The sequence below is a fragment of the Brevibacterium salitolerans genome (genome assembly GCF_039531405.1).
Taxonomy (GTDB): Bacteria; Actinomycetota; Actinomycetes; order Actinomycetales; family Brevibacteriaceae; genus Brevibacterium; species Brevibacterium salitolerans.
Genome location: NZ_BAAAPZ010000002.1, coordinates 480,632 through 536,217 on the forward strand (window position 1 = coordinate 480,632; position 55,586 = coordinate 536,217).

51 protein-coding genes, 1 tRNA gene and 2 pseudogenes (1 of these 54 cut by a window edge) are annotated in these 55,586 nt (G+C 71.8%); 26 read left to right on the top strand and 28 right to left on the bottom strand.

The genetic code is table 11. From position 1 onward, the window contains the following. Positions 1-199 (bottom strand): annotated as a pseudogene (locus ABD240_RS03235) (SLC13 family permease); the annotation flags it as partial. Positions 200-327: 128 nt separating this feature from the next. Between ABD240_RS03235 and ABD240_RS03240 the strand changes: the two are divergent. Further along, positions 328-579, top strand: a complete 252-nt coding sequence (locus ABD240_RS03240; protein ID WP_344335095.1) for a PspC domain-containing protein — start codon at positions 328-330, stop codon at positions 577-579. On the opposite strand, the gene ABD240_RS03245 is transcribed toward ABD240_RS03240, so the two are convergent. Both ABD240_RS03245 and ABD240_RS03250 read right to left on the bottom strand, forming a co-directional pair. After that, positions 564-3,092, bottom strand: coding sequence for an excinuclease ABC subunit UvrA (locus ABD240_RS03245; RefSeq protein WP_291795392.1), 2,529 nt, complete (start codon positions 3,090-3,092; stop codon positions 564-566). The genes ABD240_RS03240 and ABD240_RS03245 overlap by 16 nt on opposite strands. A gap of 94 nt (positions 3,093-3,186) precedes the next feature. Next, positions 3,187-3,259: transfer RNA gene (locus ABD240_RS03250), tRNA-Ala, on the bottom strand. Between the two features lie 188 nt (positions 3,260-3,447). Here ABD240_RS03250 and ABD240_RS03255 point away from each other — a divergent pair. Both ABD240_RS03255 and ABD240_RS03260 read left to right on the top strand, forming a co-directional pair. Next, the gene (locus tag ABD240_RS03255) at positions 3,448-4,578 is read left to right on the top strand and encodes an aminotransferase class V-fold PLP-dependent enzyme (protein ID WP_344335100.1); all 1,131 of its coding nucleotides are present in this window, start codon (positions 3,448-3,450) and stop codon (positions 4,576-4,578) included. 90 nt (positions 4,579-4,668) lie between these two features. Next, positions 4,669-5,457: a ribonuclease H family protein gene (locus ABD240_RS03260; protein WP_291795396.1), complete on the top strand. Its 789-nt coding sequence runs from the start codon at positions 4,669-4,671 to the stop codon at positions 5,455-5,457. Between the two features lie 7 nt (positions 5,458-5,464). Here the strand turns inward: ABD240_RS03260 and ABD240_RS03265 are convergent, their stop codons facing one another. Then, the gene (locus tag ABD240_RS03265) at positions 5,465-6,028 is read right to left on the bottom strand and encodes a TetR/AcrR family transcriptional regulator (protein ID WP_291795398.1); all 564 of its coding nucleotides are present in this window, start codon (positions 6,026-6,028) and stop codon (positions 5,465-5,467) included. A gap of 52 nt (positions 6,029-6,080) precedes the next feature. Between ABD240_RS03265 and ABD240_RS03270 the strand changes: the two genes are divergently transcribed. Together ABD240_RS03270 and ABD240_RS03275 are read left to right on the top strand one after the other, a co-directional pair. Then, a complete protein-coding gene (locus ABD240_RS03270) occupies positions 6,081-7,094 on the top strand; it encodes an alpha/beta fold hydrolase (protein ID WP_291795400.1) in 1,014 nt (337 codons plus the stop codon). An 85-nt stretch (positions 7,095-7,179) separates the two neighbouring features. Continuing rightward, positions 7,180-8,910 carry a glycerol-3-phosphate dehydrogenase/oxidase gene (locus ABD240_RS03275; RefSeq protein ID WP_425546981.1) on the top strand — a complete coding sequence of 577 codons (1,731 nt, stop codon included), beginning with the start codon at positions 7,180-7,182 and terminating at the stop codon, positions 8,908-8,910. Positions 8,911-8,925: 15 nt separating this feature from the next. On the opposite strand, the gene ABD240_RS03280 is transcribed toward ABD240_RS03275, so the two are convergent. The 6 genes from ABD240_RS03280 to ABD240_RS03305 form a co-directional block, all read right to left on the bottom strand. Then, complete coding sequence (locus ABD240_RS03280; protein WP_291795402.1) at positions 8,926-9,249, bottom strand: DMT family transporter; 324 nt, start codon at positions 9,247-9,249, stop codon at positions 8,926-8,928. Continuing rightward, positions 9,246-9,650: a DMT family transporter gene (locus tag ABD240_RS03285; protein WP_291795404.1), complete on the bottom strand. Its 405-nt coding sequence runs from the start codon at positions 9,648-9,650 to the stop codon at positions 9,246-9,248. The genes ABD240_RS03280 and ABD240_RS03285 overlap by 4 nt, the downstream gene beginning before the upstream one ends. A gap of 138 nt (positions 9,651-9,788) precedes the next feature. Continuing rightward, the gene (gene phnE / locus ABD240_RS03290; protein WP_291795406.1) at positions 9,789-10,619 is read right to left on the bottom strand and encodes a phosphonate ABC transporter, permease protein PhnE; all 831 of its coding nucleotides are present in this window, start codon (positions 10,617-10,619) and stop codon (positions 9,789-9,791) included. After that, positions 10,616-11,431: a phosphonate ABC transporter ATP-binding protein gene (locus tag ABD240_RS03295; protein ID WP_344335110.1), complete on the bottom strand. Its 816-nt coding sequence runs from the start codon at positions 11,429-11,431 to the stop codon at positions 10,616-10,618. The genes phnE and ABD240_RS03295 overlap by 4 nt, the downstream gene beginning before the upstream one ends. Continuing rightward, the gene (locus ABD240_RS03300) at positions 11,431-12,345 is read right to left on the bottom strand and encodes a phosphate/phosphite/phosphonate ABC transporter substrate-binding protein (RefSeq protein ID WP_344335112.1); all 915 of its coding nucleotides are present in this window, start codon (positions 12,343-12,345) and stop codon (positions 11,431-11,433) included. Before ABD240_RS03300 ends, ABD240_RS03295 begins: the two co-directional genes overlap by 1 nt. An 86-nt stretch (positions 12,346-12,431) precedes the next feature. Next, complete coding sequence (locus ABD240_RS03305; RefSeq protein WP_344335115.1) at positions 12,432-13,601, bottom strand: TIGR03364 family FAD-dependent oxidoreductase; 1,170 nt, start codon at positions 13,599-13,601, stop codon at positions 12,432-12,434. A gap of 226 nt (positions 13,602-13,827) precedes the next feature. Here ABD240_RS03305 and ABD240_RS03310 point away from each other — a divergent pair, with 226 nt between their 5' ends. Both ABD240_RS03310 and ABD240_RS03315 read left to right on the top strand, forming a co-directional pair. Next, positions 13,828-14,652, top strand: coding sequence for a GntR family transcriptional regulator (locus ABD240_RS03310; RefSeq protein ID WP_291795115.1), 825 nt, complete (start codon positions 13,828-13,830; stop codon positions 14,650-14,652). Then, entirely contained in the window at positions 14,649-15,335 is a 687-nt protein-coding gene (locus ABD240_RS03315) for a phosphonatase-like hydrolase (protein ID WP_344335119.1), read from the top strand. The genes ABD240_RS03310 and ABD240_RS03315 overlap by 4 nt, the downstream gene beginning before the upstream one ends. Before the next feature lie 191 nt (positions 15,336-15,526). Here the strand turns inward: ABD240_RS03315 and ABD240_RS17090 are convergent. From ABD240_RS17090 to ABD240_RS03325, 3 genes and pseudogenes are all read right to left on the bottom strand, one after another. After that, positions 15,527-15,727, bottom strand: a pseudogene (locus ABD240_RS17090) (DUF418 domain-containing protein); the annotation flags it as partial. Positions 15,728-16,228: 501 nt separating this feature from the next. Continuing rightward, the gene (locus tag ABD240_RS03320) at positions 16,229-16,810 is read right to left on the bottom strand and encodes an MFS transporter (RefSeq protein ID WP_344335122.1); all 582 of its coding nucleotides are present in this window, start codon (positions 16,808-16,810) and stop codon (positions 16,229-16,231) included. A 70-nt stretch (positions 16,811-16,880) separates the two neighbouring features. Further along, complete coding sequence (locus ABD240_RS03325; RefSeq protein ID WP_344335125.1) at positions 16,881-17,477, bottom strand: MFS transporter; 597 nt, start codon at positions 17,475-17,477, stop codon at positions 16,881-16,883. A gap of 52 nt (positions 17,478-17,529) precedes the next feature. Between ABD240_RS03325 and ABD240_RS03330 the strand changes: the two genes are divergently transcribed. Beyond that, a complete protein-coding gene (locus ABD240_RS03330; RefSeq protein ID WP_291796993.1) occupies positions 17,530-18,120 on the top strand; it encodes a TetR/AcrR family transcriptional regulator in 591 nt (196 codons plus the stop codon). An 18-nt stretch (positions 18,121-18,138) separates the two neighbouring features. Here the strand turns inward: ABD240_RS03330 and ABD240_RS03335 are convergent, their stop codons facing one another. The 5 genes from ABD240_RS03335 to ABD240_RS03355 form a co-directional block, all read right to left on the bottom strand. After that, positions 18,139-18,891: a class I SAM-dependent methyltransferase gene (locus ABD240_RS03335; RefSeq protein WP_344335128.1), complete on the bottom strand. Its 753-nt coding sequence runs from the start codon at positions 18,889-18,891 to the stop codon at positions 18,139-18,141. Between the two features lie 5 nt (positions 18,892-18,896). Continuing rightward, positions 18,897-20,285 carry an MFS transporter gene (locus ABD240_RS03340; protein WP_344335131.1) on the bottom strand — a complete coding sequence of 463 codons (1,389 nt, stop codon included), beginning with the start codon at positions 20,283-20,285 and terminating at the stop codon, positions 18,897-18,899. After that, positions 20,282-20,905: an ArsR/SmtB family transcription factor gene (locus tag ABD240_RS03345; RefSeq protein ID WP_344335134.1), complete on the bottom strand. Its 624-nt coding sequence runs from the start codon at positions 20,903-20,905 to the stop codon at positions 20,282-20,284. Before ABD240_RS03345 ends, ABD240_RS03340 begins: the two co-directional genes overlap by 4 nt. 87 nt (positions 20,906-20,992) lie before the next feature. Beyond that, positions 20,993-21,703: a GAP family protein gene (locus ABD240_RS03350; RefSeq protein ID WP_344335137.1), complete on the bottom strand. Its 711-nt coding sequence runs from the start codon at positions 21,701-21,703 to the stop codon at positions 20,993-20,995. A gap of 6 nt (positions 21,704-21,709) precedes the next feature. Further along, positions 21,710-25,354 (bottom strand): efflux RND transporter permease subunit, encoded by a 3,645-nt coding sequence (locus ABD240_RS03355; protein ID WP_344335140.1) that lies wholly within the window; start codon positions 25,352-25,354, stop codon positions 21,710-21,712. Positions 25,355-25,694: 340 nt separating this feature from the next. Here ABD240_RS03355 and ABD240_RS03360 point away from each other — a divergent pair, with 340 nt between their 5' ends. The 6 genes from ABD240_RS03360 to ABD240_RS03385 all read left to right on the top strand — a co-directional run bounded on the left by ABD240_RS03360 (position 25,695) and on the right by ABD240_RS03385 (position 32,073). Then, entirely contained in the window at positions 25,695-26,981 is a 1,287-nt protein-coding gene (locus tag ABD240_RS03360; RefSeq protein ID WP_291793706.1) for an inorganic phosphate transporter, read from the top strand. Then, positions 26,978-27,307: a peptidase gene (locus ABD240_RS03365; protein ID WP_291793709.1), complete on the top strand. Its 330-nt coding sequence runs from the start codon at positions 26,978-26,980 to the stop codon at positions 27,305-27,307. The genes ABD240_RS03360 and ABD240_RS03365 overlap by 4 nt, the downstream gene beginning before the upstream one ends. 82 nt (positions 27,308-27,389) lie before the next feature. Further along, the gene (locus ABD240_RS03370) at positions 27,390-29,108 is read left to right on the top strand and encodes an AMP-binding protein (RefSeq protein ID WP_344335144.1); all 1,719 of its coding nucleotides are present in this window, start codon (positions 27,390-27,392) and stop codon (positions 29,106-29,108) included. Positions 29,109-29,157: 49 nt separating this feature from the next. After that, complete coding sequence (locus tag ABD240_RS03375) at positions 29,158-31,335, top strand: S9 family peptidase (protein ID WP_344335147.1); 2,178 nt, start codon at positions 29,158-29,160, stop codon at positions 31,333-31,335. Positions 31,336-31,338: 3 nt separating this feature from the next. After that, positions 31,339-31,803: a hypothetical protein gene (locus tag ABD240_RS03380; RefSeq protein ID WP_344335150.1), complete on the top strand. Its 465-nt coding sequence runs from the start codon at positions 31,339-31,341 to the stop codon at positions 31,801-31,803. A gap of 9 nt (positions 31,804-31,812) precedes the next feature. After that, on the top strand, positions 31,813-32,073 hold the full coding sequence (locus tag ABD240_RS03385; protein ID WP_344335153.1) for a hypothetical protein: 261 nt from the start codon (positions 31,813-31,815) through the stop codon (positions 32,071-32,073). 20 nt (positions 32,074-32,093) lie between these two features. Here ABD240_RS03385 and ABD240_RS03390 read toward each other — a convergent pair whose 3' ends face one another. Together ABD240_RS03390 and ABD240_RS03395 are read right to left on the bottom strand one after the other, a co-directional pair. Continuing rightward, on the bottom strand, positions 32,094-33,710 hold the full coding sequence (locus ABD240_RS03390) for a deoxyguanosinetriphosphate triphosphohydrolase family protein (RefSeq protein WP_344335156.1): 1,617 nt from the start codon (positions 33,708-33,710) through the stop codon (positions 32,094-32,096). A gap of 9 nt (positions 33,711-33,719) precedes the next feature. Next, on the bottom strand, positions 33,720-34,133 hold the full coding sequence (locus ABD240_RS03395) for a phage holin family protein (protein WP_291795307.1): 414 nt from the start codon (positions 34,131-34,133) through the stop codon (positions 33,720-33,722). Between the two features lie 147 nt (positions 34,134-34,280). Here ABD240_RS03395 and ABD240_RS03400 point away from each other — a divergent pair, with 147 nt between their 5' ends. The 3 genes from ABD240_RS03400 to ABD240_RS03410 are packed head-to-tail and all read left to right on the top strand — an operon-like array spanning position 34,281 to position 37,051. Beyond that, complete coding sequence (locus ABD240_RS03400; RefSeq protein ID WP_291795305.1) at positions 34,281-35,282, top strand: ABC transporter substrate-binding protein; 1,002 nt, start codon at positions 34,281-34,283, stop codon at positions 35,280-35,282. A 4-nt stretch (positions 35,283-35,286) separates the two neighbouring features. Further along, positions 35,287-36,258, top strand: a complete 972-nt coding sequence (locus ABD240_RS03405; RefSeq protein WP_344335161.1) for an ABC transporter permease — start codon at positions 35,287-35,289, stop codon at positions 36,256-36,258. A 1-nt stretch (position 36,259) separates the two neighbouring features. Beyond that, positions 36,260-37,051 carry an ABC transporter ATP-binding protein gene (locus ABD240_RS03410; protein ID WP_291795302.1) on the top strand — a complete coding sequence of 264 codons (792 nt, stop codon included), beginning with the start codon at positions 36,260-36,262 and terminating at the stop codon, positions 37,049-37,051. A gap of 19 nt (positions 37,052-37,070) precedes the next feature. Here the strand turns inward: ABD240_RS03410 and ABD240_RS03415 are convergent, their stop codons facing one another. From ABD240_RS03415 to ABD240_RS03425, 3 genes are all read right to left on the bottom strand, one after another. After that, the gene (locus ABD240_RS03415) at positions 37,071-37,385 is read right to left on the bottom strand and encodes an SRPBCC family protein (protein WP_291795300.1); all 315 of its coding nucleotides are present in this window, start codon (positions 37,383-37,385) and stop codon (positions 37,071-37,073) included. Positions 37,386-37,575: 190 nt separating this feature from the next. Beyond that, the gene (locus ABD240_RS03420; protein ID WP_291795298.1) at positions 37,576-37,998 is read right to left on the bottom strand and encodes an acyl-CoA thioesterase; all 423 of its coding nucleotides are present in this window, start codon (positions 37,996-37,998) and stop codon (positions 37,576-37,578) included. Continuing rightward, on the bottom strand, positions 37,998-39,650 hold the full coding sequence (locus ABD240_RS03425; protein ID WP_344335166.1) for a thiamine pyrophosphate-dependent enzyme: 1,653 nt from the start codon (positions 39,648-39,650) through the stop codon (positions 37,998-38,000). The genes ABD240_RS03420 and ABD240_RS03425 overlap by 1 nt, the downstream gene beginning before the upstream one ends. 296 nt (positions 39,651-39,946) lie before the next feature. On the opposite strand from ABD240_RS03425, the gene ABD240_RS03430 reads away from it, so the two are divergent. From ABD240_RS03430 to ABD240_RS03450, 5 genes are all read left to right on the top strand, one after another. Beyond that, the gene (locus ABD240_RS03430) at positions 39,947-40,711 is read left to right on the top strand and encodes an amino acid ABC transporter ATP-binding protein (RefSeq protein WP_344335169.1); all 765 of its coding nucleotides are present in this window, start codon (positions 39,947-39,949) and stop codon (positions 40,709-40,711) included. Between the two features lie 53 nt (positions 40,712-40,764). Further along, the gene (locus ABD240_RS03435) at positions 40,765-41,673 is read left to right on the top strand and encodes a glutamate ABC transporter substrate-binding protein (protein WP_291795293.1); all 909 of its coding nucleotides are present in this window, start codon (positions 40,765-40,767) and stop codon (positions 41,671-41,673) included. A gap of 88 nt (positions 41,674-41,761) precedes the next feature. After that, entirely contained in the window at positions 41,762-42,424 is a 663-nt protein-coding gene (locus ABD240_RS03440) for an amino acid ABC transporter permease (protein ID WP_291795291.1), read from the top strand. Further along, on the top strand, positions 42,421-43,251 hold the full coding sequence (locus tag ABD240_RS03445) for an amino acid ABC transporter permease (protein ID WP_291795289.1): 831 nt from the start codon (positions 42,421-42,423) through the stop codon (positions 43,249-43,251). Before ABD240_RS03440 ends, ABD240_RS03445 begins: the two co-directional genes overlap by 4 nt. Positions 43,252-43,295: 44 nt before the next feature. Next, the gene (locus ABD240_RS03450) at positions 43,296-43,610 is read left to right on the top strand and encodes a GNAT family N-acetyltransferase (RefSeq protein WP_291795287.1); all 315 of its coding nucleotides are present in this window, start codon (positions 43,296-43,298) and stop codon (positions 43,608-43,610) included. A 26-nt stretch (positions 43,611-43,636) separates the two neighbouring features. Here ABD240_RS03450 and ABD240_RS03455 read toward each other — a convergent pair whose 3' ends face one another. Further along, the gene (locus ABD240_RS03455; RefSeq protein ID WP_291795285.1) at positions 43,637-45,436 is read right to left on the bottom strand and encodes an MOSC domain-containing protein; all 1,800 of its coding nucleotides are present in this window, start codon (positions 45,434-45,436) and stop codon (positions 43,637-43,639) included. Between the two features lie 68 nt (positions 45,437-45,504). Next, positions 45,505-47,226: a DEAD/DEAH box helicase gene (locus ABD240_RS03460; protein ID WP_291795309.1), complete on the bottom strand. Its 1,722-nt coding sequence runs from the start codon at positions 47,224-47,226 to the stop codon at positions 45,505-45,507. Positions 47,227-47,684: 458 nt separating this feature from the next. Here ABD240_RS03460 and ABD240_RS03465 point away from each other — a divergent pair, with 458 nt between their 5' ends. Beyond that, positions 47,685-49,061: a glycine--tRNA ligase gene (locus ABD240_RS03465; RefSeq protein WP_291794083.1), complete on the top strand. Its 1,377-nt coding sequence runs from the start codon at positions 47,685-47,687 to the stop codon at positions 49,059-49,061. Between the two features lie 27 nt (positions 49,062-49,088). On the opposite strand, the gene ABD240_RS03470 is transcribed toward ABD240_RS03465, so the two are convergent. The 3 genes from ABD240_RS03470 to ABD240_RS03480 are packed head-to-tail and all read right to left on the bottom strand — an operon-like array spanning position 49,089 to position 52,643. Beyond that, on the bottom strand, positions 49,089-50,609 hold the full coding sequence (locus ABD240_RS03470) for an L-lactate permease (protein ID WP_344335179.1): 1,521 nt from the start codon (positions 50,607-50,609) through the stop codon (positions 49,089-49,091). A 53-nt stretch (positions 50,610-50,662) separates the two neighbouring features. After that, positions 50,663-52,087 (bottom strand): L-lactate permease, encoded by a 1,425-nt coding sequence (locus ABD240_RS03475; RefSeq protein WP_344335182.1) that lies wholly within the window; start codon positions 52,085-52,087, stop codon positions 50,663-50,665. 40 nt (positions 52,088-52,127) lie between these two features. Beyond that, positions 52,128-52,643, bottom strand: a complete 516-nt coding sequence (locus tag ABD240_RS03480; RefSeq protein WP_291794074.1) for a flavin reductase family protein — start codon at positions 52,641-52,643, stop codon at positions 52,128-52,130. Between the two features lie 203 nt (positions 52,644-52,846). On the opposite strand from ABD240_RS03480, the gene ABD240_RS03485 reads away from it, so the two are divergent. The 3 genes in view from ABD240_RS03485 to ABD240_RS03495 are tightly spaced (each overlapping or abutting the next) and all read left to right on the top strand, a layout consistent with a single transcriptional unit that may run on beyond the window. Beyond that, positions 52,847-54,115 carry an acyl-CoA dehydrogenase family protein gene (locus ABD240_RS03485; RefSeq protein ID WP_344335186.1) on the top strand — a complete coding sequence of 423 codons (1,269 nt, stop codon included), beginning with the start codon at positions 52,847-52,849 and terminating at the stop codon, positions 54,113-54,115. Then, entirely contained in the window at positions 54,115-55,461 is a 1,347-nt protein-coding gene (locus ABD240_RS03490; RefSeq protein ID WP_425546983.1) for an MFS transporter, read from the top strand. Before ABD240_RS03485 ends, ABD240_RS03490 begins: the two co-directional genes overlap by 1 nt. Then, on the top strand, positions 55,458-55,586 hold the 5' portion of the coding sequence (locus ABD240_RS03495) for an LLM class flavin-dependent oxidoreductase (protein WP_344335188.1). Its footprint extends 1,239 nt past the window's final position; only the first 129 of its 1,368 coding nucleotides appear in the window; its start codon is at positions 55,458-55,460; its stop codon lies beyond the right edge, outside the window. The genes ABD240_RS03490 and ABD240_RS03495 overlap by 4 nt, the downstream gene beginning before the upstream one ends.

Consider the following 55,586-nt stretch of genomic DNA (forward strand, 5'->3'; position numbering starts at 1 on the left):
CGATGACGATGAAGAGCGTGGCGATGAAGACGATGGTGGGGTCGCCGAAGCCCGCGAAGGCCTCCGGCAGGGTGAGCACGCCGGTCGCCCACAGTGACAGTGCGACGCCGCTGGCGACGATGGCCAGGGGCACGCGGCCGCTGATGAACGCGATCATCGCCGCGCCGAGAATCAGGAAGGTCCAGGTCGCAGCATCCACCTGCTCAGGATAGCCGGGTGCGCAGATCAGATATATGGTCCGGGGAGCGGCCGGCCTTCCGGTTTTCCCCCGCATCCGCGAGGGAGAGCACCCCTGTGCGGTCCGGCGGCAGCGCGTACCGTCGAGGTATGAGAATCTTCTTCGACTCGATCAGAGGCATCCGCTTCCGCCGCGGCCCCGCTCGTCTCCTCGGGGGCATCGCGGGAGGGCTGGCTGAGGTGACCGGTCTCAACGTGTGGCTGGTCCGCCTGCTCGTCCTCCTCTCCTTCCTCCTGCCGTTCGTGGGGATCGGTCTCTACGCGGCCGTCTGGCTGCTGACCCCCTGGCAGGACGGGAGCATCCCGCTCGAACGGGCGGTGGGAGGTCATCCGGAGCGCTGAGGCGGGGACAGGTGCGCGCGCAGGTACCGGCCGGTCACGCTCCGGTCGTCTGCCGCGACCTCGGCGGGAGAGCCGGTCGCGACGATCCGCCCGCCCTCGGCTCCGCCGCCCGGACCCATGTCGATGAGGTGGTCCGCGTTCGCGATCATGTCGAGGTCGTGCTCGATGACCACCACGGTGCCGCCCTGGTCGAGCAGGCGCTGGAAGACCCCGATGAGCCCCCGGACGTCCTCGGGGTGCAGGCCCACGGTCGGTTCGTCGAAGACGAACAGGGAGTGCGTCTGCGTCCTGCCGAGCTCGGCGGCGAGCTTGAGCCGCTGGGCCTCGCCGCCGGAGAGGGCGGGAGTGGCCTCGCCGAGGGTGAGGTACCCGAGTCCCACGTCCCGCAGCGCCTGCAGCCGCGAGCGGACTCTGCGCATGTCGTCCACGTGGGGGATCGCCTCCGCCACGGTGAGCGCGAGCAGGTCCGGCAGCGAGAGGTCCTCCCCGCCGGCGGCGGAGGGGCGGCGGTGCGCATCAGCCGCGGGGGAGTAGCGGCGCCCACGGCACTCGGTGCACGGGATGTCGACGTCCGGGAGGAACTGCACGTCGAGGGTGATCTCCCCGGTGCCCTCGCAGCGCGGGCAGCGCAGTGAGCCGGTGTTGTACGAGAAGTCGCCGGCGGTGAGACCTGCCGACTTCGCGGAGTCGAGACGTGCGTACGCGCGGCGCAGGTCGTCGAGGGCGCCGCTGTAGGTTGCGACGGTCGAGCGGACGTTGATGCCGATCGGGGTCGCGTCCACGACGTCGACCTTCTCGATGCCGTCGGAATCCACGGCGAGGACGTGCTGTGGGCGGGACCGTCCGTTCTCGGCGCGGAGCGCGGGCACGAGGCTCTCGAGCACGAGAGTGCTCTTGCCGGAGCCGGAGACCCCGGTGACCACGGTGAGCCGTCCGCGGGGGATCGCGACTTCGAGGGCATGCACAGTGTGGATCGGCGCGGTGCGCAGCGCGATCGTGCCGTGGGCGAACATGTGGTCACCGGCCGCAGCGGTGCGCACCCGCACCTGTGCGCGGCCGGTGAGGTGGGGGCCGATGCGGGAGGCGGGGCAGCGGTCGAGCTCCGCGACGGTGCCCGCGGCGACGACGGTGCCGCCCTCGCTGCCGGAGCCGGGGCCGATCTCGATGAGGTGCTCGGCCTCGCGGAGCACGAGCGGGTCGTGGTCGACCATGACGACGGAGTTGCCCTCCTCGAGGAGATCCGTGAGAACGCCCTGGAGGCCCCGGATGTTGGAGGGGTGCAGGCCGATCGAGGGCTCGTCGAGGACGTAGAGCACGCCGGTGGTCTCGTTGCGGACGGCACGGGCGAGCTGCACGCGCTGCCGCTCACCCGTGGAGAGGGACGAGCCGGCGCGGTCGAGCGCGAGGTAGCCGAGCCCCAGGTCGAGCAGCCGGCGGGCCATCCCGAGGAGCGTGTCGACGAGGCTCCGGGCCAGGGGGTGCATCGCCTCCGGCAGGGTCTCCGGCACGGTCGCGGCCCACGCGACGAGCTCGTCGAGGGTGTGCGCGGTGACGTCCGCGAGCCCCAGCTCGCCGATCCGCGGGGCGGCGGCGGTGGCCGAGAGCCGGGTGCCGCCGCACGCGGGGCACACGCGTTCGAGGAGGAAGCGGCTCACGCGGGCGAGCCGCTTCTCGTCGTCGGCGCGTCTGAGCTCCTCGGTGACGGTGAGGCGGGCGTTGCGGAAGGTGAAGTCGAGCTCGTGCACGCCCTTCTTCGAGGTCACCGTGATGTGCTTCTTCTCCTCGGGGCCGTTCAGCACGATCTCGCGCTCCCACTCGTCGAGGTCGCGCCAGGGCACGTCGGTGCGCACTCCGAACTCGCGTGCGATCTGGGGCTGGACGTTGAAGCCGAACATCTGCCACGGGAGGACGGCGCCGTCCTCGAGGGTCATGCCCTCGTCGCGGATGAGCGCGGCGTCGTCGACCTCGCGCACCGTGCCCGTGCCCTCGCAGCGCGGGCAGGCCCCGGCGGAGTTGAACGCGAGGGCCTCTGCTCCCGGAGCCTCGAAGCTCACCCCGCAGACGGGGCAGACGATCGGCTCCTCAGCGGCGACGGCGAGGGTCGGGGACTGCCGGTGCCCGTGGGGGCACACGTGCGAGGCGAGCCGGGAGAACATCAGCCGCACCACGTTGAGCAGCTCGGTGGAGGTGCCGAAGGTGGAGCGCACCCCGGGCACTCCGGGCCGCTGCCGCAGCGCCAGCGCCGCGGGCACGTGACGGACCCGGTCGACGTCGGCGCGCGTCGCCTGCCCCATGCGGCGCCGCGTGTAGGTCGACAGCGCCTCGATGTAGCGGCGCGAGCCCTCGGCGTAGAGCACCCCCATCGCGAGGGAGGACTTGCCCGATCCGGAGACGCCGGCGATCGCGACGAGGGTGTTCAGCGGCACGTCGACGTCGATGTCCCGCAGATTGTGCACGCGGGCGCCCCGCACCTCGATGGTCTGCGCGGCGGAGCCCGCACGGCGTGTCCTCACGGTGCCTCCTTCCGTGCCCGGAGTCCGGCAGCCTCTCCGGATGCGGAAGAGGCCGTCCCCACTGTGTGGAAACGGCCTCTGTACTGCTGTCCTGTGGAGCTAAGGGGAATCGAACCCCTGACCTCTTCATTGCGAACGAAGCGCTCTACCAACTGAGCTATAGCCCCTCCGCCGTTGTGCGGCGACCTGACTACTCTACGACCGTCCGGGCCTCCGTGCCAAATCCGCCGGGGTGTGAGCTGCGCCATGACGGGTGATGCCGCCCCGACCGCCATTTCCGCTGTCGTAGAGTGAGCGGGAAGGTGCTCCTGGGCACGCCGCGCAATCCGCTCCTCCGCTGTGAAGGGACTCCCGCATGAAGCTTCCGCACGACGACATCGACCCCGACGGCCTCCTCGAATACTCGGTGGTCTTCACCGACCGCTCGCTCAACCACATGTCACGGCGCTTCACCGGTGTCATGCAGGAGGTCCTCGACATCCTCTGCACCACCTACGGGGCAGACCATGCGGCTGTCGTCCCGGGCGGCGGCAGCTACGCGATGGAGTCGGTCGCGCGCTCGCTGGCGACGGGCCGGCGCTGCCTCGTGGTGCGCAACGGGCTCTTCTCCTACCGCTGGTCGCAGATCCTCGAGGCGGGAGCGATCGCGGACGAGGTGGCGGTCTGCGCGGCCCGGCCTGTGGCGGACGAGCACCGGGCCGCCTGGCGTCCGGCTCCCATCGAGGAGGTGACCGCGCGGATCGCCGAGCAGCGTCCCGAGGTGGTCTTCGCGCCGCACGTCGAGACCGCTGCCGGTCTCCTCCTGCCGGACGACTACGTCCGCGCGCTGGCGGAGGCCGTCCACGCCGTCGGCGGGCTGCTGGTGCTCGACTGCGTCGCCTCGGGTGCGGTGTGGGTCGATATGCGCGACCTCGGGGTCGATGTGCTCATCAGTGCTCCCCAGAAGGGCTGGTCGGGGTCCCCGGCGGCCGGCTACGTGATGCTCGGCGACGAGGCCCGCGAGGCGGTGCTCGCTCGCCCCTCCTCGAGCTTCTCCCTGGATCTCGCGAAGTGGCTCTCCATCGCGGAGGAGTACCTGCAGGGCCGCACGCCGTACCACGCGACGATGCCCACGGACACGCTGGCGCACAACGCCTCCCTCATGCGCGAGACCCGCGACCGCGGCCTCGAGAGTCTGCGTGCCGCCCAGTTCGATCTGGGCGCGCGGGTGAGGGAGCTGCTGGCGGAGCGCGGCCTCCCCTCGGTCGCGGCCGCTGACTTCGCCGCTCCCAGCGTCGTGGTCGTCCACACGGACGATCCGCAGCTGCGCACCGGGGCCCGCTTCAAGGAGGCCGGCGTCCAGATCGCGGCCGGTGTGCCCCTGCACTGCGGAGAGCTTGAGGACTTCTCGACGTTCCGGCTGGGCCTCTTCGGCCTCGACAAGCTCGGCGACGTGGACGGCACCGTCTCCCGCCTCCGTACGGCGCTGGACTCCCTGGGAATCTGAGCCTCCCGCCCTCTGAGAAGATGTCCGGCGAGCATCACCCCTGCTGACAGGGGTGATGCGCACACGCCCCCTCGGAGAATCGGAGACCAGATGACAGCGAGCGCTCTGCGCATCGGCACGGACGGCGCCGCACGGAAGAACCCGGGGCCCGCCGGCTGGGCCTGGGTGGACGAGACCGGCCGCTATGCCGCCGGCTCCTGGGTGCGGCAGACCAACAACGTCGCGGAGCTCACCGGCATCAAGATGGCGCTGGCCGACCACCCGGGAGTCCCGCTCGTCATCGAGTCTGACAGCCAGTACGCCATCAACTGCCTCACCAAGTGGGCGCGCGGCTGGAGGAGGAATCCGGCGAAGGCGGAGGGGAAGAAGAACCTCGACCTCATCTACTCCATCCTCGACCTCATGGATGCCCGCAGCCATCCCGTCGACTTCGTCTGGGTGCGGGGCCACGACGAGACCAATGCGCACCCGCTCAACACCGCAGCGGACCTCCTCTCCGCACAGTTCGCGGACATGCGCGCGGATCAGGAGCGGGTCACCGGGACGCACGCGATCGACTGGGAACGCAGGCCGGGAAGCATCGCCGCCGAGGCCGGCTCCGGGTCCACCGCCGGTTCCGCTGTGAAGGGCACAGCTGCGAAGGGCGGCCGCAAGCGCAGAGGCCCCTGGGCGACCCAGACGGAGCTCGGTGCGGAGCTGGGCCTGTCCTCGATCGCGGTGGGCAGGCGACTGGAGTCGATCGGCCTGCGCGCGGACAAGCAGGCCACCCAGGCGGCGCTGGACGACGGCCTCGCCAAGGCGCGGAAGATGAAGACCGGCGCCACCTTCTACGTCTGGCACTCCGGCAAGGTCCTGCCGCTGCTGCGGAAGCAGGGCTGAGGGCCGCTCACCCCTCCCGGAGCGCGGCGATCTCCTCGCGCACGAGGCCCAGGGCCTCTTCAGCCTGCACGGCCCGCAGGAGCACCTGCTGCGCCAGACCTGCGCTCAGGCCCATGAGCCGCGGCGCGGCGGACTCGTCGGCGCCGGCGCGGCGCAGGAGAGCTGAAGCCTCCTCCAGGCCCCGGTGCGTCGCCTCTCGCGCGATCTCTCCGATCGCCGGATCGACCACGCCCCGGGCCATGTACGCATACCAGACGGCGGCACCGAGGCGGAGCTCCTCCGAGCGCGGGATGGGCTGCATGAGCAGCTGGGCGAGGGCCTCCCAGGGGGACTGCGAGCGGGACGTCCTCTCCGCGTGCACGGCTGCGGAGGCGTCGATCAGCTCGCGGCAGCCGGCGCGCACCAGTGCGTCCTTCGACGCGAAGTAGTGCTGGACGCGGCCCACGGAGAATCCCGCAGACCGGGCCACGGCCTGGAATGTCACACCCTCGATGCCGCGCTCGCTGATGACCTCCCAGAGCGCATGGACGATCTCAGTGCGGCGCTGGTCGTGGTCGACGATCTTGGGCATGCGCACAGCCTATCGCCGTTTACAGTATGTGCGTACTGTGAAACTATGCGGTATGAGCATATTGCGAAGAACCCGATGGCTGAAGGTCGTCGCCGCGGTGCTGGTCCTCGGGCTCGCCGCCGTGGGGATCGTGAGCACGTACCGCTGGTTCGCGGGTCCGCCGGGAGTGGGGCACTTCCGCACGGTGGAGGGGCGGGAGGCGTACGAGAGGAGCTATGCCGAGGCGATGAGCACCCTGCCGGAGCCCGTCGCGCAGCACGATGTGCCCACGTCCTACGGCACGGTGCGCGTCTACGAATGGGCGCCGGCGCAGGAGGAGGGCGCGCAGGACGAGAGCGCGCAGGCCCCGCCGGTGGTGCTCATCCCGGGGCGGGCCTCGGGCGTGCCCATGTGGCAGTCCAACCTGGAGGGCTTCGCGGCCTCCCACCGGGTGCTGGCGTTCGACTCGCTCGGTGACGCGGGCATGTCCGTCCAGGCCGCGCCCATCCGCGACTTCGCGGAGCAGGGGGACTGGATCGACCAGGTGCTTTCTACCCTCGCCCCGGAGGGCGCGCATCTCGTGGGCCACTCCTTCGGCGGCGCGACCGCGGCCGCATACGCCGTCGACCATCCGGAGCGGGTCCGCTCCCTCACCCTCCTGGAGCCCGTCCTCACCCTTGCGCATCCCCCGGCGGAGATGCTCTGGTGGGCGACGGTCGTCTCTCTGCCGGGCCTTCCGCAGGGACTGCGCGAGCGCGCACTCACGCGGGTGGGCGGCGGCGAGTACGACGGTGCGGATCCGCTGGCCGCGATGATCGACGCGGGCACGAAGCACTTCTCCGCGGCGCTGCCCACGCCCTCGCCGCTGACCGCGGAGCAGGCCGACCGGCTGGACATGCCCGTGAGCATCGCCCTTGCGGACTCAGGCTCCCTCGCCGGCGGTGCGGACGTCGAGGACCGTGCGCGGGAGCTCGTCCCGGAGGCCGAGGTGCGCACCTGGACGGGCACCTCGCATTCCCTGCCGATGGAGGTCGCGGGCGAGCTGGACGGCGTCCTCGCGGAGTTCTGGCAGGAGAGCGAGGGCTGACCCTCCGCACCGCGACCGCACGACTGTCGCACTCCGATCCTCGCAGGGTCTTCTCCTGCTCCGCTGTGCCTGATTGACTGGGGGCATGCGAACGGCAGCACTCTCCCCGGCTCAGCGCACGGACGCACTGCAGGCGATGACCTCTTCGCGGCTCGACGTCCTCGTGATCGGCGGCGGGGTGGTGGGTGCCGGAGCCGCGCTGGACGCCGCCACCCGCGGGCTGCGCACGGGCCTCGTCGAGGCCCGCGACTTCGCCTCCGGCACCTCGAGCCGGTCGAGCAAGCTCATCCACGGCGGCCTGCGGTACCTGGAGATGCTGGACTTCCGGCTGGTGGCGGAGGCGCTCGCGGAGCGCAGCCTGCTGCTGGACCGCCTCGCGCCGCACCTGGTCCGGCCGGTGCCGTTCCTCTATCCGCTCACCCGCCGGGTCTGGGAGCGGGGGTACGTGTCCGCGGGGGTGACGCTGTACGACTCGCTCGCCGCACTCTCCGGCCGTGCCCGAGGCGTCCCCAGGCACCGGCAGCTCACTCGCGCAGGTGCGCGCCGGGTCATGCCGAGCCTGCGCCGGGACGCCCTGGTGGGCGCCGTTCAGTACTTCGACGCGCAGGTCGACGATGCGCGCCACACCATGATGCTCGCCCGCACGGCGGCCTCCTACGGCGCCCACATCGCCACGCGCGCACGGGTCACCGGCCTCCTGCGCGACGGCGGCCGGGTGGTGGGAGCTGTGGTGCGTGACCTGGAGAGCGGACGGACCCTCGAGGTGCGCGCCCACCAGGTCATCAACGCCACCGGGGTGTGGACGGACGAGACGCAGGCGATGGCCGGGGAGCGCGGCCAGTTCCACGTGCGCGCGTCGAAGGGCATCCACCTCGTGGTCCCCCGTGACCGCATCCGCGGACGCTCCGGGCTCATCCTGCGCACGGAGAAGTCCGTGCTCTTCGTCATCCCCTGGGGACGGCACTGGATCATCGGCACGACGGACACGCCCTGGGACCTCAGCAAGGACCATCCCGCCGCGAGCGCCCAGGACATCGACTACCTGCTGAGGCACGTCAACAGGGTGCTCGCGGACCCGCTCACGCGGGAGGACGTGGAGGGGGTGTACGCCGGGCTGCGACCGCTGCTGGCGGGGGAGTCGGACGCGACGAGCACGCTGTCCCGCGAGCACGCCGTCTCCACCGCCACCACGGGGCTCGTGGTGGTGGCCGGCGGCAAGTACACGACCTACAGGGTGATGGCGGCCGATGCCGTGGACGCCGCCGCGGACGGCCTGCGCGCGCAGCTGGGCCGTGCCGTGCCCGCCTGCTGCACGGAGGACGTGCCGCTCGCCGGTGCGGACGGATACGCCGCTCTCCGGAACCAGCGGACGTCGCTGGCGCGGCGACACGGCCTCGGCACGGACAGGGTCGATCACCTGCTGGGGCGGTACGGCTCGCTCGCGCTCGAGGTGCTCGCACTCATCGCCGAGCGGCCGGAGCTGGGCGAGCCGCTCCCGGGTGCGGAGGACTATCTGCGCGCGGAGGTGGTCTACGGGACCACGCACGAGGGGGCGCGCCACCTCGAGGACGTCCTCGCGCGGCGCACCCGCGTCTCGTTCGAGACCTTCGACCGGGGCGTGGAGGCCGCCGGGGAGGCGGCGGAGCTCATGGCGCCGGTGCTGGGCTGGAGCCGGCAGCAGTGTGCGGCGGAGGTGGAGCACTACCTCCTCCGCGTCGCCGCGGAGCGGGAGAGCCAGACGATGCCCGACGACGAGACCGCGGACGCCGCGCGGCTGGGCGCTCCGGACGTCGTTCCTCTCCGGGAGGAGGGCTGAAGCCCCGGGCGCGGCTCAGTGCGTGCTGCCGAGCTCCACGGCCAGCACGCCGAGGCCGATGAGCACGATCCCGCCCGCCATGAGCCAGGTGAGGGGCTCCCGGAAGAGGAGGCGGCTGAGGACGGCGGTGAGCGCCACCCCCGCGGCCGCCCAGATCCCGTACGCCACGCCCAGCGGCATGCCGTGGGACAGCGCCAGCGAAAGCAGGCTGAACGCCGCGACGTAGCCCACAGCCACCGGTGTGAACCAGATGCGCCCGCCGGAGGCGGCCATGCGCAGGGTGAGGGTGCCGCCCACCTCGCAGACCACCGCGGCGAGGAGGAAGAGCCACGCGGTCATGCCGGGTCTCCTTCCCGCCGCCGCGCGGCGCCGGAGCCCAGCTCCACGCAGACCACCCCGGCGACGATGAGACAGATGCCCACGCCCATGAGCAGGCTGAGGGGTTCGCCGAAGAGCGCGTGGGAGAGGAGCGCGGTGAGGGCGACGCCGGAGGCGCCCCAGATCCCGTAGGCCACGCCCAGCGGCATCCCGGCCCTGAGGACGGCCCCCAGGCAGACGAAGGCGGCGGTGTAGCCGGCGACCACGACGACGTAGAGGAGGGGCTCCTCCAGTGCCCCCTTGAGGGAGAGCGAGGCCGCGACCTCCACGAGGATCGCGGTGAGGAGAAACAGCCAGGCCCTCAGCTGCCGGGGTGCGTGCACGTGCGCCGTGGGGGTTCCCGGAGTGCTGTGCCCGGTCATCGCGGCCTCCTCTCCTGCGGCGGTGCGAGCCGGCGGTGCGCCGGACTCAGCCAGGCAATCTACCAGACAGAACCGTCCGGACGGTACAGGGGTACTGTGCCGTCCGGACGGTCCCGGCGGATGAGGGCGCGGATCAGCTCACAGCGCGAGACGCCTGCGGACGGCCGCGGAGAACAGGTCCACGACGATCACGAGGACGAGGACGACGATGATCTGCGTGAGCATCGCGTCGAACTGGAAGGACTTGATCGACTGGTTGATGAGGAGTCCGATCCCGCCGGCTCCCACGAGGCCCAGTACCAGGGAGGAGCGCACGTTCACATCGAAGCGGTAGAGCAGCAGTCCCAGCAGTGAGGCGCTCACCTGGGGGAAGGTGGCGTTCGCGACGATCTGGGCGCGGCTGCCGCCGGCCGTGCGCAGAGCCTCCGAGGGGCCCGGGTCGATCTCCTCGATGGACTCGGACCAGAGCTTGCCCATGACCCCGGTGTTGTGGCAGATGAGGGCGAGCACGCCGGCGAACGGCCCCAGGCCCACCGCGGTGACGAAGATGAGCGCGAAGACGATGTCCGGGACCGCGCGGAAGAACGACATGATCGCGCGGCTCACCTGGTACACCACGGCATTGGGGGCGGTGGTCCGGGAGCCCCAGACGGCCAGCAGCGCGCTGGTGGGGATGGAGAAGGTCGTGCCCAGCAGTCCGATCCACAGGGTGATGCCGGTGGCCTCGAGGGCGGGGCGGACGGTCTCGGACCAGCTGAGGTCCGGCGGGAACGCCTCGGAGAGGAAGCGGGCCATGCCCTCCCTGCCCTCGAAGAGCGCGGCGAGTGAGAACTCGGTCTCCCGCACGGCCACCACGTGCGCCACCACGAGCGCCACGACCACCACCGTGACGGCGGTGGTGCGGCCGCGGCCGCCGGAGGCGGGCGGGACGGGGCGCCGGGTGCGCGTCTGCTCCGCCGTGCGGCTCATGCTGCCGCTCCTTCCAGGAGGGCCTCGCCGTAGAGACCGGCGATCCGCTCCTCCGTGACGGTCTGCGGGGTCCCGCTGAGCGCGATGCGGCCGTCCTGCAGGCCGATGATGCGGTGGGCGTACTGCCGTGCCAGCCCGGGGGAGTGGAGGACCGCCGCGACGGCGAGGCCGTCGGTCTCCGCCAGGTCCCGCAGCAGCTCCATGACGGTGGCCGCGGCGTGCGGATCGAGGGCGGAGGTGGGCTCGTCCGCGAGGAGCACTCCCGCGCCCTGGCAGAGCGCGCGGGCGATCGCGACGCGCTGCTGCTGCCCGCCGGAGAGCCTGCCGGCCGGCTCATGCGCCCGCTCCGCCAGTCCCACGCGGTCCAGGGCGGCCATCGCCTCCTCCCTGACCGTCTGCGGGAAAGTGAGGGGGAGGAACGACTGCAGGGTCGTCATCCGTGCGAGCGCGCCGGTGCAGACATTGGCGAGCACGCTCCTGCGCGGCACGAGGTGGAAGCGCTGGAAGACCATGGCGGTGCGGGCGTCCTGCCGGGGCCGCCGGTCACGGTGGCCGCGGTGGCCGGCGGGCCTGCCCTCGACCTCGATGGTCCCGGACTCGTGGCCGACCAGCCCGGCCACGGCGCGCAGGGTCGTGGACTTGCCGGAGCCGTTGGCGCCCAGGAAGGCCACGAGCTCGCCCGCGCGCACCTCGAAGCTCACGGAGTCCAGGACGGTCCGGCCGGCGAAGGCCAGGTGCAGGTCGGAGACCGCCAGCGCCGGCTGGGCGTGCAGGCGTGCGGCGGGGCGGGAGCTGCTGTGCGGAGTGGTCATCACACGTCCTCCTCGGTGAGGTTCATCGTCTCGGCAAGGTCGAACAGGGGCTGGTAGGTTTCATCGGTGACCTCGAGCATCTGCCCGGCGGGGGAGAAGTCGAGGAAGCCCCCGATCTCCTCCAGCACGGCGGGGTCCAGGTCGAGGAGCGCGTCCTGCACCGCGGTCTTGAACGCGGGATCCGCGTCGCCGCGGACCGTGATCGGGTCGTTGGGGATGTCCTCGGACTCCCAGATCTGCCGGAAGCCGCTGGGATCGAAGGTGCCGGCCTCCTGTGCGCTGGTGAGGGTCTGGGTGTTGATCTGTGCGGCGTCGACCGTGCCGTTGGTGAGCGCGAGCAGGGCCTCCGGATGGCCGCCGGCGTAGTTGATGTTCAGCTGGTCCTCCGCGATCCCGGCCTCGGCGAGCGCGGACCGGGGCAGCACGTCGCCGGAGGTCGAGCCGACGCTGCCGAGCGCCAGGTCGTGACCGGGGAGGTCTTCGATGCCGCGCACCTCCGAGTCCTTCGGGACCCAGATGCCGCCGCGGTAGGTGCTCAGCTCGCCGTCGGCGGTGCCGAAGGAGGCCAGCGCCTCCGCATCCGCGCGCTGGGAGGCGAAGACGTAGCCCAGCGGGCCGAACTGGCCCAGGTCGAGCTTGCCGTTCTGCATGGCGAGGACCTCGGCGGAGTAGTCCTCGAGGACGGAGACCTCGACCTCGCAGTCGAGCGACTCGCCCAAGGCCTCGGCGAGCTTCTGGTAGGCGGGCTCGAGCTTGGTGGGATCCTCGAACGGCTCGATGCCGAACTCGATCTTCCCGTCCGGGCAGGTGGCGGACTCCGCGCTCGCCTGTGAGGAGCAGGCGGCGAGCCCGGGGGCGAGGAGCGCGGCTGCGGCGAGGGCGGTGACAGCGGAGCGGAGGCGGGTGGGGCGCATGGGTGGGACCTTCCTGGGGCGGAGCGTGCGGGAGGGGAGGTGCGGAGGGGTTGGTGGGACGGTGGGGAGGGAGGCTCTGCGGGCGTTCATCCGGCCGGTGCGGCAGCGGCGGGCGAGCCCGTGTGCAGGGCCTCGAGCGTGTGGGCGGCCAGGCCGAAGGCCAGCGTCATGCCCACTCCGGTCGCCACGGTGACGGCCGTGGCGTGGGCACCGACGGGAGCGAGGACGAGCGGGCGGGTCTCCGAGGAGGCGTAGACGCCCTGCCACCGCTGGCGCACGCGCAGGGGCTGGGCCCCCAGCACGGACCGTGCGGACTCGAGCAGGAGGTCCGTCGTGTCCTCGTCGAGGAACGGGGCGGTCGAGGGTGCGTACGCGTGGCTGTCGCCCACGAGCAGGCTGCCGTCCGGGCGGCGCGTGACCATCACGTTGGCTCCGGCGGCCATGAGCGCGGGTGCGGTCTCCTCCATGTGCTCGCGCAGGTCCTGCGCCGCAGGCATCGTGGCGAAGGCGTCGTAGCGCAGGAGCGAGGTGCCGGTGAGGATCGCGGCGTCCGTCGTGAAGTGCGCGGGTGCGTCCACCAGAGCCATCTGCAGCGCGCACTCGCGGATGCCGGCGTCCGCGGCGAGGTCCGGGAGCAGTCCGCGGAGGTGGTGGCCGGTGCAGACGAAGGTGTGGTCGGCGGCGAGGAAGCCGCGCGTGGTGTGCACTCCGCCGTCCGTGACGCTCAGCGCACGGGTGTCCATCCGCATCGTCACCGCGGGGTGCGCGTGCAGCCAGGCGGCCAGCCGCGGGGCGGCGGTGCGCGGGTCCACACGCAGGTCGAGCGGCAGGTGCGCGCCGCCCACCGCGCTGGTGGCCCGGCTGCCCAGCGCGCGGGTGATCTCCTCGCCGTCGACGAGCCGGATGCGGTCCGTGCCCTTGGCCTCGGCGGCCTCCGCGAGCACGCGCAGCTCCTGCGCGGAGGCCGCCGCCACATAGGCTCCGGACTCCCGCGCCCAGAATCCCGCGGCCGAGGCCGCCGCGAGCCAGTGCTCGCGCCCGGCCTCCGCGAGGGAGGCGAAGGCGCCGGTCTGCCCGGTGATGCAGCAGTGGCCGAAGTTGCGGACGGAGGCGCCGCGGGGCCCGCTGTCCTCGTCGACGAGCGTGACGCGGAGCCCGCGGCGCACCGCGAGGTAGGCGTGGGCGAGTCCGACGATGCCGGCTCCCACGACGGCGATGCTCCCGCTCGAGGCGGACGGTGTCTGTGTGCTGTGCATGACTCCAGAATGAGCGGCCCCGACTTGTCTGTACAAGCCGAGATGCGCCCTCGGAGCGGAGGTTGGCTCACTGTTCACCTGCAGGTTTTCGCGGTCTCCTCTCTGTCACGAGGTGTTCACCCGCTGTTCTCCGGAGCCCCGGGATCCCGTCCGATTCCTCGCTAGAGTGGAACATGTCCAGACAAGTGGGACCGTATGGGGACATGCGGCGAGGAGAACGGGAGCGGTGATCGTGGGGAGCGCGCGAGCTGAGGCGGATGCGGAGAGGCCGGCGCCGCTGCACGGCAGGATCAGTGCGGACATCCGGGCGGCCATCGCCTCGGGTGAGCTGCCGGTGGGGTCCTCCCTGCCCAGTGAGGCGGAGCTCTGCCGCAGGCACGCGGTGTCCCGCGGCACCGTCCGGCAGGCGATCGCCGCGCTGCGCGCGGAAGGCCTCCTCGCCGGGGGCCGCGGCCGCCCGCCGCGGGTGGTGGGCGGAGTGCCCAGCCAGCCGCTGGAGAGCTTCCAGTCCTTCAGCGCCTGGGCGCACGCCTCGGGCCGGGTGCCCGGTCAGCGCACCGCGGAAGTGGCGCGGAGGCCGGCCTCGGCGGCTCTGGCCACCGCGCTGGGGATCGAGGCGGGGGAGCCGGTCGTGGAGCTCCTGCGGACCAGACTGCTCGACGGGGTGCCCGTGATGATCGAGCGCACGGCCTTCGTCATGGACGTGGGGCGGCACCTGTTCGACTTCGATCCGGATTCCGGTTCGATCTACGCCCACCTCACCGCCTGCGGCGCGGACCTCCACTCCGCCCGCCACACCTTCGACGCCGTCGCCGCGACGCAGGAGGACGCACACCTGCTGGGCACCGCTCCCGGTGCCCCGCTGCTGCGTGAGCAGCGCACCGCGTACTCCTCGGGCGGCCGTGCGCTGGAGTTCTCCGACGAGCGCTACCTCCCCGGTCAGGTGACCTTCACCGTGGAGAACACGATGGAGTCCCGTCCCACCGTCCTGCGCGCACTGCCCGCACGAACGCACCCGACCCGTACAGACACAGAAGGAGCATCCTCATGACAGACATCCGCCTCGCGGCCTTCGACATGGCCGGCACCACCATCGACGAGCACGGAGACGTCTACCGCGCGCTGGAGAACTGTGTGACGGAGACCGGTACGCCGGTGGACGCCGCGGATCTGCAGACCTGGATGGGCACGGACAAGGTCGAGGCGATCACGCAGCTGCTCGGCCTGGGCGGGCACGCCGGGGACGAGGCCACCGTCGCGGCCTGCTTCGACCGGTTCCGCGCGCTGCTGGCCGAGTACTACGCCGTACACCCGCCGGTGGGGCTGCCCGGCGCGGAGGATGCGCTGCGGACGCTGGGGGAGGCGGGCGTGAAGGTGGCGCTGACCACCGGCTTCTCCGCGGACGTCGCGGGTCCGCTGCTCGATTCACTGGGCTGGAAGGTGGGGGAGGGCGAGCTCCTCGACGCCGTCGTCACCTCCGACGAGGTGGCCGCGGGGCGCCCGTACCCCTACATGATCCACCGTGCGATGGAGCGCACGGGCGTGCGGTCCGTGGCGCAGGTGCTCGTCGCCGGCGACACCGTCGTGGACGCCCAGGCGGGCGCGGCCTCGGGTGCGGCGCAGGTGGTGGGCGTGCTCACCGGTGCGCTCACGGCCGAGGACTTCGCCGGCAGCGGCACCACCGCCGTGCTCGGCTCCGTCGCCGAGGTGCCCGCCCACCTCGGCCTCGGCTGAGGGGTGCGGCAGCCTTGGGCGGAGGCTCGTGCTCGCTGGGCGTCGGGGCCGCTGCGGGAACGCCCGTGGACGCCGCGCCGCATGAGGGCCTCGAGCGGTCCTGTGCGGCCCGTGCGCTCCAGCCGGACGGCGAGGGCGACGCCCACCGACCACACGACCGCCGCGACGGCCAGCGCCCCGAGGGCGAAGCACGCCGCGTACCCGGCTCCGCCGGCGATCCCCGTCAGCACCTGGAGGCCCATGAGCAGTCCTGTGACGGTCCGCTCCGGCTGGAGCGCGCCGATGGACACCAGCCCGATGGGAAGGGCTCCGGCCAGGGAGACCCCGATCCCGCCCCACGCGAGCAGGCGCAGGCGGGTGCGATGTGCAGCGGTGTTCTCGAAGAGGCGCATGCGGCCGGCGCGGTACCCCAGGATCACGAGGGACAGCAGCGGGTAGGCGATCGCGATATAGAGCGACGTCGAGCGCGCGGTCGGAGCGGAACAGCAGCCATCCGGTCACGAGCAGTGCGAACCCGTAGGCGGTGAGGATCTCCCCGGGGAACACGAGGAAGGCGTGGAGGGCACCGAGCAGGAGCAGCAGGAGCGCCCGTCTGCGCAGAGTCCTCCGTGCCCCGTCCGGTGCGGCGGGACCGGAGGAGCGCCTGGCGAGGCTCCACGCGACCCCGTAGCCGAAGAGGATCGCGAACAGCGGGAACGCCCGGTTGTCGAGGAGCAGGGTGGCGGCGAAGGTCGCTGCCCGGTCCGGTGCGGGCTCGTGCGAGGCGTCCACTCCGAACCCGGCACCGGCGTGGACCCCGGCGTAGGCCATGGCGATGAGCAGCAGCATCAGCCCGCGGGCGGTGTCGGGTGCGAGGAGCCGCCGCGGAGCGGCGTCCGGCGTCGAGGGCGAGGTCATGGGTTCGATGCTCCTTCCTCCGGTTCAGAGGTGCGGGGGTACTGGGCGACGCCGAGCGCCCTCACTGCGGCGGGCACGACGACCGCTCCGGTGAGGATCACCGCGGCCGCGGCCAGGCATGCGATCTGCCAGGAGCCGAACTCGTACAGGTACCCGGCCGCGACGGTGCCCACGAGACCGCCGGCCAGAGCGGCGGATTCGTACCACCCCAGGCCGCGTCCCAGGCGCAGCTGCCCGGAGGCCTCTGCGATCACCGCCTGCTGCACGGGGAAGACGACCGCCCAGGCAGCGCCGGCCAGCACCCAGCACACCCCTATGACCACAGGGTTGGGGGCGAAGGCCAGGCTCGCGGCGAATCCGGCGCTGGCGACCGAGGCCAGGGCCAGCATCCGGGTGCGGCCGCAGCGGCGCACGAGGCCGTGCAGGTGGGGAGGCAGTATGCCCATCGCGATTCCGCCGGGCAGGAACACCAAGCCGATCTGCAGCGGCCCGAGGCCGAACTCCTGCTGCAGGTGCAGGAGGAGCAGGAGGCTGATGACCCCCTCGGCGGCCATCGTGAGGGCCACGGCGAGCAGCATCGGGGACAGGCGCCGCAGCAGACGCGTCTGCTGCGGCGCGGGCTCCGCCTCCTTTGCGGACGCGGCGGTGTCAGCGGATGCGGCGGAGGCGGAGGGCGTGCGGGCCGGCCCCCCTCGGGGCGGTCAGCATGATGACTGCGCCCACGAGACAGCAGACGGCGAGTGCTGCGAACACGCCCTGGTAGCCCACCGGGCCGATGAGGAGGAACACCGGCACGAAGACGACCCAGCTTCCCGTCTCCTCCGCGGAGACCAGTGCGGCGAATGCTCCGGAGTCCTCGCCGAGCCGCTCACCGACGATCGCCCTGAGTGCGACCCACAGCAGCGCGCCGCCCGCCCCTCCGACCGCTGCGGCGGCATACGCGAGGGCCGGATCGGCCGCACACGCGTATCCGAGGCATGCCGCGGCGTAGAGGAGCGCACCGAGGGCTGCGACACTGCGGCGTTCGAAGCGGTCTGCGAGAGATCCCGCAGCCGGCCGCACTGCGAGTGAGACTGCGAGTTCCACGGCCAGCAGGACGCCTATCTGCGCTGGCGTGAGGCCGATCGACGCTGCGGCGAAGAGCGGCAGCATGAAGTCGACGACCTCTCCGGCTCCGCTGAGGAACACTGCGGACGTCAGCGCGCGCTTCTGTCGCCTCCGTGGACGGGGACTGTCGATGCTCATGTGATACGAGCGTACTAGTACGACTGTTCTTCTTCAATGTATGCTGTGGAGCATGCCTCGACACGTCGATCCCGAACAGCGGCGCCACGACGTCGCGCAGGCGACCTGGCGCGTGATCCTCCGCGCCGGTCTGGCGAAGGCCTCGGTCCGCGCCGTCGCGGAGGAGGCAGGGCTCTCGGTGGGCTCGCTGCGCCACTACTTCAGTGAGCAGCGGGAGCTGCAGATCTACGCCTTCGAGCTCATCAACGAAAGGGCCGCGCAGCGCCTCGCAGCCGTCGCGGGGGACCTTCCCGTCCGGGACCGGATCGAACAGACGATGTGGGCGCTGCTGCCCGTCACTCCCGCACAGGTCGAGGAGCAGCAGATCGCGCTGGCCTTCCTCGTCGAGTCGCGGACCGATCCTGCACTCGCCGAGATCGTCGCGCAGGATCGGGCCGCTGCCGTCGATCTCACACGCGGGGCGATCCTCGCCCTGCGCGAGGCCGGGCTCGCGGATCCTGCTGTGGACGTCGAGACCGCAACCGTGGAGCTGAGGGCGCTCCTCGACGGTCTCGCACACGCCGCTGCCCTCCACCCGGCAGACATGCCGGGCCACCTGATCAGGGCCGCTGTGAGGAGCTGGCTCGACGGCCTGGCCCCGTGACGCGGAGCGATGCGCCGGTCACCTCCGGGCGCGGAGGAGATGGCGGGTGGAGTGCGCGACGAAGCTCCCGTGGCGGCGGATGCGGGCGTCCATGTCCCGGAGCCGGTCCCGGTACCGCTCGACGCTGAAGTCCGGCACCCACCACACGCACCGGCGGAGGATCCAGACGACCGCGCCCACGTCCCGGAACTCCATCCGCAGCCGGGCGCTGCGGAGATCGGTGACCTCGAGTCCGGCCTCCGCGGCGGCGTCCGCCTCGAGGTCCGGGCGGCGGTCCGCGCGCTGTGCCGCAGTGGTCTCGCCGCGGAAGAACTCGATGAGCTCGAATGCGGACTCCGGCCCCACGTGCTGCCCCAGGTACTCGCCGCCTGGCGCGAGCACGCGTGCGATCTCCGACCAGGCGGGCTTCACCGGGTGGCGGGCCGTGACCAGATCCACGCTGGCGTCCGCGAATGGGAGCGGTGCTCCCGGGGCCGTCTCGTGGACGGTCACGCCCCGCGGACCCAGCAGCTCCCGGGCACGGGCGGCATTGGCCGGCCAGCTCTCGGTGGCGTGCGGGTCCGCGGCCATGAGCGGGGCCTCGGCGAGCACCTCGCCCCCGCCAGTGTCGAGGTCGACGGCGGTCCGCGCCCGTGCGACGGCCTCGCCCAGCAGGCGGGAGTAGCGCCAGGGCGGCCGCTCCTCGCTCGCCCTGCCGTCCAGCCAGGAGAAGTCCCAGCCCGTCACGTCCGCGCGGGCGGCCTCGTCGATGAGCTCCTCGAAATCGCGCATGCGCGTCATTGTGCCAGGCGGCCGGCCTCGGCGGCTGCCGCGGCGGCGCGTGCGGCATCGATGCGGGCGCTGCCGATCCGCGGCCATCCCCACAGGAGGAGCGGGGCCATGAGCACGGCGGCGCTCAGGTATGTGGACCGCAGCGCCCACTCGCGGCCGAGCTCCGGTTCCAGGAGGGAAACCAGCGCGCCCGCCGCGAGCGCACCCAGCGACATCGTCCCCCAGCCGAAGAAGCGGTAGACGGAGTTCACCCTCCCCAGCAGCCGGTCGGGGATGAGCCGCTGGCGGAGGGATACCGTCACCATGTTCCAGACGACCACGGCGAACCCCATCGCGACGCTCACCGCCCAGACCGCAGCGGCATGGCTGAGCAGGCCGATGACGCCGTAGCAGGTGCCGATGATGAGGAGGGATCCGCGCAGGACAGTGCCCTCGCGAGCCCGCTCGGCCACGCGGTCGCCGGTGAGGGAGCCTGCGAGGGCGCCCGTCGCCATGCCGGTCGTGAGCATCCCGAACGTGAGCCCGCCGCTCACGCCCAGCACGTCCTGGGCGAAGAAGACGAACTGCGCCGAGGTGAGCATGCCCAGGAGGTTGAATGCGCCCAGCAGCAGGGCCAGCGTGCGCAGCAGCCGGTGGCGCCAGAGCCAGGCGAGGCCCTCGGCGGTCTCGCGGCGGAAGGAGGGCGGGAGGGGAGAGTCCGCGCGGCCGGCCCGGCCCCGCCTGCGCCCGTCGTCTCCTCGCAGGGTGAGCATGAGCGCACCGGCGAGCGCGAGCAACGCCGCGTGGGCACCGAAGGGCACGACCACGGCGACCCCCACGAGCGCTCCGGCGAGTGCCGGTCCGGCGAAGCCGCCCAGGGCCGTCTCCGCACCCCAGAGCCGTCCGTTCGCCCGTTCCAGCAGTCGCTGGTCGACGAGGGAGGGCATGAGGGTCTGTGCGGTGGTGTCGCGCAGCACCTCCGCGCAGCCCACGAGGAAGGCGAGGAGGCAGAGAGCGGTGAGGAGGACGGTCCCGGGAGCGGCATCCGCATGGGAGACGGGGTCGGGTGCGGGTGCCGGACCGCGGACCGCGAGCAGGAGGAGTGCGAAGGCGAGGACGAGGACGCAGCGCGCCCCGTCCATGGCGGCGACGAGGCGGCACCGGTCGACGCGGTCGGCGAGGACGCCCGCGGGCAGGGAGAGCAGCAGCCAGGGCAGCCGGGTGGCCAGTGCGACGAGGGTGAGCCACAGGGGTTCGCGGGTGAGGGACGAGGTGAGCCACACGACGGCCACGCTCATGAGGCCGTCGCCCAGGTTCGCCGCCGCCGAGGCCACGAGCAGCCTCCAGTAGCGCCCGCCCAGACGAGGCGCGGGGGCCGAGGCGCCTCCTGCCTCGGGAGCCCCGGCCCCCGTCATGTCTCCTCGCCGCCGGCGGAGCCGAGCGGCGGGCGCGGGGAGGGATAGAGGGCGAAGGCGAGGGCGTAGGTGGTGGTGCCCCCGCGCGGTGAGTCCGCGAACTCCTGCAGCAGCGCATTGAGGCGGGCGCTGAACTCCTCTGCACGCTCCGTGGGCACGCGCACATGGCGGATGTTCGCGTTCAGCACGCCGCCGTGGTCCTGCGGGACCTGTGCGAGCTCCGCGGCGGCGAGGTCGATGACCTGCTCCGGGACCCGCGTCCCCGCGCCTTCCCGCCCGTACAGGAAGACCCGCGCGGTGCGGCCGTAGTACTTGGCCTCGAGTGCGCGCACCCGCTTCCGGCGCACGACCCGCACCAGCCCTGCGGCCTCGAGCACCTTGAGATGATGTCCGATCGTGCCCTTGGGCCGGTCGAGCAGGTGGGAGAGCTCGCTGGTGGTGGCCGCCCGCTCGCTCAGCGCACTCACGATCTGCATCCGGGTCTCCTCGAAGAGCGCGCGGTGCTCCTCGGGGCTGCTGAGGCTGCGGACCTCGTCGAGCGGATAGTCCGGCGGCACGGGTGCCACTGCGGCGCCGGCGGAGGTGCGCGTACGGTCGGCATCGTCAGTATGGTCGGTCATACTCATATGGTCGGTGAATGCCGACCATATGGTCAAGGGCCGCTCTGGGTGACCGAGCCGAGAGTGCGGATGGGGGAGCGGAGCCGCTCAGATGACGAGGCCCACAGCCCCGTAGGCGGTGAGGAGCACACCCACTGCGAGGAAGGAGACCGCACTCAGCTTCGTGCCGTTGCGCTCCAGCCAGTCGTCGAGGCGCCGGAGGGCGGGATCGATGCGTGCGTGCGCCAGGACGCGGACCACCGTCAGCAGCGCGGCCGGCAGCACCATCACGAGGCAGTAGAGCGCCACCCAGCCCGTCACACCCGCCCACCCCAGATCCGTGCGCGTGAGCAGGGCGATGGCGCCCAGGTAGGGGAGCATCCCGGTGAATTCGACGGCGAAGGCGAGCAGCGCCACGCCCACGATGCGGCGGGACGAGTCCGCCTCCAGCGTGCGTCTGCGCCAGTCCTGGAGCTGGGAGGGGATGAGCTGCGCATGGGCCGCGAACGTGCGGGTGAGCATGAGCGCGCCCATCCCGGCGGTGACGAGCCCGAGGGCCGCCAGCACCAGCGGGGCCGTCACCGGCGACCAGCTCTCCAGCACCCCGGCCGCGAAGTCCAGCACCGGGGATGCGATGAGGGCCACGAGCATGCCGCCGGCGAAGTACAGCCCCGCGAGCGCGAGCAGGTACACCGCGATCCGCGCCGCGCGCACCCGCCCGGGAGCGAGCAGCAGCCAGAGCGGGACGAGCGAGGTGCCGGCGCTCGTGCTGTCGAACAGCGCGAGCCCGAGGACGCTCAGGGCGAGGGCGGTGGTCACGGTGACTCAGCCTAGCGGTGACGCCTCCTGGGTGCCTGCCTCCTTCAGCGCCTTCCGCTGGGCCCGCCGTGCCTGACGCCGCTCCTTGGAGCGCTCGGTGAGGAAGTACAGCACCGGCACCAGGACGAGGGTCAGCAGCGTCGAGGTCGTGAGCCCGCCGATCACCACGATCGCCAGCGGCTGCGAGATGAACACCCCGCCGCCGGTGAGCCCCAGTGACATGGGGACGAGGGCGAAGATCGTCGCCGCCGCCGTCATGAGGATGGGCCGCAGCCGCAGGCGGGTGCCGTGGATCACCGCGTCCATGAGCTCCATGCCCTCGGCCCGGAACTTGTTGATGAGGTCGATGAGCACGATCGCGTTCGTCACCACGATCCCGATGAGCATGAGCAGACCGATCATCGACGGGATGCCCAGCGGGATCTGCGTGATGACCAGGAGGAGCACCGCGCCCGTCGCCGCGAAGGGGATCGAGACCAGCAGCACGAGTGGCTGCACGATGGACCGGAAGGTGCCGATCATCACCATGAGCACCAGCACCACCGCCGCGAGCATCGCCAGGCCCAGCTGGGAGAAGGACTCGGTGAGGTCCTCGGCAGCGCCGGCGACGGCGAAGCTCACGCCGCTGGGCAGATCCGCCTCGGCCTCCAGCTGCGCCACGGCCGCGGAGACCGCGCTCAGCTGTCCCGCCTCCGGGGTGACCGAGACCGTCGCCTGGCGCTCGCCGTCCATCCGGCTGATGCTGGGAGCGGTCCGGACCTCCTCGACATCCGCGATCGTGTCCACCGTGATCGCGTCGCCGGTGATGTCCGGGATGGCCTCCTGCTCGTCCGCGATCGCCTCCTGCTCGTCCTGGTCGCGGCGCTGCTGCTCCTGCGTCTCCTCGAGCTCGACGATGCCGTCCTCGGCCTCCTGCAGACCGTCACGCGCGTCGTCGAGTGCGCTCTCCAGCTCCTCGACGGGGTCCTGCGGCTCCGGGGGAGGGCCCGAGCCGGGGTTGCGGAGCTGTTCGAGCTGGTCCTCGAGCTCCTCCACCCGATCCGCGGCCTGATCACGTGCCTCGACCGCCTGATCCCTCGCCTCCCGGTTGGCCTCCTCGGCCTCGCGCTCGCCCTTCTCCGCAAGGGCGTCCGTGCGCTCGTCGAGGGAGTCCTGCGCGGCCTCCTGCGCCTGCTGCGTCTGCCGCTGGGTCACGGGCAGCTCCAGACCTGCGATGTCCTCGGGAGAGGCGTCCGGGTGCGTGGGCGCGATCCGGATGTCCCGTTCCGCTCCCTCGAGCGTGAGGGTGCCGGCGGGCACGCCCTGCAGGGCGGCGGCGACGGCCTGACCCACCTCGGCCTGGGTGAAGCCGTACTCCGCGGCCGCCTCGCGGTCCACGTCCACGCTCAGCACCGGCTGCTCACCGGCGAGGTCGTGACTCGCCTCTGCCACGCCGGGCAGTTCGCGGGCCCGTTCGACCAGATCCTGCGCCGCCTCCTCGATCCCCTCGGGGTTCTGCCCGGTGAGGTTGATCGTCACGTCCTCGGAGAGCTCCTGCGCGGCTCCGCCCACGGAGACCTCACCGGCGTCCTCCAGCGCGGAGAGCTCCGCGTCCAGCCGCGCGGTGGCCGCTTCCGGATCCGCGTCCTCCCGCAGGGTGACCGTGAAGGAGTTGGAGGCGCTGCCGCCGCCGTACATGTCCCCGCCGATGGTCGAGAGGTAGTCGGCGACGTCCCCGTCGGCGGCGAGCACCTCCTCGACCTTCTGCGCGGCCTCGTCGCTGGTCTCCAGCGCGGTGCCGTCCTCGAGCTCCTGCGTGACGTAGAGGGAGCTCTGGCCCTGGTCGCCCAGCAGATCGGTCTTGAGGAAGGTCGCGAGCACCAGGGTGAGCACGAGCACGAGGACGGAGATGCCCACGGTCCGGCCCGGGTGACGCAGCGCGGCCTGGATGGTGGGCAGGAAGCCCTGCTGCAGCCGGTCGATGGGACCGGAGGCCTCCCCCGAGGCGGCGGGGCGTGCCACCGGATGTGCGGCGACCGGCGGCAGCGGGGCACGGCCCTTGGCCTCCCGCTTGGCGTTGCGCTTCTCGATCCGGGCGTTCGCCCGCTCCTGCCGGGCGAGCGCCTTCTCCTCCTGCCGCTCCTGCCATGCCGCGTAGCGCGCGTCCGTCCGCTCCTGCCTGGCGGGCTTCAGCGGCTTGGGGCTGTGCCGGAGGAACCAGTAGCTCAGCGTCGGCACGATCGTGAGGGAGACGAGGAGCGAGGCGAGCATGGCGAGGCTCACGGTGATCGCGAAGGGACGGAAGAGCTGGCCCGCGATGCCGGAGACAAAGGCGATGGGCAGGAACACGGCGACGGCGGTGAGCGTCGAGGCCGTGACGGCGCCGGCGACCTGGCGGACGGAGGCCACGATGTCCTCGACCGTGAGCTCGCTCGTGCCCTGCCGTCTGCGGATGTTCTCGATGACGACGATCGAGTCGTCCACCACGCGGCCCACCGCGATGGTGAGTGCGCCGAGCGTGAGCAGGTTGAGCGTGTACTCGCCCACCCACAGGCCGATCATCGCGATGAGGAGGGACATCGGGATGGAGATGGCCGCGATGATCGTCGAGCGGAAGGTTCCGAGGAAGGCGAGGATCACGAGGACGGCGAAGAGCAATCCGAGGCCGCCCTCCACGGAGAGGTCGTGGATCGACTGCTCGATGTCCGGTGCCTGATCGAAGATGGTGGTGAACTCGACGTCGTCGCCCAGCTGCGGGCCCAGCCGGTCGAGGGTGTCCGCGACCGCGTGCGAGACCTCCACGACATTGGCCTGCGGGGTCTTGACGACGGAGAGGGAGAGGGCGTCCTCACCGTTGGCGCGGGAGAGCGAGGTCTGCTCGACCTGGGCGAGCTCCACGTCCGCGATGTCGGAGAGGACGACGGGGCCGTCCTCGGTCTGCAGCGGTGTGCTGCCCACGGCCTCGACGGCATCCAGTTCGGAGCCCACCTCGACGCTGAGGGAGCGGCCGTCCTCCGTCGTGCTGCCGCCGGGAGTGACGGTGCCGGCGGCCTCGACGGCCTCCATGATCTGCGGCGCGGCGATCCCGTGCTCCTCGGCCGCGGCCGCGTCGAGGACGACCGAGACCTCCTGCTCACGCTGGCCGCTGAGGTCCACGCTCGCGACGCCGGACAGCGATTCGAGCTCCGGGACGAGACCGGACTCCACGCGCTCGCTCAGGTCCTCCTCCCCGGAGGACGAGGAGACCGCCAGGCTCACCACGGGCGCGCTGTCCATGGAGGCGGGCACGACCTCGGTCTCGGCGGTTTCCGGGAGAGAGCTCGCAGCGCCGTCGACGGCCTGGCGGACCTCCGCGGTGAGCTGGTCCTCGTCCGCGTCGAACGGCCACATCACGGTCGCGAACATGGAGCCGGGGGAGGTCTCCGTCGTGACCTCGTCCACCTCCGGCACCGCCATGAGCGCGGTCTCCAGCGGTGCGGTGACGGAGTCCTCGATCACCTCCGGCGAGGCCCCGGGGAGGCTGGCGGACACCATGATGCCGGGCGTGGAGATCGAGGGCATTGTCTCCTGGTTGAGCTTGGTGGTCGCCACGATGCCGAACACCATCACCGCCGCGGTGATCATCCCCACGATGAGCCGGTTGAGCAGGCTCATCCTCGTCAGTACGGTCATTGAAGTCCTTCCGGATGCGCAGGCGGGTGTCAGGCGTTCCTGCGCAGTCTTTCAGGCAGGGCCCAGCCGCGCCTCACCCCGGAGACGGATCTGTGAGCTGCCGGGACTCATACCAGAGGATGACATCGGGGGCCGCCGCGCGGAGCTGAGTGCATCACATTGGGGTGTAATGGCCTGGACGGCACGCCACCCGGCGTTAAACTCACAGTCGAGCGTCTTTCACCCACACGTCATGCTGCGGCAATCCGGTGCTGAGCCGGTGGCGGCGGAGGTGGCCACGAAGGCGTGCGCTCTCGCTGCGGGGAGGGCGGCAGACCCGTCACCGACACATAGGCAGCCTGTGGAAATCGTCACCCTCACCGTCGTGCTGGTCATCGCACTGGCGCTCTTCTTCGACTTCACCAACGGCTTTCACGACACCGCCAACGCGATGGCCACCCCCATCGCCACCGGCGCGCTCAAGCCCAAGACGGCCGTGGCGCTCGCGGCGGTGCTCAACCTCATCGGCGCGCTCCTGTCCACGGAGGTGGCCAAGACCGTCTCCGGGGGGATCCTCCACGAGGACCGGATCGGCGGGGACATCTTCCCCATGCTCATCTTCGCCGGGCTGGTGGGCGCCATCTTCTGGAACATGCTCACCTGGCTGCTGGGCCTGCCCTCGAGCTCGTCGCACGCGCTCTTCGGAGGACTGCTCGGCGCGACCATCGTGGGCATCGGCTTCACCGCGGTGAACGTGGGCGGCGTGATGTCGAAGATCGTGCTGCCGGCGCTCCTCTCGCCGCTCACGGCGGCCGTCATCGCCTTCCTCTGCACCAAGCTCGCCTACACCACCACGCGCCGCTACTCCAAGGGGCCCAACGGACGCGACGGCTTCCGGATCGGGCAGATCCTCACCTCCTCCCTCGTGGCTCTGGCGCACGGCACCAACGACGCGCAGAAGACGATGGGCATCATCACCCTCGTCCTCATCACGGTGGGCTGGCAGTCCGGCGCGCACCACGAACCGCAGCTGTGGGTCGTCCTCTCCTGCGCCTTCACCATCGCCCTGGGCACCTACATGGGCGGCTGGCGGATCATCCGCACCCTCGGCAAGGGCCTCACCGAGGTCAAGCCCGCCCAGGGCTTCTCCGCCGAGACCTCGACGGCGGCGACGATCCTCGCCTCCTCCGCCTTGGGCTTCGCGCTGTCCACCACGCAGGTGGCCTCCGGTTCGGTGATCGGCTCCGGGCTGGGCCGCCGGGGCTCCAAGGTCCGCTGGTCGACCGCGGGCAAGATCGTGGTGGGCTGGCTCCTCACACTGCCGGCCGCGGGCCTGGTGGGCGGCCTCGCCGCGCTCATCGTGGTCTGGATGGGTCCGTGGGGCCTGCTCCTCGACGCCGTGCTCGCCGCCCTGGTGGTGGGCGGCCTCTTCCTCCGCTCGCTGAAGAACCAGGTGGGCTCCGACAACGCGATGAGCGATGTGCCCGCCGCCACCAGCGACGTCGCGGAATCGGCCAAGGCCGTGCGGCTGAAGAAGGGGGCGCGCCTGCGCTCCAAGGTCCGCACCGACGAGGCCGCTGCGGCCGAGGCCGCGCCTGCCGCGGCGGATCCCGCCACCACCGCTGACCGGAAGGACGAGAACGCATGAGCATCGACTGGCTGGCCTTCGGACAGGTCTTCCTCGCCGCCCTCGCCGGTGCGGCGGTCCTCGTGGGCCTCTACTCGCTGGGGCTGCGCCTGCTCGTGACGGGCGGCAGGCCTCCGGTCGTGCCCCCGCAGGAGTTCCCCGACGCCATCACGGTGATGTCGGAGAAGGCCCGGCGCAAGGCGGAGCGCAAGGCGGAGAAGGCCGCGCAGCGGGTGCCGCTCACGGACCGGCAGAAGCGCACGGTCCTCAGCTTCGCCTACCTCTGCTTCGGACTGTGCGCCTGTGCGATCGTCGGTGCCGTGCTCGTGATCTTCCTCTTCCACTGATCCTCCTGCTCACACGGTGCGATCTGTGGCACAGTGAGTTCCGGCGGTCCGGAGTGAGGACCGTCGGAAGGAGCACACCGTCGTGACCACCACGCAACTGTCGTACGTCTCGGGTCCGTCCGCGGCCCCGCTGCTGGGAGAGACCCTGGCACAGTCCCTCGACCAGGCCGCGCGCGCCCACGGTGAGCGCACCGCTCTGGTCGACCGGCCCTCGGGCCGCCGGTGGACCTATGCGGAGCTGGTGCGGGACGCGGACGCCGTCGCCGCCGGTCTGCTGGACCGGGGGATCGGCACGGGGGACCGCGTGGGCCTGTGGGCCCAGAACGTCCCGGAGTGGACGCTCGTCCAGTACGCGTGCGCCCGCCTGGGCGTCATCCTCGTGAACATCAATCCCGCCTACCGCTCGCACGAGCTCGCCTACGTGCTGGGCCAGTCCGGCTGCCGCCTGCTCATCAGCCAGATCGCGGCACCGCCCCACTCGGACTTCGTGACGCTCGCGCGGGAGGCCGCGGCCGAGGCCGCCGGTGAGACGGGCGGTCCCGGCGCCCGCCCGGAGCTGATCTTCCTCGACACGGTCCCCGGCCCGCTCGGCGCGGAGGCGGAGGCCCGGCTGCAGCCGGGCGAGTCCTTCGCGCAGCTGCAGGAGCGGGGGCACGCGCTCCTGCAGGACCCGGCCGCCAAAGCCGACATCCGCCTGCAGCAGATCTCCGACTCCCTCAGCTGCGACGACCCGATCAACCTGCAGTACACCTCGGGCACCACGGGCTTCCCCAAGGGCGTGACCCTCACGCACCACAACCTCCTCAACAACGGCTACTTCATCGGCGAGCTGCTGAGCTACACCGAGACGGACGTGGTGGTCCTCCCGGTGCCCTACTTCCACTGCTTCGGCATGGTGATCGGCACGCTGGCGATCGTCAGCCACGGCGCGTGCGCCGTCATCCCCTCGGCCTCCTTCGAGCCGGCGGCGGCGCTGAGCGCGGTGCAGGCGGAGGGCGCGACCTCGCTCTACGGGGTGCCCACGATGTTCATCGCGGAGCTGGCGCTGCCGGACTTCGCAGAGTACGACCTGTCCACGCTGCGCACCGGTGTGATGGCGGGCTCCCCGTGCCCCGTCGAGGTGATGAAGCGGGTCATCGGGGAGATGCACATGTCCGAGGTGGCGATCTGCTACGGCATGACCGAGACGTCCCCGGTGTCCACCATGACCCGGGTCGACGACACCCTGGCCCGCCGCACCGAGACGGTGGGACGGGTGATGCCGCACCTCGAGGTGAAGATTGTCGACCCCGCGACCGGCCAGACCGTGCCGCGTGGTGCGCAGGGAGAGGTCTGCACGCGCGGGTACTCGGTGATGCGCGGGTACTGGCGGGAGCCGGAGAAGACCGCCGAGGCTCTCGACGAGGCGGGTTGGATGCACACGGGAGACCTCGGGACGATGGACGCCGAGGGCTACCTCAGCGTCTCCGGCCGCATCAAGGACATGGTGATCCGCGGGGGAGAGAACCTCTATCCGCGTGAGATCGAGGAGTTCCTCTACACCCACCCGGCCATCCGGGACGTGCAGGTCGTGGGCGTGCCGGACGAGAAGTACGGCGAGGAGCTGCTCGCCTGGGTCATCCTCCGCGAGGGCTACGAGACCCTCACCGCCGAGGAGGTCCGCGAATTCGCCGCCGGGAAGCTCGCCCACCAGAAGATCCCGCGGTACGTGGAGGTCCGGGAGTCCTTCCCGATGACGGTGTCCGGCAAGATCCGCAAGGTGGAGCTGCGCCGCGAGGGCGAGGCGGTGGTGCGGGACTGAGCCGGGTCCGGGGCGTGGGGGAGACCGGGGCCGAGGCTAGGGTGAAGGCATGAGTTCTGCCTCCCCTTCTCCCGCCTCCGCCCGGGTCTCCGATCCCGTGCAGCCTCCCGTCGCACCGTCGCGGCCCCGGCCCCGGACCCACCACGGCCACACCTTCTGGGACCCGTACGAGTGGATGCGGGACACGGACTCCGCGGAGGTCCGCGCCCACCTGGAGGCGGAGAACGCCCACACACAGGCACGCACTGCCCACCTCGCGGACCTGCGGGAAGAGGTCTTCTCGGAGATCGTCTCCCGCGTGCGGCTCACGGACATGAGCGTCCCCGTGCGGCTGGGCGCGTGGTGGCTGTTCACCCGCAGCGAGGAGGGGAAGGACTACCGGGTGCACTGCCGCGTGCCCGCCCGGCCGGGGGACTGGACCCCGCCGGAGGTGGACCCCGGGCGAGCGCTCCCCGGGGAGCAGGTCCTCCTCGACTGCAACGCCGAGGCCGCCGGCACGGACTTCTTCTCCCTCGGCGCGCTGTCCTGCTCCCATGACGGCTCCCGGATGGTCTGGGCCGTGGACACCACGGGCGACGAGCTCTTCACGCTCCGCATCCGCGACCTGACCACCGGCGCGGACCTGCCGGAGACGATCGCGCGCACCTTCGCAGGTGCGGAACTGGACCCTGCCGGCGAGCACGTCTACTACACCACCGCGGACGAGGCCTGGCGGCCGCACCGGCTCTGGCGTCACCGCGTGGGCACCTCCCCGGCCGAGGACGAGCTGCTCCTCGAGGAACCGGATGAGAGCTTCTGGCTGGGCTTCGACCTCAGCCGCTCCGGGGCCTTCGCCCTCGTCTCCTCGCAGTCGAAGAACACGAGCGAGTGGTGGACCCTGGACCTCCGCACCCCGGGTGCGCGGCCGGTCCCCGTCCTGCCCCGCGAGGAGGGCGTGGAGTACTCCGTGGAGCACTGCGTGCGCGGCGGCGAGGACCGGCTCCTCCTCACCCACAACAGGGAGCGGCGCAACTTCTCGATCGTCGACGTGCCGCTCACGGACCCGCAGGCGGCCGGGATCCCCGTGGCTGGAGCGCTCACGGAGGAAGCGGCGGGGGCGCGCATCGAGGGGGTCGACGCGTTCGCGGACTTCCTCGCCGTGAGCTTCAGGCAGGGCGGGTTCGCACGGGTGGGCATCGTCTCCTGGTCCGGCGGCGCGGGCCGCGGAGCCTGGGGTCCAGTACGGGAGATCCGGCCCGCGGACTCCGCGCTCGGCACCACCGTCCCCGTGCAGAACCTCGCCTGGGATCAGCCGCACGTGCGGGTGAGCCACGAGAGCTTCGTGGAGCCCCACAGCATCCTCGATGCGGATGCCGCCACCGGCGCGCTGCGGCTGCGCCGCCGGCAGGAGGTGCTGGGAGGCGTGGACACCGCGGACTATGCGCAGCGGCTGGACTGGGCGGAGGCCGCCGACGGCACCCGGATCCCGGTCAGCCTCGTCTGGAAGCCGTCCGCCGTGGGAGCGGGGGAGCCCGCGCCCACTGTCCTCTACGGCTACGGCTCCTACGAGACGAGCATGGACCCCTACTTCTCCGTGGCCCGGCTGAGTCTGCTGGATCGAGGCGTCGTCTGGGCGGTCGCGCATGTCCGGGGCGGCGGCGAGCTGGGGCGGAGCTGGTACGAGCAGGGCAGGCTGGAGCACAAGCAGAACACGTTCTCGGACTTCGCGGACGCGGCGCGGCACCTCATCGCCGCCGGCCTCACCACCCCGGACAGGCTGGCGGCGATGGGCGGCTCCGCCGGCGGTCTGCTCATGGGGGCGGTGGCGAACCAGGCACCGGAGCTGTTCGCGGCGATCCTCGCGGACGTGCCCTTCGTGGACCCGCTCACGAGCATCCTCATGCCGGAGCTGCCGCTGACCGTCGTCGAATGGGACGAATGGGGCGATCCGCTCCACGACCCGGAGGCCTACGCGCGGATCCGCGCGTACTCGCCGTACGAGAACGTCACCGAGCAGCGCTATCCGCGGATCCTCGCGGTCACCTCCCTCCACGACACGCGCGTGCTCTGCGTCGAGCCCGCGAAGTGGACCGCGCGCCTGCGGGAGGTGGGGGCGGACGTGCTGCTCAGGACCGAGATGTCCGCCGGTCACGGGGGAGCCTCCGGCCGCTACGGCGCCTGGCGGGACACGGCGTTCGAGTTCGCCTGGCTGCTGGAGGCGATCGGTGCCGGCGCGGCAGGGGACTGAGGCATGCTGGCGGGCGACCACCTCCGGCAGACGGCGGCCTTCGTCGCTGCCCCCGTGCTCACCGCGGCGCTGCTGCTCCTCGGCTTCACCGACGGCGCCGCGCAGATCCGCGCCGCGCTCGAGGGCGCGGAGGGCCGACCGTGGCCGGACACCGCGAGACTGCTGGTGCGGACGGCGGCACCGACGGCCTTCCTCGTGTTCTGGGTGCTGTTCTCAGGGCTGTACTGCGCTCTCACCCACCGGGTGCACGCACGCCTGAGGCCGGAGGAGCTGCGGCGGCTCGGCGCGGAGCAGCATGCCGCCCCCGTGCGCTGGTGGCACTCGCTGCTGGGTTCGAACAGCGCGGAGAACTTCACGCTGGCGGCCTCCGTCGTCTCCGCCGCGCTCGTCCTCGCGATCGCCCAGTCCGGCCGGCTGCGGGAGGAGCCCACGCTCGTCCTCCTGGGCTTCGGTGCCGCGGCTGGTTAGTGGGCGGTCATGGTGTACTCGTTCGCGCTGCGCTACCAGCGGCTGCACGCGGCGGGTGCGCGGATGGACTTCCCCGTGCCCGGTGAGACGCGCTTCGGCGACTACCTCACGCACTCCGTCTTCGTCTCGACGCTGATGGGTGCACACGCCTCGCCCCGGACCCGGACGGTCTGGACGGCCATGCGCGCGCACACCGTCTTCGCCTTCGCGTTCAACACCGTCATCGTCGCGATGACCGTCTCGCTCCTGCTCGCCGGTCTCTCCGGCTGAGCCCGCGCTCGGCGGGCAGCTCAGCGGGTGGGCAGCGGCACCCGGCCGGTCAGCGAGGCGTGCGTCGCCAGCGCCTGCTGATCCGTGAGCGAGGAGACGTAGTCGAGGATCGCCCGTGCGCGTCCCTGCCGTCGCAGCCCCTCCTCACCGCGGTCGCCGGAGAGCAGCTCGGGGCGCCTGCTCGCGAGCGCGAACGTCGCCTCCGTGGCCTCGTCCACCCATTCGAGGAGGCGCCGCGGTGCCCGGGTGCGGTCGTGCGGATCGCACAGCCAGGCGTCGAAGGCGAGCGCCAGATCCTCGATCACCCGTGCCTGGCCGCGCTGGTTCTGCGCGAGCTCCGGCAGGTCGAGCACGAACCGGGAGTGCACGAACTTCAGCACCGCGACCTCGTGCCACGCCCGCTGATCGAGCCGGATGTGCCCGCTGCGCACGTGCGGCCGCGCATCCACGACGATGGACGACCGGAGCCGGTCGATCCATCTGTTGGTGAAGGCGGAGACGGCGCGCTCGCTCATCCCGCCGCCGTCGTAGGGGCGGGCGAGGAGCCCCTCGGCGAGCTCCGTGCTCACCCTCTCCACCGCCTCGGCGAACACCTCGCGTGCGGCGATCCAGGGGTCCTTGTACGCGAGCCCGCGCCAGAGGAGCTCGAGCGAGGCCCCCGGTGAGCGCCAGCGTGCGCTCAGCGACTCCGCGTCCGCGTGCGCCAGCGCTCCGTCGTCCGCGAGCCACGCCCGGAACTCCCCGGCCACGGGGGCGTGCTGGAGGACCCCGGCGCGGACGAAGTCGTCGAGGTCGTGCACGGCGTAGGCGATGTCGTCCGCGAGGTCCATGATCGCGCAGTCCAGGGTCTGCATCCCCTGCGCCACCGCCGGATGCGCCGCGAGGACCGCGTCCATCTCCTCGGCCTCGAGTGCATAGGCGGAGAACTTCTCCGCGCCGGTCTCCGGCTGGGTCCCCACCCCGCGCGGCCGCTCGTCGACGGGGAGGGAGCGCAGGCCCACCCCCGCCCAGGCACCGCGGGTCCAGGGGTACTTGAGCACGCTCGCACGCACCGCGGCGGTGAGGTTGAGCCCCGGCTCCTCACGGCCCAGCGTGTCCAGCCGGGTGAGGATGCGGAAGGTCTGCGCGTTGCCCTCGAAGCCCTCGGGGAGCCCCAGCGAGGTGCGGGCGACCCGGTCGAGCACGCGCTCTCCCAGGTGTCCGAAGGGCGGATGCCCCAGATCATGCGCGTGTGCGGCCGCCTGGGAGACGACGGTGTCGCAGCCGCCCAGGCGGACGAGCTCCGCACCCACCGGGTCGTCCTCCGGCGTGCGCCCGTGCGCGTGGTCGAGGTGGGCGGCCTGCCTGGCGGCGAGGTTGGCGGCGATGACGCGTGCCACCGCGCTCACCTTGAGCGAATGCGTGAGTCGATTGTGCATGACGGGGCCCACGCCGGACTGCGGGACCACCTGGGTGACGGCGGAGAGCCGGCCGAAGTAGGGGGAGAAGCGCAGCCGCTCGAGGTCCGTGCGGAAGGCGCTCACCTCGCTGTGCCGTGTGGGGACGGGGCTCGGTGCCGGCGGCTCCGGACTGCGGCGCGCGAGAGCGGGCGGCCGGGGGAGCACCGGCGGCGGGGAGGGTGCGGAGGGGGCGTCCACGGTGCCGGCTCAGTCCCGGGCGCGGTCGGCGTCCGGGAGGATCCGGCCGAGGACGGCGGAGACGATCGCGACGACGACGGCGGCGAGCACGGCGGTCCAGAAGAAGTCCTCGACCTCCAGCACGAACGGCGTGAAGCCGGACAGCCATGCGGTGAGGGTGATCATGAGGGCGTTGACCACGATCGCGAACAGGCCCAGGGTGAGGCAGGTGATGGGCGCGGAGACGAAGGCGACGAGCGGCCGGACGAGCGCGTTCACCAGGCCGAAGACGATCGCCACGACGAGGTAGGCGATGACGGCCGCGGGTCGCTCGCCCACGCTGTCGGCCAGCGCCGTGCTGCCGGTGATGTCCATGCCGGGGAGCAGCCAGACGGCGGCCGCCAGCGCGAGTGCATTCACGATCGTGCGGATGAGGAAGCCCATGGCCCCAGGCTAGCGGAGGGACCTGAGCGTGAGACCGCCTCGCGTGAGGGAGCTCATGTCCCTATACTCGTACGCTGGCAGTAGAGGTTGCCGGCCCGGGCACTGCAGCCCGGGGGCACAGACCACCAAGCGAGGTATTCGAACCCCATGCGCACCCCCACCCCCGGCCGCCTCACGGCCCTCTCCGCGGCTGCGGCCGCCTCCGTCCTCGTCCTCTCCGCCTGCGGCGACGGCGGCGGCTCCTCCGGCGGCGAGGGGGAGAGCTACTCGATCGGCATCAGCCAGCTCGTGCAGCACCCGGCGCTCGACGCCTCCGCGGAGGGCTTCAAGGAGGCGTTCGCGGACGCCGGCTACACGGAGGGCGAGAACGTCGAGTTCGACCTGCAGAACGCCAACGGCGAGCAGGCCACGGCGGTCTCGATCGCGCAGTCCTTCGCGACGGACGGCCACGACCTCGTCCTCGCGATCGCGACCCCGGCCGCGCAGGCCGCGGCCCAGGCGATCATGGACGCCCCCGTGCTCTTCACCTCGGTGACCGATCCGGTGGCCGCGGACCTCGTCGACTCGCTCGAGCAGCCGGGCGGGAACGTCACCGGCACGAGCGACCTCGCCTCGATCCCGGAGCAGTTCGACCTGCTCGCGCAGCTGGTGCCGGACGCGGAGACGGTCGGCATCGTCTACAGCTCCGGGGAGGTCAACTCCGAGGTCCAGGTCGACGCCGCGAAGGAGGCCGCCCAGGGCCACGGGATCGAGATCGCGGAGCAGACGGTCACCACCGCCAACGACATCGGACAGGCGGTCTCCGCGCTCGGCGACGTCGATGCGATCTACGTGCCCACGGACAACATGGTGGTCTCCGGGATCGGCTCGCTCGTGCAGTCCGCCGAGTCCGCCGGCATCCCGGTGATCGGCGCCGAGGCCGGGACGGTGGAGGGCGGTGCGGCGGCCACGCTGGGCATCGACTACCACGAGCTCGGGAAGCAGACGGGCGAGATGGCGCTGCGCATCCTCGAGGAGGACGCGGATCCGGCAGAGACCCCGGTGGAGACCGCCTCGAAGACGACCTACGTGGTCAACGAGGCGGCGGCCGAGGCGCAGGGCGTCGAGATCCCGGCGGAGATCCTGGACCAGGCCGAGAAGGTCGGCTGAGGCGATGATCGGGGCAGTCGAGCTCGGCGTCATCTACGGCGTCATGGCGCTGGGGGTCTACCTCACCTTCCGCGTGCTCAACTTCGCGGACCTCACGGTGGACGGCAGCTTCACCACCGGTGCGGGAGTGGGCGCGTCGATGGTCCTGGCGGGGCAGGATCCGGCGCTGGCGACGCTCGCCGGCGCCGGCGCCGGTCTGGTCGCCGGTGCGATCACCGGGCTGCTCCACACCAAGGGCGGGATCGACGGGCTGCTCTCCGGCATCCTCACGATGATCGCCCTGTGGTCGATCAACCTGCGGATCATGGGGAAGGCCAACCTGCCGCTGCTGCGTCAGGACACCCTCTTCACCCCGCTGCGCGAGGCGGATCTGCTGGGCACCTGGGGCAGTGTGGCGATCCTCGCTGCGTGCGTGCTGGTGCTGGGAGCCGCGGTCGTGTGGTTCCTCTCGACCGACCTGGGGCTGGCGATCCAGGCGACCGGCGACAACGGCCCCATGGTCCGCAGCCTGGGCGTGAGCACGGACTTCACGACGATCCTCACGCTCGCGCTCTCCAACGGCTTCGTCGCCGCGTGCGGCGCCCTCGTCGCCCAGTACCAGGGCTTCGCGGACATCAGCATGGGGATCGGGCTCATCCTCGTGGGGCTGGCCTCGGTGATCCTCGGCCAGGCCCTGCTGGGCCGGCGCCGGGTGTGGCAGGCCGTCCTCGCCGCCGTGGTCGGCGCGGTGGTCTACCGCCTCATCATCTTCGCCGCCCTCTGGGTCGGACTCGACCCCAACGACGTGCGCGCGGTCACCGCGGTGCTCGTCGTCCTCGCGCTGCTGCTGCCCCGGTGGGGACTGCTGCGCAGGCTGCCGCGGCTGGGCAGGTCAGGACGCGTGGAGCCGCCGCCCGCGGCAGCCGCATCCCCTGCCGCGGACTCCGCAGGGGATCCGGTCCCCGCGGCGGCGGCCTCCGAACGGAAGGGAGTCTGACATGCTCACGGCCTCATCGGTGTCACTCACGTTCTTCCCCGGCACCGTCAACGAGCGCAGGGCGCTGCGGGACCTCAGCCTGCATCTGGACAGCGGCGACTTCGTCACCGTGATCGGCTCCAACGGCGCGGGGAAGTCGACCCTGCTGAACTCCCTCGCGGGCCGCTACCGGGTGGACTCCGGGTCGATCCGGGTCGACGGCACGGACGTGGCGCGCATGTCCGAGCACCGGCGCGCCCGCTACATGGGCCGCGTCTTCCAGGACCCGATGGCCGGGACGGCCCCCACGCTCACGATCGAACAGAACCTCGCGGTCGCGCTGCGGCGCGGTCGCCGGCGCGGGCTGGGCCTCGGGCTCACGGCCGCGCGCCGGGAACGCTTCCGCGAGGAGCTCGCCTCGCTGGAGCTCGGGCTCGAGAACCGGCTCACGGCACAGGTGGGGCTGCTCTCCGGGGGTCAGCGGCAGGCGCTGTCCCTCCTCATGGCCGGCTTCACCCAGCCGCGGATCCTGCTGCTCGACGAGCACACCGCCGCACTGGACCCGCAGCGGGCGGAGCTCGTCACGGAGCTCACGGAGCGGATCGTGTCCCGCGGCCGGCTCACCACCCTCATGGTCACGCACAACATGCAGCAGGCGCTGCGGCTGGGCAACAGGCTCGTCATGATGCACGAGGGGCGGATCGTGTACGAGGCGGGACCGGAGGAGAAGCCCGGTCTCACGCCCGAGGACCTCATGGCGGAGTTCGCGAAGATCAAGGGCGCGGAGCTGGGGGACTCGGCGCTGCTGGGCTGAGCGCTCACGCGGGCGGGGCTCACACCTCGGCGCGGAGGGCCGCCAGCACCTTCCTGCCCATCGCCCGGTTCTTCTTCCCGTCCAGCAGGGCCGTCGGTGCGGCGGGAGCGCCGGTGACGGTCAGGGACACCTCGGCGGACCGGCCCACGGGCTGCACGCGGGCGGTGACCACATGGCCCCAGCTGAAGAGCGAGGCCTGCGTGCGGAAGACGAGGATGCGGGCCTCGGGGTCGCGCTCGAGCACCGAGTGGGCCCCCGCGGCGCAGCGGTCGAGTGCTGCGAAGACGCGGTCGGCGCTCTCTGCGAACCGCTCGGTCACGGTGGTGCTCAGCATGGGGTGTCTCTCCTGTGGGGGTGCGGCGGGGTCCTCGCGATCCCCGCATCCCCCACGCTAGGCCCGCGCCCGCCTCGGGCATCGCGGACGGTGTGGCGGAGCTGGGAGCGGTGTTCCGGATCCGACACACGACCGCCCCGGCAGGAGCATGTCCTGCCGGGGCGGTGCACGCCTTCCGCTCACTCCCCGCTCAGTCCCCGGAGAGCGCCTCCAGCGTCTGCCGGGCGTTGTCGTCCAGCGGCGTGGAGCGGCGGGTGGACGTGTCCGTGAGGACCATGACCGATTCCGCGCGGGCGTGGACGAGCCCCTCGCTGACGAGCAGCTGCTCGACGACGAGGGAGCTGCGGCCCACGGAGACCACGCGCGTGCCCACCTCGACCTCGCCCGGCCACAGGATCTCGCGCTCGTACTCGATCGTGATCCTGGCGAGGACGAACGCCCGCGAGGGATCCGCCGCCACCTGACGGAGGCGATCGGCGAGCTCCACGCGCCCGGTCTCGAAGAACGTCGCGTAGACGGCGTTGTTGATGTGGCCCTGGCGGTCCGTGTCCGCGTAGCGGAGCTTGTCGAAGGAGCGCAGGGGGAAGCCGGAGAGAGGGTGCTGCGCGCTCATCAGTAGGCCTTGATCCGCTGCTCGACGATGAGGTGGATGAGTGCGAACCGGCCCTCGTCCAGCACGGCGAAGGCGGCGTCGAGGGCCGCGGGCACGTCCGCGTCCCGCTCCACGCGGATCCCCGTCCCGCCGAAGGCCTCGGCCAGCACCGCGAAGTCCGGGTTCACCATCTGCGTGCCGGAGATCCGTCCGGGATAGTGGTTCTCCTGGTGCGTGCGGATGGTGCCGTACTCCTGGTTGTCCATGACGACGACGAGGGGGTGCGCGCCGTACTGGGCCGCGGTCGCGAGCTCCTGTCCGTTCATGAGGAACTCGCCGTCGCCGGCGATGGAGATCACCTGGCGGTCCGGGTACCGCAGCGAGGCCGCGACGGCGGAGGGGATCGAGTAGCCCATGGAGCCGTTGCGCGCGGAGAGCATGGAGGCGTAGCCGTTGGTGGGGAAGTACCTGTGGGCCCAGTTCGTGTGCTCGCCGGCGCCGAAGGTCACCATCGCGTCGTCCTCGAGCCGCTCGACGAGCCCGCCCATGAGGGTGGCCATGCGCGCCTGCCCCTCGCCCGGGGTCGGGTCCGGAGCGGTGGAGAACGCGACCTGCTCCTGGCGCAGCTGGTTGGTCCACTTCCGCCAGGAGTCCTGGACGGGAAGGTCCATGCGCACGAGGTCGCGGACGAACGGCTCCGGCTTCGCCACGATCTGGTGCGAGACCGGACCGGAGCGGCCGCGGAGGGCGGGGTCGATCGCGACGATGAAGTTCGACTTGTCCCAGTTCTGGCGGACCGTGAAGCCGTCGGTGATGACATCGCCGGGGACCGTGCCCACGAACACCAGCAGGTCCGAGTCGTCGAGCAGCGTCTGCGTGAACGCCGGACGGCCGTACCCCAGCGGTCCCACGTAGGACGGGGAGCCGAACGGCACGGTGCCCTCGCAGCGCCATTCCGCCGCGGCCGGGAGGTTGTGGGCCTCGAGCCAGCGGGTGAAGTCGTCCGCCGTCTCGTGCGTCCAGTCGTTGCCGCCGAACACGAAGAGAGGGCGTTCGGAGACCTCCAGTGCGGAGCGCAGGGCCTTCCAGTCCTCGACGGTCATGCCGCCGGTGGCGACGGGGATCTGCGGATGCACGAGGTCCTCGTGCGCCTGCCGGATGACGTCCTCCGGCAGGCCGACCACCACGGGCCCCGGACGGCCGGAGTTCGCGGCGAACATGGCCTCGGCCACGATCTCCGAGGCGCGCTCGGGGTGGTCGAGGACCATGACGCGCTTGGCGCCGGTGTCGAACCACGCCTTGGGGTCGAACTCCTGGAAGGCCTCCTTCTCCCGGTGCTCGAACGGGATGAGGCCCACGAAGAGGACCATCGGGGTCGAGTCCTGCCATGCGGTGTGCAGGCCCACGTGGGCGTTCGCCGCCCCCGGCCCGCGTGTCACCATCGCCACTCCGGGCACGGTGCTCATCTTCCCGTCCGCCTCCGCCATGTACGCGGCGCCGCCCTCGTGGCGGCAGACGACGGTCTGGATGCTGGAGTCGTGGAGGCCGTCGAGGACCTCGAGGTACGACTCTCCCGGAACGACGTAGACGCGCTCGACTCCGTGCTCCTCAAGGGTTCTCACGATCATGTGCCCTGCGGAGGGGCCGCCTTTCGACGGAGAGGGGGACGCCATTGTTTCTCCTTCTGGAACCAGTTCTGGTCTCGCGTGGTCGCTGCTGACTTCCGGGGTCTGCCCATTATGCGCGGACGCGCGCGGTTCTCCGCGCATATGGCCGGGATGTGGGAAAACACGGCGATGATCTCGGAGTATGAGACCCGGCTCACGGGCCGCGGCTGCGTTCCTCCGCCTCGTTCCTCACCTCCCCTCTCACCCGTGGAATATGACGATCGTGTTGCGATTCCGCGCTCCGGGCCGCTGATGCGCTCCCTGAGATGACGATCACAGCGTGGTGTGCGTAGGCTGTAGACATGACCACGAATGTGACAGCCGACACTGCCGCGCCTCTCGTCGAGATGCGCGGGGTGCAGAAGCACTTCGGCGACTTCCAGGCGCTCAAGGACATCGACCTCGACGTGGCCCGCGGCGAGGTCGTCGTCGTGATCGGGCCCTCCGGCTCCGGCAAGTCCACACTCTGCAGGACGATCAACCGGCTGGAGACCATCACGGAGGGGACCATCCGGGTCGACGGCAGGGACCTCCCGCAGGAGGGCGCCGCCCTCGCCCGGCTGCGCTCCGACGTGGGCATGGTCTTCCAGTCCTTCAACCTCTTCGCCCACCTCACCATCCTCGACAATGTGACCCTGGGGCCCATCCGCGTCCGGGGGCTGAAGAAGGCGGAGGCCGAGGCCGAGGCCATGCGTCTGCTCGACCGCGTGGGCGTGGCGCATCAGGCGCAGAAGTTCCCGGCGCAGCTCTCCGGCGGTCAGCAGCAGCGCGTCGCCATCGCCCGGTCGCTCGCGATGAAGCCCAAGCTCATGCTCTTCGACGAGCCCACCTCCGCCCTGGACCCGGAGATGATCAACGAGGTCCTCGACACGATGGTCGAACTCGCGGAGGAGGGCATGACGATGGTCGTCGTCACCCACGAGATGGGCTTCGCTCGCAAGGCCGCGCACCGGGTGGTCTTCATGGCCGACGGCGAGATCGTCGAGGTCGCGGAGCCGGAGCGGTTCTTCACGGACCCGCAGTCCGACCGCGCCAAGGACTTCCTCTCGAAGATCCTCACCCACTGACTCGGCCGTCGCACGGCGCACGGCTCCCACGCATCCGTCAGAAGGAGACAACCATGAAGAAGATCAGCACCCTCGCAGCAGCCGCGGCGGCCGGCCTGCTCGTCCTGTCCGGCTGCGGTCAGTCCGGCACCCCGGACGCCCCGGCGGAGGAGGGCGGCGGTGCCGCCGGCGGCGGCGAAGCGCCGGAGTACGAGGTCGTCACGGACGCGGACCTCTCCGACAGCGACACCTGGCAGGCGGCCAAGGACGCCGGCACGCTGAAGATCGGTGTGAAGTACGACCAGCCCGGTCTGGGCAACGTGAGCGCCGGCGCGGAGGAGCCGGAGGGCTTCGACATCGAGATCTCCAAGATCGTCGCGGGCCAGCTCGGCTTCGCGCCGGACGAGATCGAGTGGGTGGAGACCGTCTCCGCCAACCGCGAGACCTTCATCCAGCAGGGCAACGTCGACCTGGTGGTGGCGACCTACACGATCAACGACGAGCGCAAGCAGGTCGTGGACTTCGCCGGTCCGTACTACGTCGCGGGCCAGGACCTGCTCGTCGCCGCGGATTCGGACATCGCCGGCCCGGACGACCTCGCGGGCAAGACCGTCTGCTCCGTCGACGGCTCGACGCCGGCCCAGCGCATCGAGGAGGAGTACACGGATGCCGAGCTGCAGACCTTCGACGCGTACTCCACCTGCGTGGACCAGCTGCAGAGCGGCTCGGTCGACGCGGTGACGACGGACGACGCGATCCTGCGCGGCTACGCGGCGCAGTACGACGGCGAGTTCAAGGTCGTGGGCGACCCCTTCTCCGAGGAGCCCTACGGCATCGGCCTGCCCAAGGGCGACGACGCGCTGCGCACCGCGCTCAACGACGCGATCGAGAACGCGGAGGACAACGGCGACTGGACGGCTGCCTTCGAGTACACCCTCGGGGACGCCTCCGGCGTCGAGATGCCCGAGGTCGACCGGTACTGACCCGCGCTGACGCATCCGTGACTGCCCGGAACGCCGCGAGGCGGCGTTCCGGGCAGGTCCGGTGCACAGCGGTCTTCGAGAGGCAACTGTGGACTTCCCAGCTCTGTTCGAGATCTTCCTGAGCGGCACCTTCGGCACGCTCAGGCTCTTCGCCGTCACGCTCGTCGGCTGCCTCGTGGGCGGCACGATCCTCGCGGCCATGCGCGTCTCACCCACCCCGGTGCTCCGCGCGGCGGCGTCGACCTACGTGAATGTCGTGCGGAACACCCCGCTCACCCTCGTGATGTTCTTCTGCGTGCTGGGCCTGCCGTACCTGGACATCCGGTTCAGCGACTCGGCCTCGATCAACTCCTTCGCGCTGGCCTGCCTCGCGCTCATCGCCTACACCTCGTGCTTCGTGGCGGAGGTGCTGCGCTCGGGCATCTCGACCATCCCCGTGGGGCAGGCGGAGGCCGCGCGCTCCATCGGACTGACGTTCTCGCAGTCGCTGCGGCTCGTGATCCTGCCGCAGGCGTTCCGGACGGTGGTGCCGCCCCTGGGCAGCGTGATCATCGCGATGCTGAAGAACACCTCGATCGCCTCCGCATTCAACAACCGAGAGCTGATCTCCGCCATGCGCAACGCGATCGAGGTCCGGGGCGACATCGTCGTCCCGCTGCTGTTCGCCACCGCACTGGTCTATCTGCTGCTCGCCCTCGCGCTGGGCCGGGTGTTCGACTACCTCGAGAGGAAGTGGGTGATCCTGCGATGAGCGCTCCGACTCAGGTCCTCTTCGACGAGCCGGGTCCCAAGGCCCGCCGGAACAACATCATCCTGTCCGTGGTCTCCGGCCTCGTCCTCGCCGGTGTCCTCGCCTACGTCGTCTGGCGGTTCGGGGCCGCCGGGCAGCTCACGGCCGCCAAATGGGAGCCCTTCGCCTACACCGTCATCCAGACGACCCTCCTCAAGGGCATGTGGGCGACGCTCAAGGTCGCAGTGGTCGCCTCGGTCATCGCACTGGCGATCGGCATCACCTTCGCACTGCTGCGCCTGGCTCCCACGCGGGCGGTGTCGCTGCCGTCCACCGTCGTGCTCGAGGTGTTCCGCGGCGTCCCGGTGCTCCTGCTGATCTTCGCGACCTTCCTGCTCTTCGGCAATCAGATCGGCTCCTTCTGGTCCGTGGTGATCGGGCTCGCGCTCTACAACGGCATGGTGATCGCGGAGATCATGCGGGCGGGCATCCTCGCGGTGCCGCGCGGTCAGCGCGAGGCGGCCATGTCCCTCGGTCTGCGGGGCGGTCAGACCATGCGCCTGGTCCTCATGCCGCAGGCGATCCGCGCCATGATGCCCACCCTCATCGCACAGGTGGTGGTCCTGCTCAAGGACTCCGCACTGGGCTACATGGTCACGTACCAGGACCTCCTCTACCAGGTCCGCCTCGTGGGACGGGACTACAACAACCTGCTTCCCACCTTCATCGTGGGCGCGGCCCTGTTCATCGTCATCAACATGCTCGTCGCCGCGTTCGCGCGGTGGCTGGAGTCCCGGATGCAGCGGAAGACCGCGGCGAGGACCGGCTCCGCGAAGGCGGACCGCTGAACCGGGCGCGCACATCTCTCAGTTCGACAGGAAAGGACGGCAGCATGGCTGATCCGATCACGGTCTCCACACCGCACGACATCGTCGAGGACGCAGAGCGGAGCAGGATCCTCATCCGCGACATCTCCGGGGACGCGCCGGTGCTGGTGGGCTTCCTGGAGTACCGCCTGGAGGGCGGGGTGCGGGTCATCCTCCACACGATCATCGACGAGGCGTACTCCCGGCAGGGCTGGGCGCGCACCCTCGTGACGGAGGCGCTCGCGCGGTTCGCCGAGGACGGCATCAGGATCCGCTCCATGTGCAGCTACGTGGACACGTTCATGGAGCGCTTCCCGCAGTACCGCCGCCTCCTGGCCTGAGCCGGCGGCGCGCGGAGCCGGGCGTCTCAGACCCCCACGTGCACCTCGCCCACGGGCACGGCGCAGCAGCTGAGAGCGCTGCCGGGGGCGGGTTCCGCCGTGTGGTCGAGGACGTGCTCGATGACGCCGGGGCCGCCCACGCGGATCGCGCAGGTGCCGCACGACCCGGATCTGCAGGTGAAGGGGATGCGGGCGCCATCGGCCTCGAGCGCTTCGAGCAGGGTCCCGTCCTCCGGCTCCCAGCCCAGCCTGCGCCCGTCCGCTCTCACGAGGACGGCCGGCGGTCTTCCCGCGAGCCGCTCCCCGGTGTCGCTCACCGGTGAGGCGAAGGACTCGCTCACGACCGCCGCGGCGGGCAGTCCCGCAGCCCGGGCGGCCGCCCGGGCCGCGGCGACGAAACTCTCCCCGCCGCACAGCACCGCCGCCGAGGCCCCTGCGAGGAAGGCGGTGAGCTCGGTCCCGGTCGGTCGGCCCCGGACGGCGGTGTCCCACAGGTCCACCGGCGCGTCGGTGAGGCGGGTGAGCGATTCGACGGAGGCCCGGGAGAGACCTCGGTCGATGTGCAGGCAGCGGACCTGAGCCCCGGCGGCCAGCTCCGGCAGCAGGGAGAGCGCCGTGGTGAGGCCGATTCCCGCCGTCAGCACTGCGATCCGCGGGGAGCCGCAGGCCTCGGTCACGGTCTCCGTGCCCGCCGTGCGGTCCGTGCGCGCTGCGGCGAGCACCGACTCCGGGGTGGCGGAGCCGAAGGGGCCGGACACCAGCAGCGAGTCTCCCTGCCGCAGTGCCGCGAGTGCGGCGGAGACCTCTCCGCGCTCCTCGACGAGGAGCGAGAACTCGCTGCCGCGGACCAGACACGCGGTATAGGTCCGCCAGAGGGGGCCGTGGGCGCCGGCGAGATGGACGCGCACGTGCATGCCGGGACGCCAGTGTGCGGCGAACCAGCCATAGGGGTCGTGCAGTCGCAGGTGGTGCCGGCCGGGTTCGAGGGTCGCGGAGTCCTGCACCCGGAGGAGGCGGGGGCCGGTGCCCGCCGGCAGCGGACGGGGCGAGGCCCCGTCCAGGAGCTCGATGCCGTCCCCCGCCGCGATCCTGCCGGGGGAGAGGACCGTGCCGTAGACGCCCATGTGGATGTGCCCCACCGCGGTGGACAGCAGCCGCGGGACATTGAGGTCCGAGCGTGCCGTGCGGGGATCCACCTTGGTGGCCGCGCAGCGTTCGATCGTGGAGCGGATGAAGACGACCGCCCCGCCGATCCGCACGGTGCGGCCCACGAGGCCGAACTCCGCGAACGGTGCGAGTCCTTCGAGGAGGAGGTTGCCGCGGAAGCGCAGGGGGTCGATGTCCGTGCCGGTCGCCTCGGCCAGCGTGCGGACGGAGGCGAGGCTGATGAGGCTGAGATGCCCCTCCCGGTCGTCGAACATGCCCTGCGGCGCGGCCGCGGTGGAGGCGGTGGTGAAGGCGAGGTCCTGCGGCGAGGTCCCGGGCAGCAGTGCGGCCAGCTCGGCGGCGGGGGCGGCCTCGGGACGGAGCGTGAATGTGGTGGGCGAAGCAGGCGCGGATGTGTCCGCCGCGGGCGGCGTGAGCCGGATGTGCCCGCCGGGCAGGGTCTCCACCGTCCACGCGGCGAGGTCGGAGCGCTTCTTGAGCGCGAGGAAGGCCGACCAGCTCCGCCATTCGCCGGAGGCCACCGGTGTGGTGCCGTCGGCCAGCGCCAGCACCCGATCGCCTGCGATCCCCGCACCGGGAGCCACCCGGGCGGAGCTCAGGGTTTCGGCGGGGAAGCCCTTGACGGGGAAGCGGTGGAGGGAGCGGACCTCGGCGATCATTCCACCGATGCTACCCGCACCTCCCTCGCCTCCCCGTCAGTCGAAGCAGTGCTCAGTCCGAGCAGTGCTCAGTCGAAGCGGCGGAAGCTCTTCTTCGACTCCGTGCGGCCGGAGTCGCGGCGCGGACCGCGGTCCCCCCTGTAGCCGCCGCGCCCCTCGCGGCCGTCGCCGCGCTTGCGGAACGGGCGGCCGGGGCGGCCGTTGTCCGGGCGCAGGTCGATCCGCTTGCCCTGGATCTTCGTGTTCTGCAGGCGGGAGAGCACGTTCTCCGGCAGGGACTCCGGGAGGTCCACGAGCGAGTGGCCGGCGCGGATGTCGATCGCGCCGATCTGCGCGGAGGTGAGTCCGCCCTCGTTCGCGATCGCACCCACGATGCCGCCGGGCTGCACGCGGTCGTTGCGGCCCACCGCGATGCGGTAGGTGCGCATGCCCGGCCGGCTGCCCTTCCGGTCGCCGCGCTCATTGCGGTTCGCACGGGCCTTGGGCTCCGGCAGCGGCTCCGCCGTGAGGCTCTCGCCGTCGAGCAGGAGGACCGCGAGCGCAGCCGCTACCTCCTCCGCGGGGACCTCGTGGGTGCGGACGAAGTCCGCGATGACGGGACGGACCTCGTCGAGGTCCTTCTCCGCGAGCGCCGTGGAGATGCGGGTGGTGAAGCGCTCCACCCGGCTGGAGGTGAGCTGCTCCACGGTCGGCAGGGTGAGCGGCTCGACCTTCTGCCGGGTCGCCTTCTCGATCTGACGCAGCATGTGCGACTCGCGCGGGGTGACGAAGAGGATCGCCTCACCGGAGCGTCCGGCGCGGCCCGTGCGGCCGATCCGGTGCACGTAGGACTCGGTGTCGTGCGGCACGTCGTAGTTGACGACCAGCTCGATCCGCTCCACGTCGAGACCGCGCGCGGCGACGTCCGTGGCGACGAGGATGTCGATCTGTCCGCCGCGCAGCTGCTCGACGGTGCGCTCGCGCGCCTGCTGCGGGATGTCGCCGTTGATGGCGGCGGCGCGCATGCCGCGGGCGCGCAGCTTGTCCGCGAGCTCCTCGGTGGCCTGCTTGGTGCGGACGAACATGATGATGCCGTCGTACTCCTCGACCTCGAGGATGCGGGTGAGGGCGTCGAGCTTGTGCGAGTGCATGACCGTGAGGAAGCGCTGGCGGATGTTCGCGCCCGTCGTGGTCTTCGCCGCGACCCGCACCTCCTCCGGGGAGTTGAGGTACTTGCCGGTGATCCGGTGGATCGAGGACGGCATGGTCGCGGAGAACAGTGCCACCTGGCGGGAGTCGCCGGCCTTCGCGAAGATCTCCTCGATGTCGTCGGCGAAGCCCATCTTCAGCATCTCGTCCGCCTCGTCGAGCACCAGATGGCGCAGGGAGCCGAGGTCCAGGGAACCGCGCTTGAGGTGGTCGATGACGCGGCCGGGCGTGCCCACCACCACCTGGGCCCCGCGGCGCAGGCCCGCGAGCTGGGGCCCGTAGGACTGGCCGCCGTAGATCGGCAGCACGGTGAAGTCCGGGAGATGGGCGGCATAGGAGGTGAAGGCCTCGGCGACCTGCAGGGCGAGCTCACGGGTGGGGGTGAGCACGAGGGCGTAGGGTCCCGCCTCGGGACGGCCCAGGTCCGCGATGCGGGAGAGGACCGGGAGCGCGAACGCGGCGGTCTTGCCGGTGCCGGTCTGCGCGAGGCCGATCACGTCGCGGCCGGAGAGCAGGAGGGGGATGGTCCGCTCCTGGATCGCCGAGGGGCTCTCGTAGCCCAGGCCGCTGACGGCCTTCGCGACGGCGGGGTGCAGATCCATGTCCGCGAAGGTGGGACCGGCGGCGGCCGCGGGCTCCGTCTCCAGGGCAGGGGTGAGTGAGGTCTCGGTCATGGGTGACTCGTTCTCGTTCCATGTTGTGACCGCGCGCATGATCGCAGGGGACTTGGATGGCGATCGGCCAGCTCGGCCGGGAGTGCTCACTTCGGGTGCACTGGAGAGGGCCGGTGACGTCCGGTGCGGCAGAGGGGGCGGGAGGACCGCCTGCACTGTGCGCAGCTGACGTCGGATGTGGCAGCGGGGTGCGGCTCACCAGTCTACACGGGATGCCCCGGGCACCGGTCCTCGGCGAGGGTACGGAACATCACACTGCCCCCGCCCGTCCCGGCAGGGGCGCGAGTGGGAGGTGGACTGCGGACTGGGTAGGCTGGTGGGGGTGCGGCGGCGGTTCGGCATGCCGCGCTCTCAGGCAACACCGATCCGAGCTGAGGAGCACTTCCGTGGCATCCACCCTTGATTCCGTCATCAACCTCGCCAAGCGGCGCGGCTTCGTCTTCCAGGCGGGTGAGATCTACGGCGGTTCGCGCTCCGCATGGGACTACGGTCCGCTGGGCGTGGAGCTCAAGGAGAACATCAAGAGCCTGTGGTGGCAGACGTTCGTGCGCGGCCGTGAGGACATGGTGGGCCTCGACTCCTCGATCATCCAGCCGCGCCCGGTGTGGGAGGCCTCCGGCCACGTGGAGACCTTCGTCGATCCGCTGGTCGAGTCCCTGCACACCCACAAGCGGTACCGCGCGGACCACCTCATCGAGGCCTACGTCGCCAAGCACGGGCACGAGCCGGCCAACGGGCTGGCGGACATCCGCGACCCGGAGACGGGTCAGGAAGGGAAGTGGACGGAGCCGCAGCAGTTCTCCGGCCTCGTGAAGACCTACCTGGGCGCCGTGGACAACGAGGAGGGCCTCCACTACCTCCGGCCGGAGACTGCGCAGGGCATCTTCATCAACTTCAACAACGTCGTGACCGCCGCCCGCCGCAAGCCGCCCTTCGGGATCGGCCAGATCGGCAAGTCGTTCCGCAACGAGATCACCCCCGGCAACTTCATCTTCCGCACCCGCGAGTTCGAGCAGATGGAGATCGAGTACTTCGTGCACCCGGATGAGGCCGGGAAGTACTTCGACGAGTGGGTCGAGGCGTGCTGGGACTGGTTCATCGACCTCGGGGTGAACCCGGACAACCTGCGGCGCTTCGACGTCCCGGCCGACGAGCGCGCGCACTACTCCGACGGCACCATCGACCTCGAGTACCGGTTCGGCTTCCAGGGTTCGGAGTGGGGCGAGCTCATGGGTGTGGCCAACCGCACGGACTACGACCTGAGCCGCCACACCGAGGCCTCGGGCGCCAAGCTCCAGTACTTCGACCAGGCCTCCGGCGACCGGTACACGCCCTACGTGATCGAGCCCAGCTTCGGCCTCACCCGCTCGATGATGGCCTTCCTCGTCGACGCCTACTCGGAGGACGAGGCGCCCAACGCCAAGGGCGGCGTCGACAAGCGCACGGTCCTGCGCCTCGACCCCCGGCTCTCGCCCGTCAAGGCCGCGGTCCTGCCGCTGTCGCGCAACGAAAAGCTCAGCCCCAAGGCGCGTGAGCTCGCCGCCACGCTGCGGCGGGAGTGGAACGTGGACTTCGACGACGCCGGCGCCATCGGCCGCCGCTACCGGCGCCAGGACGAGATCGGCACGCCGTTCTGCATCACCTACGACTTCGACTCGCTCGACGACGACGCGGTGACGATCCGCCGGCGCGACGACATGAGCCAGGAGCGCGTGGCGATCGCCGAGGTGCCGGCCTACATCCGCGAGGGCATCCTGGGCTGAGGAGGCCCGGCTCGGCAGCAGCCCGGCTCAGAGGCCCGCAGCGAGGGCCGCGAGCCCTGCCACGGCGACGGCGACCACGGCGAGAGCGCGCAGCAGCACGGCGCGCTCTCGCCGTGCGGCGTCTCCGGGGGCCTCCTGTGCAGATGCCGCGTCCTGTGCGGACGCCGCCAGAGCCGCGGCCATCGCCACCCGGGAGGGGGCGGCGAGGGTGCTGATCGAGGCGGCGGCATTGCCTGCGGCGACGAGGACGAGCACGCTCGCGTCCGCGGATTCCGCGAGGACGGCGGTGGTCGAGGCGAACATCGCGTTCGCCCCCGTGTTGGAGCCCGTCAGCACGCCGCCTACGGCGGAGAGCACCGGTGCCGCCCCCGGCCCCAGCCCCGCCAGCGCCGTGCCGATCGCGGCGCTCATCCCGCTCACCGTCATGACCCAGCCCATGAGCATGAAGAGCCCGGTGGCCGTGCCGACGGGCAGCCAGGCGCGCAGGCCGCGGCGGAGGGCCTGTGCCGGCGGGTCTGTGACGGCCGGCGCCGCCTGCGCCCGGTGCATGAGGACGAAGGCCGTTCCGGCACCGATCGCCAGCCACAGCGGCGGCGCCGCCAGGCCGTGGGCGAGCCAGGCGGGCAGGGCCTCGGCGAGCCCTCTGGTGACCAGCTGCGCCAGCAGCAGGCCCGCTGTGAGGACGCCGTAGGGCAGCAGCGCCCGGCCCAGCGCGGCATCCGCGGCGGCCCGTGTGCCGCGGAGGCGGAAGAGCACCAGCAGGACGCAGATGACCGCGCCGGAGCCCAGGACTCCGGCCGGCGGCGTGCCGAGGACGATGTTGGCCGCCAGCACGCCCCCGCCCAGCACGACTGCGGCCAGAGCGGTCCAGCCGAGCGTCGCGAGCAGTGCGCGGCCGGAGTGCTGCCGCTCCGAGCGCTGCCTGCCGGCACCGCTGACGTGGGACAGCGCCGCCGTGACCGCTGCCACGACGACGAGCGGCACGACGTTCACCCCGGCCGTGGCGATGCCCAGCTCCGTGAGGTCGAGCCCCGTGAGGCTCGCGGCGACGGTGGTGCCGGGTGCGAGTGCGCCCCAGGGGACCATGACGAGGCCGCAGAGCCCCAGCACCGCCGCGCGGACGATGCCGTGGCCCATGTGCGCGAGCAGCGGCACCCCCACCGTCACGCCGATCCCGAACCCGGTGACCGACTCCGCGAACGGGACGATGCCGAGGACCACGAGCGCGGTGCCCGCGCCCAGGGAGGGCGAGGACGCCAGCAGCCAGTCGCCGATCCTCCGCATGGCGCCCGAGGCCTGGAGCAGCTGCGCGAGCACCATGCCGAACAGGAGGATGAGGAGCACTTCTGCGAGGACGGGCGCGTAGTCGAGGAAGGAGCTCCGGGCGGTCTCCGCCTCCGGCCGGAACCGCCAGAGGGCGAGCACTGCCGCCGCCGGCGTCGCCACCGAGGCGGCGAGGAGCGAGCCCCTGCCGGCGAGCAGCACCGCCGCGGTGAGGAGGACGGGCAGTGCGGCGAGCGCGGCGGTGAGGAGGTCGGGGGTCGTCACACCTCCCACTCTCGCACAGCACCGGTGGCCGGCGGAGACGGACGCGGACGGGCTCACACGACGAGCAGCAGGTGGACGGCGATGACCCCGGCGCTCAGCAGGCTCAGCCCCAGTGCGATGAGCAGCACGGCGCGTTCGTGGCCGGCCCCGCCTGCCGCGGCCCGCCGCGGTTCCGGCAGGGCGGACTCCGCGAGGGAGACCGCGAGGGCGGCGCGTGCGGGGGAGGCGCCGTTGGCCAGTCCGCACGCGGCGAGGGAGGCCGCCAGCAGCGTGAGCGGGGAGACGGCGGTGGCCTCGGCGACCTGGACGAAGGTGGTGGCGAACATGGACTGGGCGCCGGTGATGGAGCCGGCCAGCACGGTCCCGAGCGCGCCCAGCACGGGCACGGTCCACGGCCCCAGCACGGACAGCGCCTGCCCCAGGGCCGCACTCATGCCGAACTCCATGAGCACCCACCCCATCGACATGAAGGAGGCGGTCGCGACGCCGACCGGCACCCACTGGCGCACCCCGGCACGGATCGCCGCACCGGTGCCGGGCCCCCGCCGGTGGAGGAGCACAGCGGCCGTGAGGCAGCCGGCCGCCAGCCACAGCGGCGGTGAGGTGAGGGCGTGCGTGAGGGGGTGGGGGAGGACCGCGGCGAGCGCGGAGGCCGCGAGCAGCCCGGCCGTGACCACGCCGTAGGGCAGGAGGGAGAGCCGGAGCGCACGGTCGGCGCGGAGGCGGCTTCCCCGCAGGCGGAAGACCGCGAGCAGCGCGGCGAGGGCGACGAGGGAGCCGAGCACCCAGGACAGGGCCGGGCCCACGAGGGCGTTGAACAGTCCCGTGGCCCCCAGCATGACCCCGCCGCCCAGGAGGCCGTAGAGCAGTCCGGCGCCCCAGCTGCGGAGCACGGCGGCGGTGGCGACGACGGCGACGAGCACGGGGCCTGCGGCGAACACGGCGGCCGCCACGCCGAGCGCGGACAGCGGCATGTCCGTGAGGCCGCCGCCCACCCGGACGCCCACCGCGAGTCCGCCCCAGCACGCCGCGACCATGCCGAGGATCCCCAGCACGGCGGCGCGGCGCACGCCGTATCCCAGATGGACGAGGACGGGCACGCCGATGGTGAGGCCGATCCCGAAACCCGTGACCGATTCGACGAAGGGGACCACCCCGAACACCACGAGCACGGCGCCGGCCACCGGCCCCGGAGCAGTCTCCAGCACCCAGCCGCTGATGCGGTGCATGGCGCCCGAGGCCGTGAGGAGGCGGGCGAGGACCACCCCGGTGAGGAGGATCGCAGCGATCTCCGCGAGCAGCGGGAGGAAGCCGAGCAGCTCCGGGGCGAGCGCCGCAGGGACCGGGAACGCCGTGACGCCCACCACGAGCGCCGTGAGCAGTCCGGCGAGGGAGGAGGCGACCGCCGAGCGGCCGGCCAGCAGCATCCCGACGACGGCGAGGACGGGCAGCGCGGCGAGGAGGACGGAGACGATCACCACGACACTGTGCCATATGCGGCGGACCGTGCGGCGGTGCTCAGCCTCCTGCCGGGACGGTGACCTCCTTGAAGGAGCTGCGGTGGAAGACGAGGGGCGCGGCCTCCGGGGCGGTCCCGATGTCGAGGATCTCGAGCAGCACGATGTCGTGGTCGCCGGCGCGGACCTCGTCGTGGACGCGGGTGCGCATCGTCACGGGGCTGGAGCCCACGGTGAGGGAGAGGTCGGGGCGCACCTCCGTGGCGATGCCCTCGAAGCGGCGGTCGCGGTCCTTCGAGGACAGCTGCCGGACGACGTCCGCCTGATGGCTTCCCAGCAGGGACACGCCCAGGACGGGGGCGGCGCGGAGCTGCGGCCACGTCTCCGAGGAGTGCTGGACGGCCACGCTCACGAGCGGCGGGTCCAGGGAGACGCCCACGGTGAAGGTCGAGGCGACGAGGCCCCGGGGCGCCCCGTCCACCTCCGCGCTGATGAGCACCACGCCCTGGGGGAAGTGCGAGAAGGCGTCTCTGAGGGCCTGGGGCGCCAGGCCCGCGGCGGGAGCGGTCACTGTCATTGCGGTCACCTCATGGATCTGCGTGCGTCGGCGATGAACCCGCCGGCCGGTGGGCTCTGCGACGCCACGGTGCCAGAGGCCGGCCGCGCCGGGTGCGAGCGAGGACACACTCCGTCATGGACGCGTTGTCATATGACGCACCATGACGGAGTGCGTCAGCCGGCGGGACGGGGCCCGCGCGGGCGGTCGTAGATTCGCCCTCCATGACCTCCACACCCATTCCCACCCTGCCCTCCGACCACGATGCGCTCGCGGCGCTCTTCCGGCCGCTCTTCGCAAAGATCGCCGAGGGCGCGCTCACCCGCGAGCTCGAACGGCAGCTGCCGTTCGAGGAGATCCGGGAGCTCAACGCGGCCGGGTTCGGCACGCTCCTGGTGCCTGCGGAGCACGGCGGCCCGGGAACGGACATCGAGACCGTCACCCGCCTGCTGATCGAGCTCGCCGAGGCGGATTCCAACATCGCGCACCAGTACCGCTCGCATCTGGGATTCGTCGAGGCGCTGCGCTTCCAGCCCGCACGGATCCAGGAGGTCTGGTATCCGCGCGTGCTCGCCGGCGCCACGGTGGGCAACGCCTCGACGGAGAAGGGCGGCAACGCCCTCGGCCGGCTGAACACCGTCCTCACCCGCGCCGGGGACGGCTGGGTGCTGGACGGGCGGAAGTTCTACTCGACCGGCACCATCTTCGCGGAGTACACCCGCGTCTCCGCCTCACTCGAGGGCGAGGACGGCCGCCGGTTCGCCACCGTCGCCACGGATGCCCCGGGCGTGCGGGTGGACGACGACTGGGACGGGTTCGGCCAGAAGCTCACCGGCACCGGCACCACGGTGTTCGACGCGGTGCCGGTGGAGGACGCGGCAGTCATGGAGCGCGTGGTCGGCACACCCGAGGCCGTCCACGAGGCCGCGTTCTTCCAGCACGTGCTGCTCGCGGTGCTCGCCGGCATCGCCCGCGCCGCGCGCAGGGACGCCGCCGCCACGATCGCCGCTCGCGCCCGCACCTTCAACACGGGTTCGGGCCTGCCGTTCCGCGAGGACCCCCTCATCCAGGAGGCGACCGGCCGGATCGCGGCGAAGGCCTTCTCCGCGGAGGCGATCGTCCTGCAGACGGCGCGCGCCCTCGATGCGGGAATCGCCGCGACGGCGGCCGCGGGCGCGGACGCCTCCGACTGCGCGGGTGCGGTGCCGGAGGCGCTGCACTGGTCGGAGATCGCAGTGGAGCACGCACAGGTCACCGTGCCGGAGCTCGCCCTGGGCGCCGCCCAGGACCTCTTCCTCACGGTGGGGGCCTCGGCCACCTCGGCGGGCAAGGGACTCGACCGGCACTGGCGCAACGCCCAGACGGTCGCCACCCACAACCCCATCTCCTTCCGCGCCCGGGCGCTCGGCGACTACTGGATCAACGGCACGCTGCCGGAGGGCCTCAATGCGATCGGCGACGCCGTGAGGAGCACGAAGGACGGCGCCCGCTGATGGCCCGCCCGCAGACGATGCCGGCGGCTCCCGCGGAGGCTCCGGCCTCCGGGAAGCCCTGGGACGGCAAGAAGCGCGTGCTGGCCTCGGCCTTCGCCGGCACCACCATCGAGTGGTACGACTTCTACCTCTACGGCACGGCGGCCGCGCTCGTCTTCAACACGCGCTTCTTCCCCAGCGAGAGCGAGCTCGGCAGCACGCTGGCCTCCTTCGCCAGCCTCGCGGTCGGCTTCCTCGCCCGCCCGCTGGGCGGCATCGTCGCCGGCCACCTCGGCGACCGGATCGGCCGGAAGGCGCTGCTCGTCGCCTCACTGCTGGTGATGGGGATCGCCTCGACCCTCATCGGCCTCCTGCCGGACTTCTCCGCGATCGGCTGGTGGGCGGCGGCGGGCCTCGTGGTGCTGCGGATCGTCCAGGGCATCTCCGCCGGTGCGGAGTGGGGCGGCTCGGCGCTGCTGTCCGTGGAGCACGCACCGCCGCGCAGACGCGGGTTCTTCGGGTCCTTCACACAGATCGGCTCGGCCGCCGGCATGCTGCTGGCGACGACCGCGTTCTTCACGGTGCAGAACCTCTTCACGCCGGAGCAGTTCCAGCTCTTCGGCTGGCGCATCCCGTTCCTGGCCTCCGCCGTGCTGGTCGCGCTGGGGCTGTGGATCCGGCTGGGCGTGCACGACGCGCCGGAGTTCACGGAGCTCAAGGAGTCCGGCCGGGTGGCGCGGACCCCGCTGTGGGACGTCCTCACACAGCACCCGCGCGTGCTCCTCGTGACGATCGGCCTGCGGCTCGCGCAGAACAGCGTCTACTACCTCATCACGGTGTACATGCTCACCTATCTCACCGCCCAGCGGGGAGACTCCGAGGCGGGCGTGACCGCCGTGATGATCGCCTCGGCCGTGGGCCTGGTCTCCGGTCCGTTCTGGGGCTGGGTCTCGGACAGGGTGGGCCGCCGGGCCGTCACGGTGGGCGGCGTCCTCGGCATCGCCGTGTTCGGCTGGCTGTTCTTCGCCTTCCTCGACTCCGGGCCGCTGCTGCTCCTGCCCCTCGTCGTCATCCTCGGCATGAACCTCGCGCATGACGCGGTCTACGGTCCGCAGGCGGCGTGGTTCGCGGAGCAGTTCCCCGTCGAGGTCCGCTACTCCGGCGTGAACATGGGCTACCAGCTCGGCACCGTCATCGGCGGGGGCATCATGCCCATGGTCGCCGCGCTGCTGTTCGTCGCCGGGGGAGAGACGCCGTGGCTGATCTGCGGCTATCTCACGCTGCTCTGCGTGCTCTCCCTGCTGGCCGCCCTCGCCGCCCACGACCCCGCCCGCTCACTCGTCACCGCAGACAGGAACCGCTCATGACCCGCACCCGCCCGCTCCTCCTCAACGCCTTCGACATGATGGTCCCGGTGCACCAGTCGCCGGGCCTGTGGCGCCACCCGGAGTCCGGCGCCGCCGACTTCACCCGGCTGTCCTACTGGACGGAC

Excerpts from the sequence above, each read along its gene's own strand:
- ABD240_RS03485 (WP_344335186.1), top strand. The coding sequence starts at position 52,847 with ATGACCTCCACACCCATTCCCACCCTGCCCTCCGACCACGATGCGCTC.
- ABD240_RS03400 (WP_291795305.1), top strand. The coding sequence starts at position 34,281 with ATGCGCACCCCCACCCCCGGCCGCCTCACGGCCCTCTCCGCGGCTGCG.
- ABD240_RS03450 (WP_291795287.1), top strand. The coding sequence starts at position 43,296 with ATGGCTGATCCGATCACGGTCTCCACACCGCACGACATCGTCGAGGAC.
- ABD240_RS03315 (WP_344335119.1), top strand. The coding sequence starts at position 14,649 with ATGACAGACATCCGCCTCGCGGCCTTCGACATGGCCGGCACCACCATC.
- ABD240_RS03490 (WP_425546983.1), top strand. The coding sequence starts at position 54,115 with ATGGCCCGCCCGCAGACGATGCCGGCGGCTCCCGCGGAGGCTCCGGCC.
- ABD240_RS03340 (WP_344335131.1), bottom strand. The coding sequence starts at position 20,285 with ATGACGGGGGCCGGGGCTCCCGAGGCAGGAGGCGCCTCGGCCCCCGCG.
- ABD240_RS03295 (WP_344335110.1), bottom strand. The coding sequence starts at position 11,431 with ATGACCACTCCGCACAGCAGCTCCCGCCCCGCCGCACGCCTGCACGCC.
- ABD240_RS03345 (WP_344335134.1), bottom strand. The coding sequence starts at position 20,905 with ATGACCGACCATACTGACGATGCCGACCGTACGCGCACCTCCGCCGGC.
- ABD240_RS03330 (WP_291796993.1), top strand. The coding sequence starts at position 17,530 with ATGCCTCGACACGTCGATCCCGAACAGCGGCGCCACGACGTCGCGCAG.
- ABD240_RS03280 (WP_291795402.1), bottom strand. The coding sequence starts at position 9,249 with ATGACCGCGTGGCTCTTCCTCCTCGCCGCGGTGGTCTGCGAGGTGGGC.
- ABD240_RS03325 (WP_344335125.1), bottom strand. The coding sequence starts at position 17,477 with ATGAGCATCGACAGTCCCCGTCCACGGAGGCGACAGAAGCGCGCGCTG.
- ABD240_RS03380 (WP_344335150.1), top strand. The coding sequence starts at position 31,339 with ATGCTGGCGGGCGACCACCTCCGGCAGACGGCGGCCTTCGTCGCTGCC.
- ABD240_RS03260 (WP_291795396.1), top strand. The coding sequence starts at position 4,669 with ATGACAGCGAGCGCTCTGCGCATCGGCACGGACGGCGCCGCACGGAAG.
- ABD240_RS03270 (WP_291795400.1), top strand. The coding sequence starts at position 6,081 with ATGAGCATATTGCGAAGAACCCGATGGCTGAAGGTCGTCGCCGCGGTG.
- ABD240_RS03240 (WP_344335095.1), top strand. The coding sequence starts at position 328 with ATGAGAATCTTCTTCGACTCGATCAGAGGCATCCGCTTCCGCCGCGGC.
- ABD240_RS03415 (WP_291795300.1), bottom strand. The coding sequence starts at position 37,385 with ATGCTGAGCACCACCGTGACCGAGCGGTTCGCAGAGAGCGCCGACCGC.
- phnE (WP_291795406.1), bottom strand. The coding sequence starts at position 10,619 with ATGAGCCGCACGGCGGAGCAGACGCGCACCCGGCGCCCCGTCCCGCCC.
- ABD240_RS03300 (WP_344335112.1), bottom strand. The coding sequence starts at position 12,345 with ATGCGCCCCACCCGCCTCCGCTCCGCTGTCACCGCCCTCGCCGCAGCC.
- ABD240_RS03410 (WP_291795302.1), top strand. The coding sequence starts at position 36,260 with ATGCTCACGGCCTCATCGGTGTCACTCACGTTCTTCCCCGGCACCGTC.
- ABD240_RS03435 (WP_291795293.1), top strand. The coding sequence starts at position 40,765 with ATGAAGAAGATCAGCACCCTCGCAGCAGCCGCGGCGGCCGGCCTGCTC.
- ABD240_RS03395 (WP_291795307.1), bottom strand. The coding sequence starts at position 34,133 with ATGGGCTTCCTCATCCGCACGATCGTGAATGCACTCGCGCTGGCGGCC.
- ABD240_RS03355 (WP_344335140.1), bottom strand. The coding sequence starts at position 25,354 with ATGACCGTACTGACGAGGATGAGCCTGCTCAACCGGCTCATCGTGGGG.
- ABD240_RS03445 (WP_291795289.1), top strand. The coding sequence starts at position 42,421 with ATGAGCGCTCCGACTCAGGTCCTCTTCGACGAGCCGGGTCCCAAGGCC.
- ABD240_RS03425 (WP_344335166.1), bottom strand. The coding sequence starts at position 39,650 with ATGGCGTCCCCCTCTCCGTCGAAAGGCGGCCCCTCCGCAGGGCACATG.
- ABD240_RS03255 (WP_344335100.1), top strand. The coding sequence starts at position 3,448 with ATGAAGCTTCCGCACGACGACATCGACCCCGACGGCCTCCTCGAATAC.
- ABD240_RS03480 (WP_291794074.1), bottom strand. The coding sequence starts at position 52,643 with ATGACAGTGACCGCTCCCGCCGCGGGCCTGGCGCCCCAGGCCCTCAGA.
- ABD240_RS03385 (WP_344335153.1), top strand. The coding sequence starts at position 31,813 with ATGGTGTACTCGTTCGCGCTGCGCTACCAGCGGCTGCACGCGGCGGGT.
- ABD240_RS03335 (WP_344335128.1), bottom strand. The coding sequence starts at position 18,891 with ATGCGCGATTTCGAGGAGCTCATCGACGAGGCCGCCCGCGCGGACGTG.
- ABD240_RS03405 (WP_344335161.1), top strand. The coding sequence starts at position 35,287 with ATGATCGGGGCAGTCGAGCTCGGCGTCATCTACGGCGTCATGGCGCTG.
- ABD240_RS03365 (WP_291793709.1), top strand. The coding sequence starts at position 26,978 with ATGAGCATCGACTGGCTGGCCTTCGGACAGGTCTTCCTCGCCGCCCTC.
- ABD240_RS03430 (WP_344335169.1), top strand. The coding sequence starts at position 39,947 with ATGACCACGAATGTGACAGCCGACACTGCCGCGCCTCTCGTCGAGATG.
- ABD240_RS03265 (WP_291795398.1), bottom strand. The coding sequence starts at position 6,028 with ATGCCCAAGATCGTCGACCACGACCAGCGCCGCACTGAGATCGTCCAT.
- ABD240_RS03285 (WP_291795404.1), bottom strand. The coding sequence starts at position 9,650 with ATGACCGGGCACAGCACTCCGGGAACCCCCACGGCGCACGTGCACGCA.
- ABD240_RS03375 (WP_344335147.1), top strand. The coding sequence starts at position 29,158 with ATGAGTTCTGCCTCCCCTTCTCCCGCCTCCGCCCGGGTCTCCGATCCC.
- ABD240_RS03275 (WP_425546981.1), top strand. The coding sequence starts at position 7,180 with ATGCGAACGGCAGCACTCTCCCCGGCTCAGCGCACGGACGCACTGCAG.
- ABD240_RS03320 (WP_344335122.1), bottom strand. The coding sequence starts at position 16,810 with ATGCTGCTCGCCGTGGCCCTCACGATGGCCGCCGAGGGGGTCATCAGC.
- ABD240_RS03420 (WP_291795298.1), bottom strand. The coding sequence starts at position 37,998 with ATGAGCGCGCAGCACCCTCTCTCCGGCTTCCCCCTGCGCTCCTTCGAC.
- ABD240_RS03460 (WP_291795309.1), bottom strand. The coding sequence starts at position 47,226 with ATGGATCTGCACCCCGCCGTCGCGAAGGCCGTCAGCGGCCTGGGCTAC.
- ABD240_RS03455 (WP_291795285.1), bottom strand. The coding sequence starts at position 45,436 with ATGATCGCCGAGGTCCGCTCCCTCCACCGCTTCCCCGTCAAGGGCTTC.
- ABD240_RS03305 (WP_344335115.1), bottom strand. The coding sequence starts at position 13,601 with ATGCACAGCACACAGACACCGTCCGCCTCGAGCGGGAGCATCGCCGTC.